This window comes from Asaia sp. As-1742, from assembly GCF_011753235.1.
Taxonomy (GTDB): Bacteria; Pseudomonadota; Alphaproteobacteria; order Acetobacterales; family Acetobacteraceae; genus Asaia; species Asaia bogorensis_B.
Map to the genome: position 1 here is coordinate 1 of NZ_VWWA01000008.1, position 57,671 is coordinate 57,671.

A 57,671-nucleotide genomic window follows, 5' to 3' on the forward strand; every position below is an offset into this window, starting at 1 on the left:
TATAATTTCGCACGTCGACTGAAGACGCTCCGGGGCCTCACGCCATACGAATTCGTTTGCCAGCAATGGCAGCACGAGCCATCAAGATTCACGCAAAACCCGCACCATCAAAACCCGGGACCAAACAATTAGGGAACTGCGGAGAGAGTTTTTGACGGCCGCGGAGGCGACCGGCGTTCACGCCTAGCCGGACCGTGTAAGGCCCGTGCCGGGGCAAAAGGCCAAGTTCTTTAGAAATGGCACAGCGGTCCGAAGATCGCCTCGACGGGTCCCGGCTAACAGTTTTCAGCCGAGCCCCGTCGATCAAGCGGCTTTAGCCCAGAGCTTCCTGCACGAGCGCGGCTTGTTCGGCCAGATGCTCGCTTGCAAGACCGGTGGCTGGCGAGGCAGACGCCTTGCGGCCGACATAGATCGGGCGCGGATGAGCGTGATTGCACCGTTCGGCCGAGTTTTCGATACGACGATCGACAAAGGCCCAGGCACCGCCATTCTGCGATTCTTCCTGACACCAGATGATCTGCGCATTGGGGTAGCGGGCAAGTTGCTGCGACAGCACATCACGAGGGAAGGGATAGAGCTGCTCAAGGCGCAGGATCGCCACATTGTCACGGTTGCTGTCACGGCGGGCAGCGCGCAGATCATAATAGACCTTGCCCGAGCACAGCACCACGCGGGTGATATCCTGATCGGGCAGCAGGGTATCGGTCTCGGGCAGGACGGTGCGGAAACGTGTTTCGGGTCCGAAATCGGCCAGTTCCGACACGGCCTCCTTGTGACGCAGCAGCGATTTGGGCGTCATGATGATCAGCGGCTTGCGACATTCACGCGCAATCTGGCGACGCAGGGCGTGGAAGTAGTTTGCCGGGGTGGTGATATTGCACACGCGCAGATTGTTCTCGGCGCAAAGCTGCAGATAGCGTTCAAGACGGGCAGAAGAGTGCTCCGGCCCCTGGCCCTCATAACCATGGGGCAGCAGCATCACGAGGCCCGACGTACGCAGCCACTTCGTCTCGCCCGATGCGATGAACTGGTCGATGATGACCTGCGCCCCATTGGCGAAATCGCCAAACTGCGCCTCCCACAACACCAGTGAGTTGGGCGCGGCCAGCGTGTAGCCATATTCGAAGCCAAGCACACCGAACTCGGACAGCAGCGAGTTATAGACCTCGATGCGGGCCTGACCATCGGCAATGTTGTTCAGCGGCACGTAGTCGCTCTGGTTGATCTGGTCGACCAGAACGGCGTGGCGCTGGCTGAATGTCCCGCGCTGGCAATCCTCGCCCGACAGGCGCACAGGATGATGCTGAAGCAGCAGCGAACCGAAGGCGAGGGCTTCACCCAGCGCCCAGTCGATTCCAGCACCGGTCTCGATGGCCTGGCCACGTGCCTGGATGACGCGGCGCAGGCGTGGGTGCAGGGCAAAATCTTCCGGAATGCGCGTCAGGGCTGCGCCCACGCGTTGCAGACCCGAAATGCTGATGCCAGTTACCGGCTGCTCACGCAGTGGTTCGTCAGACAGGCGCGATGGGTCCTGATTGCACTCCAGCCAGTCCTCGCGGCTGGGCTCGTAGGATTTCGCGGCCTCGAACTGCTCCTGCAGATGATCCTGGAAATACTGGAACTGGTCATCGGCCGTCTCGGCATCGATCACCTTCTGGCGTGCCAGCTTTTTGGCATAAAGCGCACGTGTGGTCGGGCGTGCGGCAATGGCCTTGTACATGGTGGGCTGGGTGAAGGCCGGTTCGTCGGCCTCATTATGTCCATGACGGCGATAGCAGACCAGATCGATCACCACATCTGCCGCGAATTCGCGACGGTAATCGGCTGCAAGGCGCGCGCAATAGGCGGCGGCTTCGGGCTCGTCACCATTCACATGCAGGATTGGCGCATGCACGGCCTTGGCGATATCGGTGCAATAAAAGCCCGAATGGGCATGGGCCGAAATGGTCGTGAAACCGATCTGGTTGTTTGTCACCACATGAACCGTGCCGCCCGTGCGATAGCCGATGAGCTGGGACATGGCCATCGTTTCGTAAACGATGCCCTGACCGGCAAAGGCGGCATCGCCGTGGATCAGCAGGCCGAGATGGCGGTAGCGGTTTTCGAGCCCGACGCAGCCTTCTGAATCCTGGATGGCGCGTACGCGTCCCACCACGACCGGATCGACAGCCTCAAGATGCGATGGGTTGGGCAGAAGGGTGACACGCACCTTCTCATTCGAGACATGCAGCGTAGCGGCAGTACCCAGATGATATTTCACATCGCCCGAGCCCTGCACATCGGTCGGCTTGAACGAGGCCCCGGCGAATTCCGAGAATATGGCGGCGAAGGGCTTTTGCACCACATTGGCCATCACGTTCAGACGGCCACGATGCGCCATGCCGACAGACACGCTGCGTGTGCCCTGCTGCGCGGATTGCTCGATGATGGCATGGAGCACCGGAATGGTGACCTCGCTGCCTTCAAGACCAAAGCGCTTCGTGCCGGTAAAGCGCTTCTGGCAGAAGCTTTCGAAGCCTTCGGCCTCGGTCAGCTGATTGAGGATGGTCTTTTTCTCGGCTGCCGAGAACATGCGCCGCCAGTCATCGCCCTCAAGGCGGTGCTGAAGCCACAGTCGCTGGGCCGCGTCCTGGATATGCATGTATTCGACACCGATCGGGCCGCAATAGGTCTGGCGCAGCGCGGCAAGAAGCTCGTTGATGGTGGCGCTGGCCCGTTCTGGCAGAAGCGAGCTGACCATCTGACCCAGATAGATCGGGCGGTCGCGGTCATTGGGACCAAAGCCGTATGTCGCAGGGTCCAGCTCGGTGTAGGATTTCGGAACCTGCAGGCCCAGCGGATCGAGACGCGCCTCAAGATGGCCACGAACACGATAGGCCCGGACAAGCTGAATGGCGCGAACACTGTCATCCACGCTTGAGAGCAGATCGGTGGCCGAAAATTCGCCGGCTGCCCGGGCTGCCGGTCCCGCAGGGCTGCGTGCGTCGAGCAGCGATGCCTGCTCACCCCAGGCGGCCCGGTCGGCGGGGTTCAGCTTGGCGGCTTGCTGGGCTGCTTCCTGTTCGGCATCGAGTGCCCTGAACAGATCGGCGAAGGAGGGGTCCACACTGCGGGGATCGGCAGCCCACTTCGCATGCAGATCCGCCAGATAGACGGTGTTGGCGCCATTCAGCGCCGTTGGTAACGAACCGATCTCACCCATGCTTGCAGCCCTCCCCGGCTGACTCGTCCGGAACTGGATATCGACTTAAAATGGCACCCTCATGGCGGAAACAACCATGAAACTCTTGCCGATCAGCAACAAGCATAAAACTTTTCCGAACGATTTCAGTTCACAATCGCACGTTCTGCAGACGGCATCAGAAAGAGTCGAAACTTTCAATCCTGCCTGCCGTCTATAGACTCCGCACCAGAGCGTCGTGTGGTCTAACCCATCACATGGTATTCCGATATTGCAGTTTGGAGGGGTCTGTCATGCGCTGCATGCCCGCACTCGCGGTATTCACGATTTCGCTACTGTCACAGGGCGTGTCCTGTGCCTGGGCGACTCCCGAACGCCCGGTCGAGCAGCAGGGGCGTCATCTCGATTTCGACAGCCGGGCCCCCTTGCGCTGCACGCGCGCGCCCCATCTGGTCAGAACCGCCTACACCCCCGACGAAAAGCCCGCCGAAGGGGCTGTGTCCATGCGTTCGTGCTTCTCCGATACCGACCGTATCGGGGCAGGATATACACAGTATGTACGCAACAGTGCGGTGCGCCACCTGCATCACCGCATGAAGGGCTAGCAAGCCTCTTGTGCGCCGGGGGGAGCAGGAATAGGCTCGCCCTCCATGTCACAGATCGCTCTTCAGTATGAAGCCCTTGAACGGACCCCGATCAGCGAGGCACCGTTCAGACATGTGGTTGTCCCGAACTTCGTACGCGAAGAGGACCTCCAGACACTCATCAATCTGATGCCCGAGATGAAGTCCGGCGGGTCTTTCCCCCCGGAGGGTCTGCGGCTTCACCCGACAGTCAGGGCACTGACGAAGGAACTGCAGGGGCCGCGGCTCAAGAAGATCGTGGCGCAGAAATTCGGCCTCGATATCGAAGATGCGCCGAGCATGCTCACCCTGCGTGGCCGCACCCGTGAGAAAGACGGGCGTATCCATCGTGATTCAGAAGCCAAGCTCGTTACGATCCTGCTTTACCTGAATCCCGAAAGCGCTGCCTGGTCTGCACAGGAAGGCTGCCTGCGCCTGCTGAACGGCCCCGATAATCTCGAGGATTACGAGGTTGAGGTGAAGCCCGCCCACGGTACGTTGCTGATTTTCCCGAATGGGCCGAGAACCTGGCATGGTCACAGGCAGTATGTCGGCCCGCGCTACACTATTCAGCTGAATTACATGGCCACAAATAACAAGGCGCGCTATGAACTGCGCCGTCATCGGCTGTCAGCGCTGTTCAAGCGCCTGTCATTCGCCCGATGAAACGGTCATGACGCCCGGCGTGATGACGATCGAATTCTGACTGAGGTAATGTGATTATGGGATACCGCGTTGCGGTCGTTGGCGCGACTGGTGCTGTAGGTCGTGAACTCCTGCGCATTCTTGCCGAGAGAGATTTTCCTGTGTCCGAAGTGGCAGCGTTGGCTTCTGCCCGCTCCACGGGGCAGGACGTTTCGTTTGGCGACAAGAAAATTCTCAAGATCCAGAACCTCGAGACGTTCGACTTCACCGGCTGGGATATTGCCCTGTTCTCACCCGGCGCGTCGGTTTCTGCTGTGCATGCGCCGCGTGCGGCAGCGGCCGGGTGCATCGTGATCGACAACACCTCGCATTTCCGCATGGAGCCGGACGTGCCGCTGGTGGTGCCTGAAGTAAACGCGAATGCGCTGAAGAAGATGAAGCGCAACATCATCGCCAACCCCAACTGCTCGACAGCGCAGATGGTGGTTGCGCTCAAGCCGCTGCATGATCTGTTCACCATCAAGCGTATCGTGGTGTCGACCTATCAGGCGGTTTCCGGCGCCGGCAAGGATGGCATGGATGAGCTGTTTGCCCAGTGCAAGGGCAGCTTTGTGGGCGATCCGCCGACCATCGCCCAGTTCACCAAGCAGATTGCGTTCAACGTCATTCCGCATATCGACAGCTTCATGCCCGATGGCTCCACCAAGGAAGAGTGGAAGATGGCGGTCGAGACACGCAAGATTCTCGATCCCGACATCAAGGTTGCGGCGACCTGTGTGCGTGTGCCCGTCTTTATCGGTCACTCTGAGGCGATCAATATCGAATGTGAGGAACCCGTTGATCTGGCGCGTGCCCGCGAGGCCCTGCGCGAGGCCGATGGTGTGATTCTGCGCGATGAGCGTGACGATGGCGGCTACGTCACCCCGATCGAGTGCGTGGGCGAGGATGCGACCTATGTTTCGCGCCTGCGTATTGACGACTCGGTGGAGAACGGTCTGGCGCTGTGGTGTGTCTCGGATAATCTGCGCAAGGGTGCTGCGCTGAACGCAGTACAGATCGCTGAAGCCCTGATTGCGCTCGATCTGATCAAGCAGAAGGCCTGATTACGGGCTGTTATATTACATATTTGTCATTATAGTAATTTTGGCATTGCGCAGACCCGGCGCAGTGCCAAACTCCTTTCAAGGGCGGATGCAGGGTTGTGCTGCAAGGGTCCGAACGGAGATGACAATGGCTGTTATCGACACTCTGGCCGCTGGTCTGTTTGCCCTCGCTGCGCTTGGTCTCCTGCGCATGGCGCCTGTACCCAAAGCCATTCCGGTGCGCGTCAAACGGAAACCGTCAGCGCGCTGAGCGGTTTTTGTCTCTCCTGAGTCAGTAAGCCGATAGAGAGACATGGCCTTCAATAACAAGATCCCCGCGACTGCGACACCGCCGGAAGGCAAGACGGGTGTCCTCATTGCCAATCTTGGCACGCCTGAAGGCACCGATTTCTTCTCGGTCCGTCGCTATCTTGGCGAGTTTCTTTCAGACCGTCGTGTGATCGAGGCACCGCCAGCCATCTGGCAGCCCATTCTGCAAGGCATCGTTCTCACAACACGCCCTTCCAAGAGCGGCGAAGCCTATGCCCGTATCTGGAACCGTGAAGAAGACGCCAGCCCGCTGCGCGTTTACACCCGTGCCCAGGCGGAGAAACTGGCCGAGCGCCTTGGCACCGATGTGCCGGTGGCCTGGGGTATGCGCTATGGCAAACCCTCAATTGGTGAGGCTGTCGAGGAACTGATGGATCAGGGATGTGATCGCATCCTCTATCTCTCGCTCTATCCGCAATACAGTGCCACCACGACCGCGACAGCCAATGATCAGCTGTTTCGCACGCTCATGACGCTGCGCCGTCAGCCTGCCATCCAGACCATTCCGGCTTTTCCTGATCATCCTGTCTATATCGCCGGTCTTGAAAAAAGCGTGCGTGACCATCTGGCGGGGCTGAGCTGGAAACCACAGCGTATTGTCGCCTCCTTTCACGGCTTGCCAAAGCTTTGCGTGGACAAGGGGGATTACTACCCCGATGACTGCGTCAGAACGATCCGCGCCCTGCGTGACGCTCTGAATGTGAGCGAAGAGCAGATGCCGATCACTTACCAGTCACGTTTTGGGCCAATGGAGTGGGTGCAGCCCTATACGGCACCTTTCGTGACGGCGCTCCCAGAGCAGGGGATTACACGTATTGCAGTCATCATGCCTGGCTTCATCAGCGACTGCATTGAGACGCTGGACGAAATCGGCCACGAATTGCGTGACGAGTTCATTGAGGCGGGAGGTGAGGAACTGACCCTCATTCCATGTCTGAACGATAGCGATATGGCGATCGATCTGCTCGAAGCACTGATTCGCGAAGCCTGCCCGCCCGCATGGCAGAAATCCGGCCTGACTGCCCCCTGATGCGTTGTGGCTGAACCATCGCCGGTTCTGTCAGTCTGACACTCGATGATCTTGTTTTGTTCTCGAACCTGATGGCATAAGGGCAGCATGTCTGAGCCAACAGGTCACGGGGCTGTGCGTCGCATCATCCATATTGATATGGACGCCTTTTACGCTTCGGTTGAACAACGCGATGCACCGGAGTTGCGTGGTCGTCCTGTTGCCGTAGGGCGGGGTGAGGGACGAGGCGTTGTTGCGGCGGCCAGCTATGAGGCCCGCCGATTTGGTGTCCGTTCGGCCATGCCATCGCGTACGGCGTTGCGACAATGTCCGGAACTGGTCTTTGTCCCGCCCCGCTTTGACACCTACCGTGCCGTTTCACGCCAGATCCATGAGATATTCGCGCGCTATACGCCGCTTATACAGCCTCTCTCACTCGATGAGGCTTATCTCGATGTGACGCAAAGTTATCGCGAGCATGGGTCGGCCACCGATATTGCACTGCGTATCCGGGCAGAAATTGCCGAGGAAACCGGACTGACGGCTTCGGCCGGGATCTCCTACAACCGGTTTTTGGCGAAGCTCGCGTCGGATCATCGCAAACCCAATGGACAATTCGTCATCACGCCCGCCATGGGGCCGGATTTTGCGGCCTCGCTGCGTGTCGAGCAGTTTCACGGCATTGGTCCCGCGACGCGGGCGAAGATGAACCGGCTGGGCATTTTTACCGGTGCTGACCTGCGTGTTATTCCGCGTGACGTTCTGACACGTCATTTCGGCAAAGCTGCTGCGTTCTATGCATCCATCGCCTGGGGCATTGACGATCGCCCTGTCGTGCCGGACCGGGTGCGCAAGTCGATTGGTACCGAGACGACGTTTGAGGCCGATCTGACGGATTTTGCCAGCGCGTGCACGGTGCTCGACGGGCTGTGCGACAAGCTCTGGCGGCATTGCGAGGCGCAGTCACTGCGCGGACGCACTGTGGTCCTGAAGCTCAAATATGCCGATTTCCAGATCACGACACGCACCCGGTCCAATCCTTCCCCATTCGCAAGCCGGGATGCGGTGCATGAGCAGGCTGTGACATTGCTGGAAGGATTTTTTCCCCTTCAGCGTGCCATCAGGTTGATGGGCGTCACGCTGACCGGGCTCGGTCAGGATGAGGCCGAGGGCACGGCAGAAGAAAAGACCGCACAATTGACACTTTTTGGTGAATCGCCCTGCTGACTTTTTGCACGATGCAGCGTTCACTGAGTCCAATGCTCTCTTGTGGAAGGATCTGCCGTCATGATTTCAGTTTTTTCCACCTCATCGCTCTGGCTGGGTGCCGTCGTTTCCGTACTGATCTGCGCACTTGGCGCAGGTTGAACGCTTAAACCTGACGTAAACTTGACCGGGCGGGGTGACAGCAGGCGCAGGGGCTGGCAAAGCTGAGCCTCTAGCGACCAGAAAATCGGATTGGGGAAATTGTGATGGGTGCCGGGCAGGCAAAGGCGACACGATCGCCACTTGGCATCATCCTGCCGGTCGTCTCACTAAACCTCATTATCTATGTCGTCATCGGCCTGCCGATGGCAGTCATTCCGCTCTTCGTGCATAATGTCCTGCACTGCAACACGGTCATCGCCGGGTTTGCCGTGTCGCTGCAGTATTTCGCCACCTTTGCGTCGCGCGCATCGGCGGGAAAACGTATCGATACCCAGGGGCCAAAGCCGGTTGCGGTGCTGGGTCTGGCGCTTGGCGTCTTTTCCGGCCTGCTGCTTCTGGTGGCAGGGCTTGGCAAATCGGTCATCCCACTCTCCCTGATCTGCCTTTTCGCCAGTCGTCTGGCCCTTGGCTGGGCAGAAAGCTGGGCCTCGACAGCTGCAATCGTCTGGAACATACGCCGCGCAGGGGCAGCCAATACGGCTCAGGTCATCTCGTGGAATGGAATAACCTCCTATGGCGGTATCGCCCTGGGTGCCACGATTGGCGAGCAGCTTTCGCATCTCGGTGGCGGCTGGGGCGGGCTGGTGAGTCTGGGTGTGCTCTCGACCCTGCTCCCCGCCATCGGTACGGCGCTGGCCAGCACCTATCCCGCGGTTGCCCCCATACGCCATGACGCCCCCGCCATGTCTTTCGCCAGGGTGTTCCGTCTCGTACTGCCTCATGGCTGCGCGCTGGCTGCGGGATCCGTCGGATTCGGGGCCATCTCGTCATGCCTTGCGCTCTATTTTGCGGCTGAGCACTGGCCGGATGCAGCGCAGGCCTTGGCTGTATTCGGTATGGTCTTTGTCATCGTGCGCTTCGTTTTCGCGCGCCAGATCGGACGTATCGGCGGGACAAATGTCGCGCTTATCTCGCTCGGTGTTGAAACACTTGGATTGCTGATACTGGCCTTTCTTCCCTCTGCTGAAGCGGCCACTCTGGGCGCTGCGGTAACTGGAGCGGGTTTCTCACTGGTGTTTCCGGCACTGGGCGTTCTTGCTGTTGATCGCGCCGGGGCGGAGAATCGCGGAGCCGCGCTTGGGGCCTTTTCGGTATTTCTCGATCTCGCCATTGGCGTGTCCGGCCCGCTCTTGGGGCTCGTCATCCATTCTGCGGGTTATATGGCCCTGTTCATCTTCACAGCTTGCATTACATTCCTCGGCATCGTGCAGGTGCTGAGATTGCAGCGAGCTGCAAGGCCCTGACGTCACAGGTCGAAGGAAAATCCAGAAATGACAATCGCTGCCGCCGCTGTCTTTTGCGGCTCGCGCCATGGTTCTGTCCCGGCTTTCGGTGAAGCCGCCCGCGCAATGGGAGCCGGTCTGGCAGAGCGTGGCATCCATCTGGTCTATGGTGGCGGGGCAGTGGGGCTTATGGGCGTGGTGGCCGCAGCCGCGTTGCAGGCTGGTGGCGAGGTAACCGGGATCATCCCGGAATTTCTTCACGGCCGCGAGGTCATGAACGAACAGGTGACGGATCTGATCGTTACCGAGTCGATGCATGAGCGCAAACGGCTGATGTTCGCGCAGGCCGATGCGTTTCTGGTGCTGCCAGGCGGCCTCGGCACCTTTGATGAACTCATGGAAATCATGACGTGGCGCCAGCTCTCGCTGCATGACAAGCCTATCCTGATCGTCAACGTCGCGAACTGGGCTGTGCACGTGATTGCGGCTCTGGAGGCAGCAATCGAGCAGGGCCTGGCAGACGCCTCGGCGCGCAGGCTCTATCAGGTTGTTCCCGACGTGGCTCATGCTCTCGAAATTCTGGGCAAAACCAGAAAGAGCGAGGAAAACATCGAGACAGGCCGACTTTGATCGTCTGCCCCCCTTGCAGAGCCGCCCATCTGGCAGTATAGCCCCATCCATCGGTTCGGAGTGTAGCTCAGCCTGGTAGAGCACTGTGTTCGGGACGCAGGGGCCGGAGGTTCGAATCCTCTCACTCCGACCAGAATTTCCATAATTCTGGTCATTCTGGCGGTCTGGTATTGCTGAACAGGCAAACCACCCGCCCACCGATTATTTCCGATATCATCTGGATCACATCAGAGACCTCGTGTTTCTTCGTTGGCTATGCTGCACGATTGTCTGCACGAGCCGTGAACCTCTCGCCAGACGAGCTCTGACCCGGTATCGGGTTAATCAGGTCCATCATGGCAAAAGGGGGAAGGGGCATTGCGCAACCGTTTGTGCTTTCTGATGCTCACTCTCATCCTGATTGGCGCCCTTGCTGCCGGAATTCTTATTGGACGCTATCCGCTTTCATTCCATGCAGTCGGGGCCATGATGGCCGGGTATGGTGCCGCCGAAACACGAGCCGTGCTGCTTTATGCCCGTCTGCCAAGGTTGATGGGGGCCATGGTGGTCGGGGCGGCGCTTTCAGTGTCAGGAAGCGCGTTTCAGGCGGTTTTCCGTAATCCGCTCGTCTCGCCCGATCTGCTGGGGGTATTGAGTGGCGCGGCTTTCGGGGCGGCGCTGGCCATCCTGCTGCATGGCAGTAACGCGGTAGTGGGGTTTGCGGCCTTTGCCGGAGGGTGCTGCGCCGTGGCCTGCGGCTTTGGCATCACGCGGCTGGTGGGGCGCGAGGGTATTTTACCGCTGCTTCTGGGCGGGTTGATCAGCGCTGCCCTGTTCACCTCTTTTCTCTCGTTACTCAAATATGTGGCTGATCCATTCGATCAGTTGCCAGCCATTATCTACTGGCTGCTAGGAAGCCTGGCCCGGACGCAATGGGCGCAGCTTGCCTGGGTGGCGCCCTTATGTGTGCTGGGCATGGCATTGCTGTGGCTGGGTTCGCGGGCGCTGGACGCGCTGGTTCTGAGCGATGACGAAGCCCGGAGCCTTGGCCTGCCGGTTGGGGTCATGAGGCTCGTCGTACTGGCTCTTGCCACGTCGCTCGGCGCTCTGACGGTTTCCATGGCCGGGATTATCGGTTGGGTCGGGCTGATTGTGCCCCATATGGCCAGGCTCATTATCGGGCCGGGACATCGCCTCATGTTGCCTTTCGCGGCGCTGATGGGGGCGGCGGGGCTGATGCTGGCCGATACCGCAGCGCGAAGCCTGACAGCATCCGAGATTCCCCTTGGCATGATGACCGAGCTTTTCGGGGCGTTAGGCTTCATCGTGGTGCTGAGGCATTTACGTCGTGAAGGGCAGTTATAAGTGACATCCCTTGCGACACAGGCTCTCGGCTTCACCCGGCGCGGGCGTCCCATACTTGATGATGTGACGCTGAATTTCTCAGGTGGGCAACTGGTCAGCCTCATGGGGGCAAATGGCGCTGGCAAGACGACGCTGCTGCGGCTGATGCTCGGTCTTATTGTGCCCGACCGGGGACGGGTGCAGGTGAATGATGTGCCCCTGACCGATCTGTCGCGCATGGATCGGGCCCGATTGCTGAGCTACGTGCCGCAAAACAGGGAGCACCTGCCGCCCTATGACGTGATGCAGGTGGTGCAGATGGGCAGGCTGCCGCATGGTGGGCTGACAACGCGCCTGTCGAGGGCGGACCGCGACAGCATCGAGCGCGCCATTGCGCAGCTCGGTTTGCAGGATCTGACGCGGCGGCCTTGCACCGCACTATCGGGGGGCGAGTATCAGCGCGTTCTTCTGGCAAGGGCTTTGGCGCAAGAGACGCCGGTCATTGTGCTGGATGAACCATTGGCCGGGCTTGATTACGGCTATCAGCATCGATTGATGGGGCTGCTTTCCACCCTGACGCAGCAGGGCCGTCTGGTCATCATGACAGCGCATCAGCCTGGGATGATCTACCGTCATGCGAGCCATGTCGTCCTGCTTGAGGCCGGGCGCGTGGTGACACAGGGACGACCGCGTGATGTTCTTGAGGCGGGGCGTCTGAGCGCGTTTTATGACGTTGCCCTTCAACATTACGATCATGGCGCTGAGCGCTTCTTTGCACAAAGGGATGAGGCGGAATGAGAAGTTTCGGCTGGGGCGCTGTACTGAGCGGGTGTCTGGCGGTGGCCACGCTTCAGGAGGCATCAGCCCTGCCAGCAACGCCGCCTCCCGCGCGCATCGTGGATGGATGGTACGCTCATAATGCCACGCTGATCATGCTGGGCGCAGCAGACAGGATTGTCGGTACGGTCGTCTCGCCTTCGCGCTTTGCCTGGATGTACTGCGTCGCCCCATCCCTGCATCAGGCCCAGGTTTTTGGCAGTATGGTGCTGAATGCCGAAGCTGTTCTCGCCCTCCACCCCGATCTGGTTTTTGTCACCCGTGATTCCGGTGTGGCAGGTACCTTGCAATCTGTCGGGCTGAAAGCGGAGCCTGTCGGCTTTAACGATTTCGCGGGGATGCTGGCGACAATCGATCAGACGGCGGTCCTTTTGGGGACGGATGAGGCAAAGGCTCAGGCCGCCCGCTATCGCACGGCTTTTGCTGCGCTCGACAGGCCGCCGGCGGAGAGGAAATCGGTGCCAGCGCCACGTGTGCTGCATATCGCCTCGCTCGATCCCCTGACCGTGGATGGTGATACGAGTATCGTGGATGAGTGGATACGTGATGCCGGTGGCCGCAATGCCGCGATCGGTGTGCATGGCAACAAGCGCCCGGTTTCGCTGGAGCAGATCCTGGGCTGGCAGCCCGACATCATCATTCTGGGGGCAGATGCAGGCAGCGAGGCAGAAATCGCGTCATCGCCGCTTTGGGTACAGCTTGCTGCCGTGGCGCAGCACCATGTGTTTCGCAATCCGTCAGGGGTGTTCAACTGGGATCGCTACAGCCCCGAATTGCTGTTGCAACGCCTGTGGGCGCGTCAGCTGATCGGGAAAGGGACGATTGATCGCGCTGCGATGCTGGCACAGATCCGGGATTTCTACCGCCAGTTCTATCACCACCCCCTCAGCAACGAGGCGGCAGAACGTATCCTCGATGCGCGGCCCCTCGAGCCCGGTGCATGTCCGGGCTAGGCGGCCCTCAGGCGTGGCCGACGAGATTGGAGAGGGAGAGGGGATCGATATTGATGGTGGCAAGGGCCTTGCGCCATTTCACCATCTGATCGCTACCGAAAATCAGATCATCCATGGCTGGGGCGTTCAGCCATGCATTCTGCTGGATGATTTCATCTTCCAGCTGACCCGGCTCCCATGAGGCATGGCCCAACGCCAGCAGGGCGTGGCGTGGGCCTTCGCCAGCGGCGATCTGATGCAGGATATCAAGGCTGGCGGTCAGGCAGTTCTCGTTGTTGATCACAAGGCTGTCCTCACGCCGCCAATCGGCAGAGTGGAGCACGAAGCCACGGGTCGGTTCCATGGGGCCGCCCATGCACAGATTGATCCGGCGCTTGGGCGGTGAGGGGGTAATGTCGAGCTGCTCGAACAGGGTTTCGAGCGTGGGGTGCGATGCGCGTTTGTTTATGATCAGCCCCATGGCGCCATCCCGCCGCGAATGAGCGCAGACATAGACCACGCTGCGCGCAAATTCCGACTCTCCAAGCATGGGGCTCGAAATGAGCAGACGGCCTGCCAGGGTTTCGGATGTGGTCTCGTCGGGCGTTTGAAAATCTGAAGCCATGAGGGAAAATGTCGGCCATTGCAGGGGGTTTTGCAAGGGCGGCGCTCCGTGGCAACGATACAGAGTGTGGCAACCATGGAGCGGCTGCCCCGTCTGCTATAGCTTGGGCCCCTGTGTGTCCTGAACCTGAAATGGAGAAAACGATGGCGATTATTCTGGTAACCGGCGCAACAGCCGGGTTTGGTCAGGCTATTGCAAAGCGTCTGGTCAAGGAAGGCCATCGTGTGATCGGGACCGGCCGACGGGCGGAACGGCTTGAGGCCATGAAGAAAGAGCTGGGCGAGGCGTTTCTGCCGCAGGTGCTCGATGTGACCGATGCCGAAAAGGTTCAGGCCCTGCCCGCTAGCCTGCCGCCCGCATGGCGTCAGGTCGATGTGGTGATCAATAATGCCGGTCTGGCCCTTGGTGTGGGCAAGGCACAGGATTCCGATCTCAAGGATTGGAAAACGATGATTGACACGAATGTGACGGGTGTCGTGGATGTCACTCGCGCGTTTCTTCCACAGATGGTCGAACGCAATCACGGATACATCATTACGCTTGGTAGTATCGCAGGGACTTACCCCTATGTCGGGGGCAATGTTTACGGAGCCACCAAGGCGTTTGTCGGTCAGTTCATGCGTAATCTGCGCACTGACCTGCTGGGAACGAAAATCCGTGCGAGCACGATCGAACCGGGACTGTGCGGGGGCAGCGAATTCAGCAATGTGCGGTTGCGTGACAATCAGAAGGCAGCGGATGTCTATAAAGGGACTGATCCGCTGACGCCGGAAGATATCGCCGCGACCGTTTCCTGGCTGCTGAGCTTGCCGCCGCATGTCAATATCAACGCCATCGAGATGATGCCTGTCTGTCAGGCCGCTGGTGGCCTCGCAGTGGATCGAAACAGTGACTGAACTTTCTTTGGGTCTGGCCCGCAAGCTACCCGGTAAATATCTTGTTAGAAATGGCCATGAGTTCGAGCTCAAATCGATCAGGCCACAAGATCACGGCGGCTTGCACAAGGACAAAGTGGAAGCGTGGCTGACCAAACGCCGCGAGCATCTGGGCGCCTTGCAGGAAAGACTGGCTTCTGAGCATCGTCACACCATGCTTGTGGTTCTCCAGGGCATGGATGGGGCGGGCAAGGACAGTCTGATCCTCAATGTCATGACGGGCATGAACCCTCAGGGCACCAAGGTGGTCTCGTTCAAGAAGCCAAGTGAGATCGAGCTCGCACATGACTACTTGTGGCGCGTCCACATGGCCATACCGAGCCGTGGTCAGGTGGGGGTGTTCAACCGCAGCCACTACGAGGATGTGCTTGTCGCCCGTGTTCATGCTGACACGCTCGATACGAACGGCATGAAGGGCGATCCGACAAAGCGCGAGTTTTGGGATAATCGCCTGCAGGATATCCGCGATTTCGAGGCCTATCTGGGCCGGCAGGGCATCCATATTCTCAAGGTCATGCTGCACATGTCGCCCGAGTGTCAGCAAGAGCGTCTGCTGCGTCGCCTCCATCGGCCGGACAAGCGCTGGAAGTTCGATGAGAGCGATCTGGCGGAACGTCAGTTCTGGCCCGCTTACCAGACAGCCTATGAAGAAGCGATCCGGGCGACGGCGACCGAGCACGCGCCCTGGCTTGTCGTGCCGTCAAACAAGAAATGGTACTCACGCCTGGTCGTGATGGAAGCCCTGATTGCAAAGCTCGAAAGTCTGAGCCCGGAGCCACCGCCGCCATCGCCTGAGATTCTTGAAAACCTTGGTCGGCTCGAAGCCAAGATCAAGGCGAGCAAGATACCCGGCTGATCTTCCTTTCCTGCAAGGTCGCCACCCGAGGGCCCCTTGCAGGATAGCAAAAACATGCGTTGTCAGTGCGCGTCCTTACGCGCCGTCCTGATCTGCTCGCGCATCTCCTCAGCCGAGATGGCACCGGGAATGATCGCGCTCGTACCGAAAACGAAGGTCGGCGTACCATCGAGGCCGATCAGCCTTGCTTCGGCCAGATTCTCGTTGATCTGCGCGGCAACGCTTGATGCGTGCATGTCAGTCACCAGCTTGTCAGCATTCAGCCCATTGGCCGTAGCGAGCTGACGGATACGATCCAGGGTAGGGGGTGTCGTGTCCTGCATCAGGGCGCGCTTCATCTTTTCGTAGCCGCCCTGCAGTGCGGCGGCGAAAATGGCCTGCGTGTCCAGCACGCTCTTTTCGCTCAGTACCGGCACCAGCTTTTCGACCAGACGCAGCTTGCTGTCCGACTTCAGTAGGGCATCGACGACAGGCACCATGCTGCGGCAATAGCCGCAGCGCGGGTCGAGAAACTCCACGATGGTGAGATCGCCCTGCGGGTTGCCGCGCACCGTGTAGTCGGGCCCCTTTTGCAGACGCTCACGATCGGAGCGGACATGGGTGAGGGCGTCATCTGCTGCCTTCTGCTGGGCGCCCTGACGCAGGGCCACGATGGCGTCGCTCAGAATGCTTGGGTCATTCTTCAGGGCATCGCGCAGGATCGTCACGATCTCGGCGCGCTGGGCCGGGCTGAAAGATGATTCCGTTGGGGCAGACGCATTATTGGGGGCAGCAAGGGCCGGAGCGACGGTCGACACGGTCAGACCAAGGGCGAGAAAGGTGCCGGCAAGCCGGGCACGGGTCGGGCGGGTCATGAGGACGATCCTGCTGGTCGTGAAAGACATGGGCGTGAAGAAAACACGCTTCTGCATAGGCCAGCAAAAGCGATTTCGCAAAACCGGAACCGGGCACGCGGTTGCCCATCGCCCGGATCATGGTTAGATGCGTTAACGAACCCAATTTCCGGACAGTTGCCTCTTCGCCCCCCGAAGATGCCCAAACCCGTCCGGAACAGTAGAGAAAAGGCTTGCCGGGTCATGGAGACACCGCACGTGGCGCATCGTCAGTCGAATGCCCCCTGTCGCCCCGCAGGGCGCTTTGCGCTCAAGGCAGGGTTGCGCCCGGCTTGTGCCCTGACGGCAGCCATGCTGCTCGCCGGGTGCAGCGATGTCGCGCATATCGGTCATAGCCTGTTCGGCAAGACCACGCCCATCGTGACCGGCTATATCGGGACAGTAGTGGCCGATGAGCCGCGGGCGGCCCTGATCGGGCGCGATGTGCTGGTGCATGGCGGCAATGCAGCCGATGCTGCCGCTGCAGTCGGGATGGCGCTGTCGGTCACCCTGCCATCGCGTGCCTCTCTGGGCGGTGGTGGCGCCTGCCTGGCCACACGCGCCAATGAGGCCCCCCAGGCTTTCGTGTTCCTGCCCGGTTCAGCCAGTGCTTCGGGTGCAGCCACGCGCCAGGCGGCGATACCGATGACGCCGCGTGGGTTGTTCACCATGCAGCTTCGCTACGGCACCGTCGAATTTGCTGATATCCTTGGTCCGTCCGTTCGTCTTGCCCGCAGCGGCACCACAGTCAGCCGCGTGCTGGCCAACGATATTGCTGCGGTACATGACCCCCTCTTCGCCGATGACGCCGCACGCAGCGTTTTCAGCCGTCCCGATGGCGCGCCGCTGCAAAATGGCGATGCGCTGGTGCAGTCCCAGCTGGCAAGCTTTCTGGAGCGCATGACCAATGTTGGTGTGGGCGATCTGTACAACGGGGCGCTTGGCGGGATCTTCGTCGAAGGGGCCAACAAGGCAGGGGGCGGCCTTTCGACCACAGCGCTGCGTAACGCCATGCCAGCACAGATCGCGCCGCTACAGGTTGAGCAGGATGGCTATGTGGCCTCGTTCCTGCCGCCGCCTGCTGATGGTGGGCTTGGTGCCGCGGCAGCGTTCCACTCCGGCGCTTCCGCACAGAGCGTGGTGGCAACGTGGCGCAGCGAGGACCGTCATGGCCTGAGCAATGACGCCCTCCTCAGCGCAGCACAGACCCTGGTGAATGGCGGATCCAGCCGCGGTGGCTCCCTGCCGTCGCTTCCGGCCTCGACCTCCTTTGTCGTGACAGACAACAAGGGCGGCGCTGTGGCCTGCGCCCTGACCGACAACAATTTGTTCGGCACAGGTCGTATGGCTGAAGGAACGGGCGTTTTGCTGGCCGCGGCACCGGGGCGCTATCCGGCACCGCTTCTGGCTGCTGCCATTGTGCAGCGTCGCGGCACCCTGACTGGTGCCGCCGCCGCCTCCGGCCAGAACGATGCGGCCGATGCGCTGGCTCAGGCTGCACGGGCGATCGTCTCTGGCACGACGGTGCCGCATGAAGGGCAGGGGCGCGTCAATGCCTCGGTCTGCAAGGGCGGCAATTGCCAGGGTGATACCGATCCGCGGGGTGGCGGTCTTTCCGTGGGCAGTGTGAACAACTGACCCCTCGTGATCTCTCGCATCTGGGCCATCGAGGCCGGATGCGGGAGCATGAATTGTTTGTGGAAACGACATTTATACCCCCTGGAAACAGGGGGTATTTTTTATGCCCGTCCCCTTGTGCAAAAGGGGCGTGATCATGATATGTTCTCAAGAACAAATGTGAACGATCAACACGAATCGCTCCGCCCCGATTGCCGATTTTCATGAGTTCGGCAACACTGGTGTGAGCGGAGGACAGGATATGAGCGTGGACAGGACGAAAGCACTCGAAGGTGCGCTGAGCCAGATCGAACGGGCTTTCGGCAAGGGGTCGATCATGCGCATGGGGCAGCGCCCCAAGGAGCAGGCCGATGTGATTTCCACGGGCTCGCTGGGCCTCGATATCGGCCTCGGTATCGGCGGTCTGCCGCGCGGCCGTATCATCGAGATCTACGGCCCGGAAAGCTCCGGCAAGACGACATTGGCGCTTCATGCCATTGCCGAAGCCCAGAAGAAGGGCGGAACCTGCGCCTTCATTGATGCTGAACATGCGCTCGATCCGGGTTATGCCCGCAAGCTTGGGGTGGATGTCGACAATCTTCTGCTCAGCCAGCCTGACGCCGGTGAACAGGCTCTGGAAATTGCCGATACGCTGGTGCGTTCCGGTGCCGTCGACGTGCTGGTGGTCGATTCTGTGGCGGCACTGGTGCCGCGTGCGGAACTTGAGGGCGATATGGGCGACAGCCATGTCGGTCTTCATGCCCGTCTGATGAGCCAGGCCCTGCGCAAGCTGACTGGCACGGTCTCGCGCTCGAATACGATGGTGATCTTCCTCAACCAGATCCGCATGAAGATCGGCGTGATGTTCGGCAATCCTGAGACCACGACCGGGGGTAACGCGCTCAAATTCTACGCGTCGGTGCGTCTGGATATCCGCCGTATCGGTTCGATCAAGGACCGCGACGAGGTGGTGGGCAACCAGACACGCGTGAAGGTGGTCAAGAACAAGATGGCCCCGCCTTTCCGTCAGGTTGAATTCGACATCATGTATGGCGAGGGCATCAGCAAGGTTGGCGAACTGATCGATCTGGGCGTCAAGGCCAACATCGTCGAGAAATCGGGTGCCTGGTTCTCGTATGACAGCACCCGCGTGGGTCAGGGGCGTGAGAATGCCAAGCAGTTCCTGCGCGATCATCCCGAGATGGCAGCCGATATCGAACGTCGTATTCGCGAGCAGGCTGGTGTGGTGGCTGAGGCCATGATGACCTCGCCGGAAGAGCAGGAAGACGAAGCCGAGGCCTGAGTCCTGTCACCCCTGTTGCAGGCAGGGTAGCGCGAGACTGAATTGAAAAGACCCGCTGCATCCCCGGTGATGCAGCGGGTCTTTTTATGGGTCATTCAGTGCGGACTGGAAAATGTCGTGCCGGGGGGACTTAACGCCCGCCCGGTACGATCTCCTTGTTGGTTTTACGCCTGACCCTGAGACTGACTGAAGCCTCCGGCATCAAATGCCTTGGGGGGTGCCCAATAGGCAGCGGCCAGTTCGTTCTGGCAGGTTTCGATCTGTTCCTGAATCCAGTGCATACATTCATGCAGCCCACGAATGATGATTTCCTCGGCTGTCTGGTCATCCAGCATGGCCCGTAATTCGCCAAGGCGTTCCTGCACCGCCGAGCTTTGCTTGCGCAGGTTGTAGTGTGTTGCGAGGGCACCCAGAACAGAGTCGGCATGACGCAGGTTGAGTGCAAGGGAGCGCGGAAAACCCTCATTCTTGAGCAGGAAACCAACCACATTGGCAGGCGTGGTCGTCACCGGTTTGAGGCGGCGAAAGGCGTGATAGGCCGCAGCCGAGCGCAGCACGGACGCCCATTGTGTCATGTCGATTTCCGACCCCACCTCGGCAGCATCGGGCAGAAGCGTATGATAGCGCGTGTCGATCAGTCGTGTGATCTGGTCACTGCGCTCCAGATGCCGACCCAGCAGATAGAACAGCCAGGCCTGATCGCGATAGAGCGTCCCTTCCGTCACACCGGCATGGGACTGGCATTCCTGCTTGATGCGGTTGCACAGGGCCGAAAGCCCTGTGCGTCGTATGTCGCCGGGCGTGAGGTCCAGCATCCAGCGCGTGAACACATTGAGCTGCATCCACATCTCGGTCGAGATAAGGGGGCGTGCAGAGCGGGCATTTTCGCGCACGGCGTGGGCCATGGCCCGGATCGAACTCGGGTTGGAGCAATCCGTGATGTAGAAGCACAGATAATCCTCCTCCCTCGCGGCAGGATAGAGGGCGCGAAACCGCTCTTCATCGCTGTTGATGTGGACGATTGAATCCCATACCGGGCGGCCATCGGCACCCCGCACGAAAGCCTCGGTTACTTCGAGCACGCGGGCGAGGTTTTCGATGCGCTCCATATAGCGTGCAAGCCACATCATGTTCTCGGCATAGCGCGAGAGCAGGGTGTTCAGGTCGGGCTGTATGCCTGAGACATAGGGGTTGAAGCGGCTCATGCTGACATCACCCAGGTATCCTTCGAGCCACCACCCTGCGATGAATTCACCACCAGAGACCCCTTTCGCAGCGCGACGCGGGACAGCCCGCCAGGCAGAACCCAGGTGGATTGCCCTGTTACCGCGAAGGGACGCAGATCGACGTGACGCCCCTCCACACCGGCGGGGCAGAGTGTCGGCACAACAGAAAGATCAATGACTGGCTGGCTGATGTAATTGGCCGGATTTTCGATCAGCTTCTCGCGAAAGGCCTCAAGCTCGCTTTCGGTCGCATGGGGTCCGATGATGAGACCATAGCCCCCGGAATCGCCGACGGGCTTAACTACGAGATTAGCGAGATTATCGAGCGTGTGAGCCAATCCCTCGGGCTCAGCGCAGATATGGGTTTCCACACTGTCGAGAATAGCGTCTTCGTCGAGATAGTAGCGAATGATGCGAGGCATATAGGCATAGATGGCTTTGTCGTCGGCCACTCCGGTGCCCAGTGCATTGGCAAGGGTCACGTTGCCACGACAATAGGCCTCCACAAGGCCCGGAACACCCAGCAGGCTCTCGGGATTGAACGCCAGTGGATCAAGGAACGCGTCGTCGATACGGCGGTAGATCGAGTGGACAGGGCGCAGCCCGGCAACGGTGCGCATGAAGACATGGTGATTCTCGACCACCAGATCGCGCCCCTCGACGAGCGGCACGCCCATTTCACGGGCCAGAAACACATGCTCGAAATAGGCGGAATTATACATGCCCGGCGAAAGCAGAACCACTTGCGGGTCCGTCACGCCCTTGGGGGCCACGTCGCAAAGGGCGCGATGCAGCCTGATGCCATAATCCTCGACAGAGCGAAGCTTGATGCCCGAAGCCAGATCAGGCAGCAGGCGCAGCATCATGTGGCGGTTTTCGATGACGTAGGAGACCCCGGAAGGGGTGCGTGCATTGTCCTCAAGCACGAGGAAGCGCCCCGAGCGGTCGCGTATGAGGTCAGTGCCGTTGATGTGGACATACACACCGCCCGGCACGTCCACCCCGATCATCGCCTTGCAGTAATTGGCGTTCTTGAGCACGAGATCCGCCGGGACGACGCCGTCATCCAGAATACGGCGCTCATGATAGATGTCCCACAGGAAGAGATTGATGGCCTTGACGCGCTGCTGCACGCCCTTCTCGACAAATGCCCATTCCTCAGCAGTGAGCAGGCGGGGGATCATGTCGAAAGGCAGGATACGATCGATGGCCTCGCGTTCGGTATAGACCGTAAAGGTGATACCCAGACGCCAGAGCAGGTTTTCTGCGTCGGTCGTTCGCTCGCGCAGGTCGGTAAGGGTGAGATGGGCCAGACGTTCCTGCACCTTCTGCAGGGCTTCGGGCAGTTCACTGCCCCGGTTCATCAGCTCGCAGTAAAAGGCGGGCGTGTCATAGGTCGAAAAAATACCGGCTTCATGGATGGGCGAGGCGTCGAGCGCCATATTTTCTCACCTTCTTGTTGGGGAGGGTCTGGTGTATCCTGAACCGAAACGTTACGGTTGTTTATTAAACTACCAAAATTCGTGACTTGCCAAGCACTAAAAGAAAGGCTGTTCCGGGCGGGTTCGCCGGTTTATTGCTGTCAAACAGAATATCAGCCCAATGGTTGCAAGGCGCCGCTTGAACCGGTGGCGGGCGGCAGGGGGCAGGCGTCATGGAGAATGCACGATGGTCCCTGAAGGCGCCTCATCGGGGCAGGTAGGGGACATGCAGGGAAAGCGCAGGCAAGGGAGTGTCATGAAACCAGGCCCAGCGGCGCGCGCAGGATGAGCCAGCCAGTGCTGCTTAATCATCGCACGTCCTATCGTTACGACCGGATGGTGTCGCTTGGTCCGCAGACGATCCGCCTGCGGCCGCCATCGCGCACGCGTAATGCGATCATGACCTATGCGCTTTCCATAGGGCCGGATCATGCCGGACTGGACTGGCATCACGACAGACATGGCAACATGGTCTCCGAGGTGCGTTTCTCCGATCGCATGTCGCAATTCGTGGTTGATGTGAGCATGATTGTCGATCTCGCCCCCTATAATCCGCTGGACATGGGCGTGAGATCGTCTGACGGTGAAATGGCGCTCGATCAGGCCTATCGCCGCCCCGTGACGGAGGATGCGGTACTGGCCCCGTTTCTGTCTGCCGAAGACGCATCGCCGATCGGGAGCCCTCTCGAACGCCTGTCCAGGCTGGCGCGCCGCATCGCAACCAGGCTGCACTACATGCGCCGCATGGAGCCGGGTGTCTGGACGCCTCAGGAAACCCTGAAACGCGAGGCCGGGTCATGCCGTGACAGCGCGTGGCTGCTGATCGCCCTGGCCCGTCATATGGGTTACGCAGCGCGTTTCGTCTCGGGTTATCTCATCGAGCCCTCTGCCCTTCAGGCTGATCCGGACCGCCTGACCTGTGACCTGCATGCCTGGGCCGAAATTCTGGTGCCGGAGCATGGCTGGGTGGGGTTTGACACGACATCGGGTCTGATCGCAGCGCAGAACCATATTCCGCTGGCCGCTTCGGATACGCCTGATGCCGCCGCACCGATCTCAGGGTTGCTGGATCAGTGTCAGGCGGAATTCGATGTGATGATGCAGGCGCATTTTCTGCATCGGGCGTAGCCCAATGACGGGCGAGGCGGGAACCAAAGCAGTCACGCGCAGTTCCGGGTCATAACCTCATCGGGATGATCAGATCGTGAAGCTTTTTTCGTGCGAATGCTGCGCTCAGCCGCTCTTTTTTGAAAATACGAGATGCGAGTCATGCCATCACGAAGTAGGGTATCTGCATAAGCTGGCCGATCTGACAGCGCTCAATCCGGCCGAGGAACCCGGAAAATGGTATCCCATGGAGCCGGGCCTTGAGGATCAGGTGCATGTCTATTGCGCCAACCGTCAGTATGACGCCTGCAACTGGCTGCTCGGCCCGCAGGAAGCGGCTGAAGGTCCGTATTGCTATGCCTGCCAGTTCAACCGCACGATCCCCGATCTGTCGGACCCGCATAATCTGGAGCGCTGGCGCAAGATCGAGGTCGCCAAGCATCGCCTTTTCCACGCGCTGATCCGGCTCGACCTGCCAATGGTCAACCGGCGACAGGACCCTGAAAACGGGCTGGCTTTTGACTTTCTGGACGATGCGCCCGACGGTTCGGCTCCTGTCATGACCGGTCATGACAACGGCCTGATCACCCTTGCCGTGCGTGAAGCCGATGACGACCAGCGCGAGCGTATGCGCGTGGAGATGGGCGAGTATTACCGGACCCTGCTCGGGCATTTCAGGCACGAGATCGGGCATTATTTCTGGAACGTGCTGATACGCGATGGAGGAAGGCTGGAACGCTGCCGCGCTGTATTCGGCGATGACCGGCAGGATTATCAGGCAGCCCTCAAGTCGCATTACGCCAAGCCGCCTTCGGAAGGCTGGCGCGAGACGCATGTCAGTGTCTATGCCGCCTCTCACCCGTGGGAGGATTTCGCCGAGACCTGGGCGCATTATCTGCACATTGTCTCAACGCTCGAAACGGCGTGGCTTTATGGCATTGCCATTGCCCCGCAGACACCCGAAGCAGCGCAATACTCCACCCCGGCAGTGAGTGGTAATCCCTATCGTACCCTAAGCTTTGACGAGATCATGAATGCATGGCTCCCCCTGAGCATGGCCGTGAACAGCCTTAATCGCTCCATGGGGCTTCAGGATTTCTATCCTTTCGTCCTCACGGGGGCGATAAGGCAGAAACTGGCTTTCATCCATGATGTCATTCGCGAAACGCAGCAGAGCCGCGACGCGCAGCGACAGGATCAGTCCGAGCGCGCCGCCGTCACGATGTCAGAAGGTCACGCAGCGGAGTGAGGTAATCCGCCAGCGGCACGCGCAAGGGCATGAGGTAGGCGCTCTCGCCGCGTGCACGCACCGCCTCAAGGATCGTCCGTGCGAACGCAATATTGGCGTCAAGCTTCGGTTCGAAATCCGAGGGAAAGACAACGTGATTGACGCGCTCCCAATAGGCGCGTGACTTGGGGCCGATCACGGGTGAGAGTCCCCAGAACACCTGATCATTCTCCAGCCACGAGGCACACAGATCGAACAGCCTCTGGTCGAACAGGGGCTGGGTGAAAAACCCCGCGGCACCGGCATCGCGTTTCTGCTGGATCGTCTCCAGTTCCTGCCAGGGGGCACGACGATATGGATCGAAGGCCGCATAGACCGTGAGGTGAGGGGCCTCACGCCGATATCGTGCAATGATGTCAGCGCTGCTGTTGGGCCAGATGCGGTGTGTCGAATCCGGAGGTGGATCGCCCGCAATGACAAGAATCTCGCGCAGTCCTTCCTGCTCCGCACAGGGCAGGGGTGCATCGGGGTCGATATCAATGGCGCGGATGTGCGGGATGGCTGCATAGCCCTGACCCTGCGCGAGCGCGGCACCCTCCCATGAGCGCAGGGGCAGGCGCAGAAGGTCGGGCAGGTTGATGGTCGATACGTCAGGCGCGATCTGCCTTACCGTGGCCAGATCCTCTGTCAGGCTTTGCGTGTCGCGCGGGATCAGCTCGATGGCGATACGGCTCATGGAGTCTGTTCGCTCCGACCCGGGCCGTCCTGTCCATTTTCCAGAATCTGGCGCGCTGCCTGCAGGGTGTTGTGCAGCAGGCAGGCAATGGTCATGGGGCCAACGCCACCGGGCACCGGTGTGATATAGCCAGCGATCGGCGCGGCCTCGTCAAAGGCGACATCACCCACCAGACGCGTCTTGCCGTCCGGCAGGGCGATGCGCGTAATGCCGACGTCGATGACTGTCGCGCCGGGCTTGATCCAGTCGCCACGCACCAGCCCGTTCTTGCCTGTTGCGACCACAAGGATATCCCCCTCGCGGGCCAGCGCCCTCGCATCCTTTGTGTCGATATGACCGACCGATACCGTGCAGCCTTCCTTGAGCAGCAGCTGCGCCATGGGTTTGCCCACCAGATTGGACGCCCCGATGATGACGGCATGAAGCCCGCGCAGCGCGGGCAGCGTCTCCTTGAGCAGGATGAGACACCCCAGAGGCGTGCAGGGCACCAGCCCGTCAATACCCAGGCTCAGCCTGCCGGCATTGACCTCGCCCAGACCATCCACATCCTTGTGGGGGGCAATGGCGTTGGTCACCAGAATCGGGTCGATCTGCTTCGGCAGGGGAAGCTGGACCAGAATACCGTGGATCTGGGGATCGGCATTGAGGCGGGCAATCAGTTCCAGCAACTCGTCCTGCGACGTGGTCTCGGGCAGCATGTGCATGAATGAGCGCATACCAGCGCGATGGGTCTGGATGGCCTTGTTGCGGACATAGACCTCGCTTGCAGGATCATCGCCGACCAGCACGACAGCCAGCCCCGGAATCTTGCCGGTGCGCTCGCGCAGGGTTTCGGCCTCGGCCTTGACGCGATCCGTCAGGCGGCGTGCGATGGCCTTGCCGTCGATGAGCTTTTCTGAAAGCGCCGGATCGTGTTTCATGGCTGCAATTCCTGTAGCAGGGCGATCGGCACGGGCAGCACCCGGACGATGGCCTCAGAGACGAGTGAGGAACGGACGTGACCGAGGCAATACGCAAGAACTTCGCAAGTGACAACATCGCGCCAGTCTGCCCCGAGGTGATGAATGCTCTCATACGCGTCAATGAGGGGGCAGCGCCGTCTTATGGAGAGGATTCCGAGACCGAAAGACTGACGACGCTCATGCGCGAGGCTTTCGATCATCCGGTCTGGGTCTTTCCCGTGGCCACGGGTACGGCCGCCAACAGCCTTGCGCTGTCCGCGTCCACCGCGCCTTTTGGTGCCGTGATCTGCGACCAGAGCGCCCATATTGCCAATGATGAGGGCGGGGCGCCAGAGTTCTTCATGCATGGGGCAAGGCTGATGCCCCTGCCTTCGCCTGACGGGCGCATGGATCCAGCCGCCCTTGACCGGGCCTTGGTGACCAATGCCGGGGGCGGGGTCCATACCAGCCCGATCCAGACGCTTTCGCTGACACAGAGCACGGAATGGGGCACGGTCTATTCTCTCGATCACCTTGCAGCCCTGACGTCACGCGCCAGAGAGTCCGATCTTGCCACGCATCTGGACGGCGCCCGTCTGGGCAATGCCATTGCCGCACTCAATTGCACACCTGCCGATATGACCTGGAAGGCCGGGTTCGACATGGTGAGCTTCGGCGGCACAAAGAATGGCGGCATGGCGTCAGAGGCCGTGCTGATCTTCAGGGAAGATCTGGCGAGAAATTTTGCCCGGCGTATCAAACGTGGCGGGCATCTCTGGTCGAAGCAGCGTTATCTGAGCGCACAGCTTGCGGCGCTGGTGGAAAATGATCTTTGGCTGCGCCATGCCCTTCACGCCAATACCATGGCCCAGCGCCTCGCTCATGGTTTGCGCCGCCATCCTGCGGCGTCCCTGCCTTTCGAGGTGCAGAGCAACGAGGTGTTTGTCGTGTTGCCCGAACGGAGTGTGGCCGCGCTGGAGGCTCAGGGTTTCGTGTTCTATCGCTGGACAACGCCGCCCGGAATCGACGGGGTACTGATACGCCTCGTGACCTGCTGGGCGACCGAAGCGCGGGATGTTGACTACTTTCTCGAAGCGCTCTGATCCGGTTTTTTAACCGAGCATAAAAAAAGGGGCGCTCGGCCATGCCGGACGCCCCTTTTTCTGTGCGTTTCGTTATGCGGTGTCAGAAACCGATCATCGCATCGCCACCAAAGGTGAACATGCCGGTGTTGCGACCATCGTTGAACGGAGACGTGCCGTTGAGCGAGCGATCAAAGCGGATCTCGGGGCGCAGGGCAAAGACGCGTATGCCGTGCCCGAGGTCAGGACGGTAGGTCACGCCGAGTGTCAGGGCACCATAAGTGGTGGCAGGGGCCGTCTCGGCGGGCGCGTAGCCACCTAGAAAGGCGTTCATATAGGCCTGATTGGTCAGGAAGTTGACGACGAACAGACCGCTGTTATCGCGATAGAGTTCACCGCGGTAGTTGAAGGTCAGGCTCGGTGTGATCTTGTAGGCAGCGAAGGTGACGACGCTCCAGGTTTCGGCACGCAGACCGTCATCGTGCAGGAAATTGAATTCTCCGGTAAGGCTGAGCTTGTCATTGACCGTATAGAAGGCGGCGATGTCGTTCCACCAGCGCTGCGCCGTATTGGCACGGGGGCCAAGCACCGCAACGGCATTTTCCGGGCCGACGCGCGACAATTCGTTGATGTTCAGTTTCCCATGAGCCAGGCCAATGAGATTGAACCCGAAATAGCCGGCAGCCGCATTGTTGTTGTCGTTGCGGCCCCACGTGGTCTGATTGCCTGTATCAACACCAAAATTGAAATCGAGCATCGGGGTGACATGCCAGTGAAACAGGGCCCCGAGATGTTCGAAGGGTACGGAATACTGAGACGTATAGGCCAGCGAGTAAAAAGGACGCAGTGTCGGATCCAGAACTTCGACGCCCATGGGGGCCGGCAGAATGCCGGCCTGCATGTCGATGCCACCCTTTGAGAAGATCGGGGCGTGCACATCGATATGGGCCTGCGCCGGAAGGAGCTGGTAGCGGTCGCTTGTCATTTTGTTCGACAGGCCAAGCAGGTGATAGTAGCGCGCATCCGATCCATAGAGCGCTTCAAGCATGAAGCCGATCTGATATTCGGATTTCGTCGGATCGATAGCCTTGGACAGGGTGAGGCTGATCTGGTTCAGCTGGGCCTGATTGGCATGGTCACCAAGAAAGTTACCGAAATTGATGCCGTTATCCGGTCGGGCCGGGTTTGCCATGATGCCGCCCTCGATCAGGCCGGACAGATTGACTCCCTGTAGCCACGGGTTGGTAGCCGTCTTGAACAGAGGAATATCGGCAAGGGCTGTGCCGGGGAGGGCGGTTAGTGTGCCTGAAATCAGGGCGCCTGCAGAAATGGTTTTACAGAAACGGCTCGTTATATGGCGAATCAGGTCCATAACCCATCCCTATCAGAAGCCCCTGGGGGCAATTCAGTCAGCAAAAAGAATTTATTTTGCTTTGATAATTGTATCAAGAAGGCAACATAATTAGTTCGACACTGTGCTTTTCGGATGACAGTACGTTTATGGATCTGGGAACTTTCTCTTTATTGTAGAGGGATTGGACCTCAAATTATCTTTACGCGGCTAGCACTGACCGAAAATCCGGTGTTGCCCCTGGGTCGAGGCTAGCCGGTACCACTGCGCTGATTTTTATCAAATTGTTATCGAAACGATATCAGGGAACTCATGTGGCTTTTATGCCCGTGTCCCGGTTCGATCCCGATCGCTGACTCCCCTTCCTGATGATGGGTCAAGGCCGTTTTTGCAAAATCCGGAAGCGACGCGCATGGTGGACGATGCCTGAACGAGCGGATTGGAGGCATGACATGACCATCAGACATATACTCTGCTTTGGCGATTCACTGACCTGGGGATGGAAGCCAGTGCCGGAAGGAACGCCTACCACGCGATATGAGCGTGATGAGCGCTGGACCGGTGTCATGGCGAAGGCTCTCGGCGACGGATTTCATGTGATTGAGGAGGGGCTGAGCGCCCGGACCACGACGGCACTCGACGCCAACGATCCACGCCTGGACGGTTCGGCCTATCTGCCGGCAGCTTTGGCCAGTCATATGCCGCTCGATCTTGTCATCATCATGCTTGGTACGAACGACGCCAAGAACGCCTACAGGCGAACCCCCCATGATATCGCGCAGGGTATGGCCAGGCTGGTCGGGCAGGTGGCTGCCAGTACGGGGGGTGTCGGCACCGGCTACAAGGCGCCCGCACTGCTTGTAGTCGCACCGCCCTTGCCGGGTGACATACCCGGTCCCTGGCTCAGGGCGCAATTTGACGGGGCTGTACCTAAAATCGCGGCGCTCGCCACCCAGTATGAGGCGCTTGCGGGGGCAAGGGGGGCCGCGTTCCTCGACGCCGCCCAGTATATCACCACCGATGGCAGCGATGGCGTTCACTTTACGCCTGACAATAACCGCACGCTTGGCGAAGCGCTGGCCGCAAAGGTGAAGGACATCCTGCGAGGCGATTAGGACCCTGCCGGCAGACATAGGCTCGATCACGCGAGGGTGATATTTAAGCCACATAGTGGGTAGCTAATATTAACTTTCCCTAAACTTGCTTTGCGAATGACTCGCAATATCGCTATCTCTTTGCCGTTTTCTTACGGCAGGACATTTTATGCGCGCTGAATTTACCCGCTCGGGTCTGGCAATGTGTGTTTCCCTCATGGCGCTGATGACTGGCAGCGCCCATGCACAGACACAGCAATCCTCCAGCAAAAGCGGGGCTGGAACGGTCAGGGCGCGTAGTGCCTCGTCCGGGGTGGTTCAGAACGCGGCAGTTTCAGGCCCCGCGGGTTCGCATGTGACGTCGTCTGCCCATGCGGCCCCGGCTGCCTCTCACCCGAAGGCTGAGGAGCTTGTGGTGCGTGGTCAGAAAGGCGCAACCATCGCCTCATCAGCAACCAAATCGAGCACACCGCTCATCGAGACGGCTCAATCCGTAACGGTGGTCACCCGAAATGAAATGGATATCCGTGGCGTGCTGACGCTCAATCAGGCCGTCCGCTATGCAGCAGGCATCACGCCCGATCTGCGTGGTGGTGTCGGTACGCGTTATGACCTGTTCCAGCTGCGTGGTTTCACCATTCCCGAATTTCTCGACGGGCTGCGCTTGCAGGACAGCCCGACCGGCTATGCGATCGCGCAGATCGACACGTCGCGTCTTGAGCGTCTGGAGATCCTGAAAGGTCCGGCCTCGGCGCTTTACGGTCAGTCCAGCCCCGGTGGTCTCGTCGCCCTGTCCAGCAAACTGCCAACCGACCGCGCCTCTTACGGTTCGGTCAACGCCACGGGCGGCATGTTCGATCTGTATCGTGTCGACGCCGATATGGGCGGTTTTGCTAGCAAGGATGGGTCCATTCGCTATCGCCTGTACGGCACGGTCAATGGTCAGCACACCCAGCTGTCACGCACCGGCAGTCGCCGTTTCTCGATCAGCCCTTCGGTCACCTTTGGCGGTAACGGGCCGGACACCTTTACCCTGCTGGGCAACTACCAGTACGATCCGGAGGCCGGCACCTATGGCGGTGTACCGCTGCAAGGCTCGCTCAAGCCTGCACCTTTTGGCGGCTATCTGCCCCGCAATTTCTATGATGGCGATGCACGCTTCGAGAAATTCAACCGCAAGCATGGGGGCATTACGTACATCTATAATCACCGCTTCAACAGCGACTGGAATTTCTCGACGCGCGGTCGTTATGACGACATCAAGACGCAATATCGCAGCGTCTATAATGCGGGATACTGGGACAGCGACAGCATGCTGCCGCGCTATGGGTTCGGCACCACCGAGCACACACGCAATCTGGCATTTGACAGCAATGTGCATGGCAAGCTGCGCACGGGGCCGCTCACGCATATGATCATGGCGGGGTTCGACTATCAGCAACAATGGGCCAATGAAACGGCGGGGCAGAGTGCGGCCCCGGATCTGAATGTCTTCGCCCCGAATTACGATATGGGCATCGACCCGCTCGAAACCTATGCGCGCTACAAGGTGAACTCACACCAGATCGGCGTTTACGGTCAGGATGAAATTCATTGGGGCGGTCTGGTGCTGACGGGGAGCATCCGTAATGACTGGTTTCGCTCACGTCAGATCGAGTATTATTCGGCGTCGAATTCCAAGCAGACTCCAAGCCAGATTACGTGGCGTGCAGGCGGTCTCTATCACTTCAAGTTCGGCCTTGCGCCCTATATCAGCTACGCCACCTCGTTCCAGCCCCAGACTGGCGTGGTGCAGGAGACCAGTGGCGCGACGCATCAGGCCGATCCATCCATTGGCAAGCAGCTTGAGGGCGGTCTGAAATATCAGCTGCCCGGTACGCCCATCCTGTTGACGGCCGCAGGCTTTCATATCGAGCAGACCAATGTGCTCGTTTCCCTGCCGAACTCGATTTATAATACACAGCAGGGGCTGGTGCATTCAGACGGGTTCGAATTCGAAGCCCATATCGACAACTGGCACAATCTGATGGTCGAAGCTGCCGTCAGCGTGCAGCGCGTGCATGATGACTCCACCGGCAAGCCGCTTATTCAGTCTGGCCGTGGAAATGCGTCGCTGTTTGGATTCTACACCATTCCCAAGGGCCGCTTCAAATCACTCGGTCTTGGTGCAGGTATGCGCTATTCCGCCTCGGCCTATGGCGGTGAAGCCAGCTATGGCAGCGTGAAGGTACCGCAATATGCGCTGTTCGATGCCTCCTTGCGTTACGATCTGGCGAACGTCTCGAAATCGCTTAAGGGTTGGACAGTCGGTGCCAGCGTGCGCAACCTGTTCGACAAGAACTATGTGACCAACTGCCTGGCCTATGCGTCTTACGGGCAGGAGTTCTGCTATTACGGCGAGCGCCGCAATGCGCAGGGCACGATCGGTTTTGCCTGGTGAAAAGCGCAATGCCGGGCCGTTAGACGGCCTGGTTGTTCCCATAAAAAACCCCGGAGCGCTTTTGCGGTCCGGGGTTTTCTGATGGACAGGGTGTCGTCTGTTCAGGGCAGACGCGACAGGCGTTCCGTCAGCACCTGATAAAATCCGTCTGAATCCACATCGCGCATATAGAGCGCATTGGCAGGGCGTCCCGTCACGCTCCAGTAATCGACAACGGTCTGACCGGATGAGAGCGCACTTTGTGTCTCGACCTCGACATTGACCAGACGACCCTGGAACAGATCGGGGCGCAGCAGCCACATGATCGTGCAGGGGTCATGCAACGGCGCGCCGGGCCAGCCGTATTTTTCGAGATCGAAGCGCTCTGAAAAGCCGAGCATACCGCCCACACAGCGCCCGGCCTCGTTGCCGATGGCGCGGATGCGCCCAAGTCGTGAAGGGGTCGTCAGCACCTGATGAGTGATATCGAGCGGCAGCATGACTACCGGCACACCAGAACCCAGAACAATGGCTGCGGCTTCCGGGTCGACATAGGCATTGAATTCGGCATTGGGGGTGATGTTCCCCCCTTCAAAACAGGCGCCCAGCATGGACACAACGCGGTTGATACGCGGTGCGATATCGGGAGCCTTCTGCAACGCTGTTGCCAGATTGGTCATTGGGCCCAGTGTCACGATGGTCAGGCTGCCTTCCGGCTCACGACGCAGCGTTTCGATCAGGAAATCCACCGCATGGGGTGAGTCAGCCTGTTTTGTCGGTACAGGCAGGTCTGCGCCATCCAGCCCGCTCTCGCCATGCACATGATCGGCCCGGACGGGAGGGCGCTTCATGGGCAGGTCGCATCCGCTATGCAGCGGAATATCGGCGCGGCCAGCCAGTTCGAGAATGGCGGCGGCATTGCGTGTGGTGTTGGCAATGCCGCTATTGCCGCCCACTGTCAGGATCGCCTCGACCGTAATGTCCTCCGGCGAGGCCAGCGCCAGAAGTATGGCAACGGCGTCGTCCTGTCCGGGGTCGGTATCGATAATGATCCGTGTGGGCGTCATGGGTTTACTCCTTGCCGGTTTCCTCGGCTTCGGGGCCCTTGATCCAGGCTTCCACCGTGCCGGAAACCTTGATGGTCATCGGGTTGCCCTTGCGGTCGAGCGTCTTGCCGACAGCCAGACGCACCCAGCCTTCGCTGATGCAGTATTCCTGCACATTGGTGCGTTCTTCGCCATTGAAGCGGATGCCGATTCCCTTTTCGAGCAGGGCCTCGTCATAGAACGGGCTGCCCGGTGTGGCGCTCAGACGGTCTGGCATGGTGTCGCTCATGGGAATTCCTCCGGTTTGGCGCGTGTTCCAGTTCTTGTCATGGGACATAGCCCGAGTTCCGGCTCGCGCAAAGCGCCGGAACACAAAACGGGCGCGGGGGTGTGCACCCTCGCGCCCGTTTGCGGCTGTTTTAGGGCCTGAGGGTTTGTTGCCTCAGGCTGTTTTCAGGCGTTCGGCTCAGCCAAGCGTGGGCATGACGAAATCTGCACCCTGACGGATGCCTGTCGGCCAGCGCGAGGTGACAGCCTTGTACTTGGTGAAGAAGCGCACACCCTCGGCGCCATGCATGTGGTGATCGCCAAACAGCGATGCCTTCCAGCCGCCGAAGGAATGGAACGCCATGGGTACCGGGATGGGTACGTTCACGCCGACCATGCCAGCCTGCACGCGATGGGTGAAGGCACGGGCGCTATCGCCATCACGGGTGAAGATGGCGGTGCCATTGCCGAATTCGTGGTCATTGACCAGCTTCAGCGCGGTCTCGAAATCGGGCACGCGCACGACAGCCAGAACGGGGCCAAAGATCTCCTCGCGATAGAGGCGCATCTCCGGTGTCACATGATCGAACAGCGACCCGCCAAGGAAGAAGCCATCCGGGTTCTGCGTCGATTTGAAATCGCGGCCATCGACCAGCAGCCTGGCACCTTCCTCGGCCCCGAGCGTGACGTAAGAGGCCACCTTGTCGCGATGGACTCTGGTGACCAGCGGGCCCATTTCGGTCGCGTCATCCGTGCCATTGCCGATTTTCAGCGCCTTGACCTTGGGGATCAGCTTGTCGACCAGCGCATCGGCCACAGGGCCAACGGCCACGGCCACTGAAATGGCCATGCAGCGTTCGCCTGCCGAGCCATAGGCCGCACCCATCAGGGCATCGACGGTCTTGTCGAGGTCGCAATCGGGCATGATGACGGCATGGTTCTTGGCACCGCCCAGAGCCTGAACGCGCTTGCCGTGGGCTACGCCGGTCTCGTGGATGTAGCGGGCGATGGGGGTGGAGCCCACAAAGCTGATCGCCTGCACATCCGGGTGCTTGAGCAGGGCATCCACGACGGTCTTGTCACCATGCACCACCTGGAACACGCCATCAGGCAGACCGGCCTCTTTCAGCAGATCAGCCAGAACGAGCGACGCGGAAGGGTCGCGCTCGGAAGGTTTGAGAATGAAGCAGTTACCGCAGGCGAGCGCCATAGGTGCCATCCAGAGCGGCACCATGACCGGAAAATTGAAGGGCGTGATTCCTGCCACGACCCCGAGTGGCTGGCGCATTGACCAGGCATCGATGCCGCGTCCCACCTGCTCGGTAAACTCACCCTTGAGCAGTTCAGGGGCGCCGGTGGCGAATTCCACCACTTCCATGCCGCGCGTCACTTCGCCCAGCGCGTCTGACAGGACCTTGCCATGCTCCGAAGTGATGACCGCCGCCAGATCGCGCGCGTGCTTCTCGATCAGATCACGAAAGCGGAACAGCACACGGGCACGGGCCAGAGGGGTGGTTTGTGACCATGCGGGAAAGGCGCCCCTGGCGGTAGCAACGGCATCATCGACGTCGCGCGTGTCACCCAGAGCGAGCTGCGCCGTCACCTTGCCTGTGGCAGGGTTGAAGACCTCTCCGCGCTGGGTGCCGTGACCCTCGGTACGGGACCCGTTGATGTAATGCTGAATCAGACTGCTCATGAACGTCTTCCTCTTCCTTGCGGCCTTGTGACGCGCCCTTATGGACCCGCACCCCTCATCCGCCTTATAGCATCGGCCCAGCCACGCGAATTTCAACTCCCGCGTGAGGCCGCTCTCCTGACCTGTATGGAAATTAATATTCTCTTTTTATCGTTGGAAAAGAAAAATAATTCTATTTTCTGATGATCAGGGTCACGTTCCGGTGAGTGGTAGCCAGAGGCATGGCAGGGGCATTGCGGCGGCAAGGACCCCTCTACCGTCCCGATAGATGGGCCTGCTGCTGTTTCGCCCGTCTCGGGGGTCTGCGGGATGACACTGCGCCTCAATGGTCAGGAAGCGACGTGGGCTCGGATCAGCTTTGCGGCTCACTTTCGGAACACCTGCTGCCGGACCGCGCCTGGGTCGCGCCTGTCAAATCTCCGTCCGCTCATCGGGCATCGACCGCCTCTGGTTGCACCGAACAAGCAGGAGCGACCATGAAGTCGCCCTGATTCCCCATCATGGGAACGTCCCGGGGTGCCGAACCGGCCTGTGAGCACTGCGTTTGTCCTATGCGGTTCACTGACCCTGCCCCGGATGATGCTATCGCATGCGGGGGTGTTTTTGGTTTGCTTGGCTGACAGGGCTTGCCCCCGCGCGACACTCCTGAGACTTTCCACCCCTCGTTACCCCTAGATCGAAGAGGTCTGATGCGTTCTGTCCTTGCCATGATGGCTGTTTCCGCCCTGACCCTGACCGCCTGTGCGATGGATGCCGATGAGGATGCCGAATCGCGCTATGCTCCCGTCGCTGCCGGGCAGGCCATCAAGATGGAGCAGAAAAACGCGCCTATCCCTGGCACGGCTTATCGCATGGCCTATCGCAGCACCGATGCGCATAACCCGACGCATCTGGTGGCGGTTTCGGCTGAGGTCATGGTCCCGCGCGGCACACCGCCCGCAGGTGGCTGGCCTGTCGTGGCCTGGGCTCACGGCACGAGTGGAATCGGCCTTACCTGTGCGCCCTCCATCATGGGGATTGGCGGCCCGCAGGCAAGCTTTTACGGAAGCTGGCTGCGCCGGGGCTATGCCGTTGTCGCCACCGATTATCCGGGTCTGGGCGAGCCGGGGGCAGCGCTTTACCTGAATGCCAAATCAGAAGGCATGGCTGTGCTGGACTCGGTTCGGGCAGCCCGTCGCCGCTTCTCTGCGCTGAGCGGCCATGTCGTCTTGCTGGGGCATGATCAGGGTGCGCAGGCTGTGCTCGCAGCCTCGGCTCTGGCAAAATCCTATGCACCGAGCCTGCAGATCAAGGGTACGATCGCGCTTGGCGCACCGTATTTCGATGGCGATTCAGGCCATATCCTGACCCAGGCTCACGGGGCCCGTCGCTTTGCCCCGGGCGTGGTTTATGGCCTGCTGCTTGGGGCGTCGCTCGGGGCTGCGGATCCCTCTTTCGACCCATCCAGCGCCTTCAAGCCCCGTGCCCTGCCGCTGTACCGCAAGGCCAGCGAACTCTGCCGTGGCGATTTCTTCGGGGCGGTCGAACATGCAGGTCTGACGCCTGACAACACTTTCCAGCCAGATGCCGAAAATGCGCTGGCTCCGGCACTGCAATGGGCGCGTTATCCTTCGCTCAAGCTGTCTTCACCCGTCATGCTGGGGATTGCCACCAGTGATACGCAGGTGCCCCCCGCCCAGCAGGAGAAGCTGAAGCAGGCGCTATGCTCTGCCGGAACGGTTGTGAGCGTGCATCACTATCGTGTGGAACATTCACCGCTCCTGAACGCGGCCGAGAGTGAAGCACAGGCTTTTGCCGATCGCAGCCTGCAAGGCGATGCGATTTCATCCGATTGTCAGTGAGACACAGGGTTCAGGGCTCTGCCCTGAACCTGTCGAGGGGGCGTTGCGCTCTGAAAACCCCCACTGCAATACGGCACTGCGCTCAATAGAGGTCGCGTGAGAGCGACGTTGCGGCCAGCTGTATTGATCCAACCAGAAGGCACAGGATGGAACTCCCTATCCAGAAGGCAAGGCTTCCGCCCAGCCCGGCGATATAGAGAGTTTCCATCTGGACGCCATTGAGCCACAGCAAGCCCAGCAGAAAAACGCCGATGGCACCGCGACCCAAAAGCAGCGCCGTGACCGTGAAGAGGGCAAGGCGTAGTGCTGGCAAAGGCGGTCGCCAAAGCCAGCGTGCTCCTGCGAACGCGGAATAAGCACCAATAAGCAAAACGAAACCGATCGTACCGAGGATTGCTGCCGGGTACCAATCGCCTTGCGATGCCTTACGCGCCATATCCGGGCCAGCGCCGATGACTCCATAGGCGGATGGACCGAGATAGAGTGTAATCGCATGGGCGATCGCTGCTGTCGCAAGAGAAAGTCCTGAAATAATCAGGAGGATTCTCGAAGCAAGAGGGGTATTATTTTCGTGCATTTTGGAGATATGTTTGTTCTCTCGATAAAAGGCAAAAAAAACACGTCAAAATAGTCGAGATATCTGATTTTATTTTACTACAAATTTGTATCTGGGTGGTCTTAAAAACAAGAAACAGCGGTCGCAAGCCATTCGCTTCGCGAGTACTTGCTTCGGTTTCAACGCCGCATTTCTGCAGTCACCAAGGTTAAGGATAACTGAGTCTTTCTTTCTACGCTTCATAGGTCGTTACCGGGCACGCACCTTAATCGCTCGTCATGATGTAAAGCTTGCTTTCCACTCCAAAACGAGGAATATGGAAAGTGTACTTTACATGGAGAAACGCATGTTCAGGCCCAGACAGTACGGGATCGAGCTCGGCGCGGCATTGTTGCTGTATCTCTTTCTGCTCTTCACATCAGGTGTGTTGGAGCATCAGCTTCACCCTACAGGGACGCTTCTTTTCGCTCTGAGCATGGCGCCCATGCTCGGAGCCGTGGCCGTGGCATGGGTTATCATGCGAGCACTGCGGCGCATGGATGAACTTCAGCGTCGCGTTCAGTTCGACGCCATAGCGACGGCTTTTCTTGGCACGGCCCTCATCACCATAGGATGGGGGTTTGCGGAGAATGCGGGCGCGCCCCACATTCGCGCCTTCGCCATCTGGCCGCTTATGGCGCTTCTGTGGCTCGCAGGCATGATCGTTGCATGCCGGAGATACCGGTGAAAAACCGCATGCGCGATCTGCGCCTGGCTCAGGGCCTCAGTCAGAATGCGCTGGCCGAGGCGCTGGGCGTCTCGCGGCAGACCATTAATGCGATTGAGAACGAGCGTTACGACCCGAGCCTGCCTCTGGCGTTCGCCATCGCGAAAATCTTCGATCTGAGCATCGAAGCGATTTTCACCCCATAGGCAGATGGGGATGAAAGGGGCGAGCCCCTTTCCGGGGGATGGGGCAGCGCCCTATGAATCCTTACTCCACGAAAACACTCGCCGGATAACCCTGAGCGAACAGATGGGCACGCAGGGTTGAGTGATTGACCTGCATGTCGATCATCTGGCGCACTTTTGGCTTGCCCTTATAGGCGATGCCCAGACCGGCGACGGCGAGCATGGGCAGGTCGTTGGTGCCATCGCCTGTTGTCAGGGCTGCCGAAGCCTTCACGCCGCGCTCTTCAAGGAGGCGGGTCAGATGCTCTTCCTTGCTGTTCGGCCCCAGCACGGGGGCAGCGAGCTTGCCTGTAAACACGCCATCCACGATGTCGAATTCATTGCCGTAATGCTCGTCAAAGCCACAGGCCTCTGCCACGCGGCTGGTGAAATAGGTGAAGCCACCCGAGACGAGCGCCGTGCGGGCGTTATGGGCGTGCATGGTCTGCACAAGCGTACGGGCACCCGTATTGAGCCTTGAATTTTGCCAGACCTCTTCGAGGCAGGAGGCAGATTTGCCTTCCAGAAGTGCGACACGTGTCCGCAGGGACTCCTCGAAATCCAGTTTGCCGTTCATGGTGTCGAGGGTGAGCTGGGCGACGGCGTCACCCACGCCCAGCAGGGCTGCGACCTCATCAAGGGTTTCACCGTCGAGGATGGTGCTGTCCATATCAGCCACGAGCACAGCCTTGCGACGGCCGCGTGTCTTGACCAGCAGGGCATCCACCTTATGACGGGCCAGAGTTGCGCGGATGGTCGCGATGGTTGGTGCGCCCGGTGCCGGGGTAGGGCAGGGGATTTCGACGGCTTCGCCCGGCGAAAGCACGATGGGGTTCTTGCCCTTGACCATGTTCCGCGCAATGTCGATGGCATCTTTGGACAGGGTGCCCTGTGCAGGGTCGGCAACGAGAACGAGAACGTAAGGTAAGGTCATCTTGGCCCATCTGGTAGAAACGCTTGGGACAGCAAGACAGAATGGCTGACGCGTCGATTGCCCTGGCCCCGGTGGCCCTTATTGTGGCGGGACCGACCTGTTCCGGCAAGTCGGCGCTGGCGCTTGGGCTGGCGGAGCGCTTCGGAGGCACCGTCATCAATGCCGATTCCATGCAGGTCTATACGGATCTTCATGTGCTGACCGCTCGCCCCGATGCACAGGATGAAGCGCGTGCGCCGCATCGTCTCTACGGCGTGCTGGATGCGGCGCGACCGGGCAGTGTGGCGTGGTGGCGCGAGGCCGCACTGGCGGAAATGCAGGCGGCACGGGCGCAGGACCGGCTGCCAATCCTGTGTGGCGGCACAGGCATGTATCTGCGGGCCTTGCTCGATGGTCTGGTCGAGGTGCCCGAACCCGGCGATGCCGCACGCAACTGGGCGCGCACCCTTGTGGAGCAAGAGGGAAGCGAGGCCGCTCATGCCCTGCTGATGAAGGATGATCCTGCTACAGCCCAGACGCTGCGGCCAGGCGATGGGCAGCGTGTGGCCCGTGCGCTCGAGGTGTTGCGTGGCACAGGGCATGGGCTCTCGTACTGGCGCAATCAGCCCGGCCTGCAGCCGGCCCCGTTTCGCTTTGTCTCCGTAAGGCTTCATCCGCCCCGTGAGGCGCTGCGTGCGGCGATTGCGGAACGGTTCTCACGCATGATGGAACGGGGTGCAATGGAGGAAGTGCAACGCCTTGTGGCACGGGGGCTTTCGCCCGCTTTGCCCGCCATGAGGGCGCATGGTGTGCCGGAGCTGAGCGCCGTTCTTGCCGGAACCCTGGGGCTGGAGGAAGCGATATCCCGTGCAGTGATCGCCACGGGGCAGTACACGCGACGTCAGGCTACGTGGTTCAATCACCATGCGCTGGGCGCAGAGCAGGATTGCATGATTTCCTTGCAAAGATATGACGAGAGTACGCAATTTTCGGAAAGAGAATTCGAAAAAATAGCAACTTTCATACAATCGACCATTGACGAATCCTCAATCCCGTCATAAACCCGCCCGCTCAACGAAAGGGGTGCGCTCACATGAACGCGTCAACACAGCAGACCGGAAAAACTTCGACAGCGCCGCTCAATGGTGCCGAGGTGCTCCTGCGCGTGCTTGTGGAGCAGGGCGTCGAGGTCATTTTCGGCTATCCCGGCGGCGCGGTGCTGCCCATCTATGATGCGCTGTTCAAGCAGGATCATATCCGCCACGTTCTGGTGCGCCATGAGCAGGCCGCCGTTCATGCGGCAGAGGCCTATGCGCGCTCGACCGGCAAGGTCGGCGTTGTGCTGGTCACCAGCGGCCCTGGTGCCACCAATGCCGTGACGGGTCTGGTCGATGCGCTGATGGATTCCATCCCGCTGATCTGCCTGTGCGGCCAGGTGCCCACAGCATTGATCGGCAATGACGCGTTTCAGGAGGCCGATACGACCGGCATCACGCGTCCGGCCACCAAACACAATTATCTGGTGCGTCGTGGTCAGGACCTGGCGCCGATCGTGCGTGAAGCGTTCGAGGTGGCAGCTGGTGGCCGCCCCGGCCCGGTGCTGATTGACCTGCCCAAGGATATCTCGGTCGGCAATGCGCCTCTGCCGGCCCCGGGCGAGGGCCGTCTGCATCGCCCCTATCGTCCCAATATCGATGCTGACGGCGAAGCAATCCGCCAGACCATCGCTGCCATGAAGCGCGCCAAGCGTCCGCTTCTTTATACGGGTGGCGGTGTGATCAATGCGGGCCCCAAGGCGTCGGAAGGTCTGCGCGAGCTTGCCCGTCGCACCAATTTCCCGGTCACGTCCACATTGATGGGTCTGGGCGCCTTCCCGACGACCGACCGTCAGTTTCTGGGCATGCTGGGTATGCACGGCAGCTACGAGGCCAATCTGGCCACACATGGCTGCGACCTGCTGATCGCGCTCGGCTCGCGCTTCGATGACCGTGTGACGGGGCGCGTCGATGCGTTCTCGCCCAATTCGTTCAAGGTCCATGCCGATATCGATCCCTCGCAGATCAACAAGATCATTCGCGTGGATGTGCCGCTGGTTGGCGATGTCGGACGCACCATCGAGGCGCTGCTGGCGGCCTGGGATGGCGAAGGGCAGGATCTGAGCCCCTGGTGGGCGCAGATCGAGGGCTGGCGCGCGCTGGACTCCTTCGGTTTCGTTCAGGATCAGGCTCCGAGCGCCATCATCCGCCCGCAATATGCCATTCGCCGCCTTTATGAAGCCACGCAGACGCTTGGGCGCGATACATTCGTGAGCACGGAAGTCGGCCAGCATCAGATGTGGGCGGCGCAGCATTTCCAGTTCGACAAGCCTAATCGCTGGCTGACCTCTGGCGGCCTTGGCACGATGGGTTATGGCCTGCCTGCCGCTGTGGGTGCGCAGGTAGCGCATCCCGATGCGCTGGTGATCGATATTGCCGGTGAGGCCTCGACGCTCATGAATATTCAGGAACTGGGCACCATGGCGCAGTATCGCTTGCCGGTGAAGCTGTTCATCCTGAATAACCGCTATATGGGCATGGTGCGCCAGTGGCAGGAATTGCTGCATGGCTCGCGCTATTCGCAATCCTATAGCGAGGCGCTGCCCGACTTCATCCGTCTGGCCGAAGCTTTCCACGGCAAGGGGCTGCGCGCCACCTGCGTGGGCGAGCTGGATGGCGTGATTGACGAGATGCTGCGCCATGACGGCCCGGTGGTGGCGGATATCTGTGTGGCGCAGGACGAAAACTGCTTCCCGATGATCCCCTCGGGCGCCCCGCATAACGAGATGCTGCTTGGCCCCGATCAGGAAGCCAATGCGGCCCGGATTACTCAAGAAGGCATGATGCTGGTCTGATGGCACAGGATATCCAGAGAGCCGTCATTGCGGTTCTGATCGAAAACGAGAGCGGCGCCCTGGCCCGCGTCGTCGGTCTGTTCTCCGGGCGAGGCTACAACATCGAAAGCCTGACCGTTTCTGCCATCGATGCCACGCGCAACCTCTCGCGTATCACCATCGTGACCTCGGGCACCGAAATGGTGATTGCCCAGATCAAGGCGCAGCTTGCGCGCCTGATCCCGGTGCATGGTGTGCGTGACCTGACCGAGAGCGGGCCGCACGTGGCCCGTGAGCTGGCGTTGATCAAGGTTGTCAGCAAGGGCGAGATGCGTACCGAAGGCATGCGTATTGCCCAGGCATTTCGCGCTCATGCTGTCGATACGACGGCAGGGTCTTTTGTTTTTGAACTGACGGGAAGCGCCGAGAAGATCGACGCTTTCGTCGAATTGATGCAACCGCTTGGTCTTGCGGAAGTGTCCCGGACCGGAATCGCCGCTATAGGCCGTGGTACCGAAGTCTTTCAATCCATCGAGGAGTCTTTCTGATGCGCGTCTATTATGATCGTGACTGTGATCTGGGCCTGATCAAGGGCAAGAAGGTTGCCATCATCGGTTACGGCAGCCAGGGCCATGCCCATGCCAACAACCTGAAGGACAGCGGCGTGACCGATATGGTCATCGGCCTGCGTCCTGAGTCGTCGGCTGTTGCCAAGGCCGAAGGCGCTGGCTTCAAGGTCATGACCCCTGCCGACGCTGCGGCTTGGGCCGATGTCGTGATGGTTCTGACGCCTGACGAAGGCCAGGGCGCACTCTACAAGGAGTCGCTCGAAAAGAACCTGAAGCACGGCGCAGCGCTCGTTTTCGCGCACGGTCTGTCGATCCATTTCCGCATCATCGAAGCCCGTCCCGATCTGGACGTGTTCCTCGTGGCACCGAAGGGCCCCGGCCACACGGTTCGCTCCGAGTACCAAAAGGGCGGCGGCGTACCGTCGCTCGTGGCTGTTGCCCAGAACGCAACAGGCCAGGCGCTCGAGATCGCCCTGTCCTACGCTTCGGCCAATGGTGGCGGCCGCGCCGGCATCATCGAGACCAGCTTCAAGGAAGAAGTCGAAACCGATCTGTTCGGTGAGCAGGCCGTGCTTTGCGGCGGTCTGGTCGAGCTGATCCGCGCCGGTTTCGAAACGCTGGTCGAGGGCGGCTACGCTCCCGAAATGGCCTATTTCGAGTGCCTGCATGAAATGAAGCTGATCGTGGATCTGATCTACGAAGGCGGCATTGCCAACATGAACTACTCGATCTCGAATACGGCCGAGTATGGTGAATATGTCACCGGCCCGCGCATCGTGACGGCTGAAACCAAGGCCGAGATGAAGCGCGTTCTGACCGACATCCAGGACGGCACCTTCGTGCGCAACTTCATTCTGGAAAACCAGTCCGGCGGCGTTGGCTTCAAGGCCATTCGTGCCCGCAACGATGCTCACCAGATCGAAAAGACCGGTGAGAAGCTGCGCGGCATGATGCCCTGGATCGCCAAGGGCAAGCTGGTCGACAAGGCCAAGAACTGAGGTCATCTCCTACCGGGAGAAAGAACCGAAAAAGGGGGGCTTCGGCCCCCTTTTTTTGTGCCAGACTATTCAACCGCGGCTGAACTGGCAGGATTTCTCTGTCCATACTCGACAGGCGTGGCAGGGTAATACGGCGCTGAGTCCTCCGCCTGATCCAGAGCCCTGCGTCTGAACAATTGTCAGAGCGCCTTTGGCCGGGCCTGCTTTTAAAACCGTGCGATCAGCGCGACCCCTGCAATCATCAGCACCGCGCCGGTGATGCGATAGGGGTTGAGGCTATGCACTTCCATCCGCAGCAGCCCGAAATGATCGATCACCAGGCTGGTCACGAGATTGGCGGTGATGGTCAGTCCATTGACTGGCCCGGCACCCAGTTTCTGGATAAGGAGCAGCCCCGCAAATACGGCTACAGCCCCCGTAATGCCGCCAAGCGGCGCCCACCAGGGCATACTGGTCAGATCACCCGCACTGGGCAGCGGGCGCGGCATGCAGGCAAACAGACCGACGGCCAGAAACAGCACGAGCAGAAACGAAACCGAGGTCGCAAGCCACGGATTGACGAGGGATTTCCCCAATGCCCCGTTCATGGTGGCGCCCAGCGCCTGAAGCGCCCCGGCAATGAGGATAAAGGGGAGAGCCCAGACAGCGTTCATGACAACCTCTCGACTGAGAAGGCGACGCCATCGGGCAAAAGCTCATGCCGTCTGCGTGGCCGGTGGTTCATAGCGCCTGCCAAAACAGGCGCTACGTCCAGGGCTCAACGCGGCATCACAGGATTTGCTTCCTGGTCATTTCCTGAAATCAAGCCGACCTTCGTGCGTTTCAATGGTGGTCACTTCCCGTCACTTTCATGCAGGCCGAAGCGGAAGACCGTACGGCTTTGAAAAACCTGCCCCGGGTTCAGGCGTGTCGAGGGGAAATTTGGCTGATTGGGACTGTCGGGAAAATGCTGGGTTTCAAAGGTCACAGCGTCGCTCTGGCGAAAGATATGGCCGTTTCCTGAGTCCGAGCCGTCAAGGAAATTGGAGGTATAGACCTGCACACCCGGTTCGGTGCTCAGACACTCCATGCTGCGACCGCTTTTCGGGTCCCAGAGCGTGGCGACGTGTCTGAGGCCGTCTGGTGATGAAGAGTCATCAACCACCCAGTTATGGTCATAGCCATGCGCCATGAGCAGCTGTGCATTGGCGAGGCGTATGTCGCGCCCGATTGGCTTTGCTGTGGTGAAATCGAAAGGTGTCCCGACGACGGAAGCAATTTCGCCCGTCGGAATGAGAGTCGAATCTGTCGGGGTATAATGATGCGCTTCGATCTGCAGCATCTGGCCGAAGATACCGTCCTGCGATCCTGCCCCGGCGAGGTTGAAGTAGGAGTGATTGGTTAGATTGAGCACGGTAGGCCTGGATGTGGTCGCTTTGTATTCGATACCCAGTGCGCCCTGATCGTCGAGCGTGTAGGTGACCGTCACATTCAGCGCACCGGGGTAACCCTGATCACCGTCCGGGCTGATCAGGGAGAGGGCAACGCCTACCTTATTGCCAGAGTGGGCGATCTCATGGGCTTTCCAGATACGCCGGTCGAAGCCGTCCTTGCCGCCATGCAGTGAGTTCGGGCCGTTATTGACCGGCACTGCGTAATCATGGCCATCGAGTGTGAAGCGACCTTTAGCAATGCGATTGGCATACCGTCCGATTGTCGCGCCGAAGAACACCCCATTGGCCCGGCTTTTGGCCTCATACTCGGCGAGCGACGCATAGCCGAGCACCACGTTATCGCGTTTTCCCTCACGATCAGGGGCCATGATGCGTAAAATGACTCCACCATAAGTCATGATGGTCACTTCCACGCCGTTAGGGGCGCTCAAGGTATAGGCTTCGACCTTTTGCCCGGCCTGCGTCGTACCAAATGGTGACGCGCTCATGGTTGCGGCGTGGGCTGAAGCCAGCGAGAGGGCAGCGGCAAGACTGCCTGAGGCAAGAGCCATGATCGGCCGCGCCGATCGCCGGGTGCGCGATGTTCCGGGCGCCTCATCGCGGTTCGAGGTATCGCTCTTGTCGGTCGGCGTCTTGTTTGTCACTGGACTGCACATGGTGAAACCTCGCTGACGCCACTGCATGGTCCGGCTGCCCGTTGGCTTGTATCGGGGCTGGGGAGATCTCCGGATACCGAGTGTAGCGTCACATGAAACGTTACATACGCAACATATTCCTGTTATGCAGGCGCGTCCAATACATGTTCCGCTATCGTTTCATATCTGTTTCTACCCTGATATCGCCTTGTTCTTCCCCCACGGGCGCGCAATCCCTCAAGCGGGAAAGCCTCACCAGGGAACATCACGGCCCTTGAAATCGCGATAGATGAGTCCGCTGCCGGTTTGATGGGCAATCAGGACATCCGCCACACCGGGAATGCTCTCCCCAATCGAGAAACGTGCATCAGGCCCACCCAGTGACGTACGCACCCAGCCCGGAGCAATGAGCGCGAGGGGGCGTGACCGGCCGGTGCGCGCGTCGTAACAGCGCATGAACTGGTTCAGTGCCGCCTTGCTGCCCCGATAGAGCTCACGCCGTCCCGCGTTGTTATTGCTGATGCTGCCCTGTCCTGAAGACATCACCCCGATCAGTCCCTGCGGGGTCACAAGAGACTCCAGTGTCTCGATCACGCGCATGGGGGCGAGGGCATTGGTTATCATGACCTGCATGAAATCCGAGCTGCTTACCCGACCGATGGGCTGATCGGGCCGGGCATTTGTCGTCCCTGCATTGACGAACAGCATGTCGAAGGGGCGCATCCTGAGAGGTGTTGCCAGATGATCCGGGCTTTCGGACACAGCAGAGGTCAACGAGTCACTCAGACGAGACCGAAGGGCTTCGATCATGGGCGCCTCGGTCATGTCGAGCTTTTCGATATGCAGCCAAGGCGCGAAGCGTTCGACCAATTGACGAAGGTCAGCGCCCGGATTTCCACGTATCGTCGCGGTAACTTCCCAGCCTCGCGTCAGGAATTCTTCGGCAAGGGCCAGGCCCAGGCCGCGTGAGGCGCCGATCAGGAGCAGATGAGGGGGGCGGGCGGAAGACTTGAGGTCGCTCATGCCGGGAATTCCTTGCGCGATTTCGAGACCGGCCAGAAATGCGGTGACCCCATCAATTGCGCCAGACGCATCGCGTGCAACTTAACAGTGCACCAAACGCCTCTTCAGCAAGGTTGGATATGTTGGATCTCTGCGGATCCGACATCCGGAAAGACCACCAGGTAATGAAAATGGATCTTAATCTTCTGGTTGCGCTTGATGCCCTCCTGTCAGAGTGTAGCGTCGTAAAGGCGGCAGGGCGCCTGGGCCTCAGTTCTTCAGCAATGAGCCGTACGCTCATGCGGCTGCGCGAGAGCACAGGCGACCCTCTTCTGGTGCGCGGTGGCCGGGGGCTTGTGCCAACGCCGCACGCGCTTGCACTGGGTGAGTCCGTGCGGGAGGTGGCGATGCAGGCACAGGCCCTTCTCTCGCCTGTGCAGGCGAGTTTTACCCCTCGGACGCTGGAGCGGCAGTTCACGCTGCGGACAAATGAAGGCTTCATCGAGGCCTGCGCAACGCGGCTGGTGCAGGTATTCCTGTCAGAGGCACCGGGGGTAAGTCTCGTCTTTCTGCCAAGGCGCAGCAAGGAAGCGACATCCATGCGGGAAGGGACGGTAGATCTGGAGGTTGGCGTCATCGGACCCGGTGATTTCGGGCCCGAGATGCGCATGAAGACCTTATTCCATGACCGGTTTTATGGGGTGGCGGCGCGTACGCACTCTCTTTTCGATGGCCCTGTGACGGCGGGGCGCTATGCACAATGCCATCATGTTGTGGCCTCGCGCCACGGAAGCGCAGCGGGGCCCGTTGACCGGGCGTTGGCACAGCAGGTCCTGACCCGCACGGTGAAAGTGGTGGTGCCCGCCTTCGATGATGCCCTGCGTCTGGCCTCTGCTACCAATCTGGTGGCGCTTGTGCCGGGATCATCCATCCGGGCGGATCAGAGCCTTCGTGTTTTCGACCTGCCGTTTGAGGCGCCTGCCATTACCATTTCTGCGCTCTGGCACCCGAGACTTTCTGCCGATCCGGCGCATCGCTGGTTCAGGGAAAGACTGATCGCTTTATGCCGGCAACAACTACCCATCATTCCTCAGGGCATGATGCCTGAGGGAGTATGAGTTTCAGGCTCGACCGGGCAGGGCTGAAAGACCGGATGTGGGGGTATTTCTCGCCGCAGTGATGATTGCCGCATGGATGTCGTGAGCCCGACAGGCAGGGCAATCTGTGACATTCGGTGATTTGGGGTTCATCCGGGGTTAGGCTATAAACCACCGCCTCAAAGGGGGAAAAGCGGCGTGTTGGCAGAAGACATTACAGACAGCCTGTTGGCGGCACTGGACCGGCCTGACCTGCAAACCCTGTCCGATCAGGTCGTCTTCAATCTGTCGCCCCGCCTGACACGGCCCTTCATTGTTTCGGATCGGTCAATCACCCTCGGTGCCATTGCCTTCGGGCATCCGGATATCGCGCCGGTCTTGCTGCGCTATGCACTTGAACTGGATTTCCTGTGCCGGGGATTGCCTGTTGACGATCAGGCTGTCGCCATCGTGGTCGCTGCGCGCGTGGCCGCCCTTTTTCATCGTCTCGATTGTGTCACGCCCCATCTGCCGCCCGAACTGACATGGCTGAGCGACTTTGCTGCCAGCCAGCCGCCGCCGCCCGAGCGCCTTGATGCACTCTGGCCTGCCCTGACGCAGTTTCTGCCTGATGCCGCGCCTGAAATCCTGCGCGATGGCTGCGACAGTCATGGTCTTGTTGCCCGCCTTGCTCCCCTCTGGTCGTGTCTGGCTCCGGCTGAATATCTGATGGCCGATGGCGGCGACGAACGTCTCGTCATCAACCCTGAAACCGGGTTGAACCGGTACGGGTGTTCCCATCGGCCCCGTCCCTGGGCGGTGACATTCTCCTCCTCCACCGCGTCATCCCTGTCCGAGCGGGGATATCTGGGGGCCGAGCGGGCAAGGCGCGCTTTCGTGCTGGATGCGTTGACCGGCGGGGATGGTGCGGCATCTCGCGAGGCGGCGTGCCTGCAGGTGCGTCAGAAGATCGCCGCGCTATACGGGCTAGGGTCACGCGACAATGTCATCCTTGCCGCATCGGGCACGGATTGCGAACTGGCCGTACTGGCCATGGGCCTGATGCGTGCGCAGGGGCGTGCCATCGTCAATATCCTGATTGCCCCCGATGAAACGGGCAGTGGTGTTCCGCTGGCGGCGCAGGGACGGCATTTTGCCGCCGGAACCGCCTTGGGCAGTTCGGCCGACAAGGCCCGTCATCTCGAAGGCTTTCCTGCCGGGACGACCATACGCGGCATTGCCATACGTCTGGCTGATGGCACACCGCGAACCTGCGCCGATCTCAACAAGGAGGTTGAGGCCGGGGTGAGGGAGGAGCTTGAAGCCGGGCATCATGTCATCCTGCATCAGCTCGATATGTCAAAGACCGGGCTGGTCGGGCCTTGTACCGACATGCTGTGTCGCCTCGCGGCCAGCTACCCCGAGCGAATCACGCTCGTTGTCGATGCCTGTCAGGCCCGCCTGGCACCGCATCGGATCACCTCTCTCGTGCGCGCCGGCATGCTTGTCATGACTACAGGCTCCAAATTCCTCACCGGGCCACCTTTCTGCGGCGCGATCCTGCTGCCAGACTCCTTTACGGCAGCACTCCCGCATTTCAGCCTGCCGCAGGGGCTTGCCGCCTATTTCCATCGATGTGACTGGCCCCATACGGCGTCGCCCACGCCGCTTGGCTGCGATGGCAATCTTGGCCTCGCCCTGCGCTGGCAGGCTGCCCTTGCCGAGAGCGAGGCTTTTGCCGCTGTACCGGCTGAGCAGATTGTCGATACGCTGCGTCGCTTCGAACGCCATGCCCATGAGGTAATCGCGGCCCATCCTGCGCTGACCCTGCTCACCATGCCGTCTCTCGACCGGCGCGACGTGCAAGGCGAGGTCCTGTGGGATACGATCCCGACCGTATTCTCCTTTCTGGTGCACGACCCTGACCATCCGGAGAAACCGCTCGATCTTGAAAGGTCGCGCGCGCTGCATCGCTGGCTGAACGCGGATCTTTCCCCCTGGGTGCCAGGTGAGGAGCTTGCGCCTCTCCTGTGTCATCTGGGTCAGCCCGTGCCTGTGCCCCATCCGGCCCTTGGTGGCGAGAATGCCGGGGCGCTGCGCCTTTGCGCCGGGGCGCGTCTGGTTTCGGGCGAGCCGTCCCATGCCGGTCTGCCCAATGCTGTTCGGCTGGAGCGTGAATTTGCCGATGTGCGTCGGGCTCTGGCAAAGATCACGGTCATCCTCGATCACTGGACCCGCCTCGCGCCGGTCGACCCGCAGCCGCGCTATGCCCCTTATGCCCACCAGCCGAGAAAGCCCCGTGCATCATGACCCAGACTGACAAGGCTCCTGCTACCGATCCCAAGGCCCATGGTCATTTTCTCGATTCCATGCAGCTGCCATCGGGCGTCACCCGCTTCTGGCTGATCCGTCATGCCATCGTTGAGGCCTCGGCCCGGATGCGCGTCTATGGCTCGATGGATGTCGAGCTCTGCACCGAGCATCTGGCGTTGCAGGTACCCTATTATACGGCGCTCGGGCGTCGTCTTCCTGCAGAGGCCAACTGGGTTGTCTCACCCCTCAAGCGGGCGCAGGACACGGCACGCGCTATTTTCGAGGCCGGGTACGGCCCGCGAACCATGACCATCGAGCCGCGCTTTACCGAGCAATCCATGGGGGAGTGGCATAATCTGCCCCATCAGGAACTCCCGTTGAAGCTGCGTCAGACCGCCCATAATTTCTGGTCGCTCTCGGCCTCGGAGCAGCCGCCGGGCGGCGAAAGCATGCTTGATGTCTGCGCCCGTGTTGGCCATTCGCTCGATGAAATGGCTGATCGTCATGCCGGTCAGGACACGGTTGTGGTGAGTCATGGCGGAGCGATCCGTGCTGCCCTGTCCCACGCCCTCAATGTCCATCCCGATACGGGGCTGCGCTTTTCCATCCAGAACCTTTCGGTATCCATTATCGAGCGGATCGATGGTGTCTGGCGTGTGGTGACCGTGAACGAACTGCCCGCTGCGCCTGTGATCTGAAGTCAGTCAGGCGGCGGGAGATTTTTCCGGCAAGTGGCGGGAAATATCTCCCGCCTTTGTCACTGTCAGGACGTCGAGAGGGCTTTTTTCGATCCTCTTGTGTCGCTCTTGGCGGGAGGCGAGGAGAGGGCGAGAGCAGTGCCGGGTGAGAGAAAGCCCCGGTTATGGAGGGTGTGACAGTTCGCGGCGGTGCAGCCGCGAGTCGTCTTAAGGATCAGGCACGTGTGGGGCTGATGTTCCATGAAGATACCCTGACCTTCGATCATTCGCCTCACGTCACGCATAATTCCCGGCCCCGGAAGTTGTTAGTGAGGCGACCGCCTGAACGTGCCGCGCGCTCGTACCGGGAAAGGCCATTCCGGTAACGGCCTCGGCCAGGAAGGCCAAAGCCAAGGGGGGGGTAGGCCGAAGCGTCATCCTGAAAGCGGGTATGTCGCAACAGACTGGCTTGCAAGGTATGGCATGATGCCGCGCTGTTTCGCGTTCTGATCCCCTTGGAGAGATGCAGCGAGGACCAGGTGCAATCAGATATTCCGGTGCTCCAAAACAACCATCAATAACGGCGATGAAACAGCAAAGTAGGACAGACTGAACAAAAGAATGTCATAACATTGCTGCGTAATGAAGATGTGATGACGTAAAATCAATAAACTAGGCCAGAATAACCCATTCTTTGAGCCCATGACGCCAGATGTCTGCTCTTCTGCGGGCATGCCGATACTGGTTCGTGGTTCTCATGGCTTCAACGGCCCCGGATGTGTCGCGCTTCGATACCGGGCAACGCCATCATCCGGGCCGTCATGCGGGGATGAGTTGTGAAAAGCCTTGTGCATCTCGTGAGTGCCGTCATCGGATTGGTGATCGGCTTACTCGGTATTGGCCTGACCCTGGGAGGGATAGACCTCGCCTGGCTGGGCGGTAGCTGGGTCTATATTCTTCTGGGGCTGATGATGGCCTTTGTCGGCTTTGCCGTCATGGCCCGCAAGGCGATCGCCTTGCCAGTTTCCATTCTGCTCAGTCTTGTGGCCGCCGGTTGGGCGTTCAGTGAAGTGGGTGATGTGTTCTGGCTGGTTGTGCCACGCGTCGTCGTATTCATTGCCCTTCCGATTGTCGTCGGTCTGCTGGCCCCGGGTTTCGGTGCCTCGTCGCGCCCGGGCGAAAAAGGGGCATTGCGTTCAAGCGCTGTACCGCGCGCCTGGGGTTTTGGCATCGCGGCCCTTTATGCGATCGTTTTCTGCGGGATCTCGCTGGGTATGTTCCAGCCCCATGCCGAAGTCGCAGGCAATGCGGCTGACGCGCCGAAGCCTGACACGGCGCTTGGCCAGCAGAACGGCAATGACTGGCCTGCCTGGGGGCGTAACCTCACGGGTGATCGCTTTGCACCCTATGTGCAGATCAATGCCGGGAATGTTTCGGACCTGAAGCTAGCCTGGAGCTACCATACAGGAGATCTTGCCATCGATGGTGCCGAGTATCAGGTCACCCCGCTCAAGATTGCCGACACGCTTTATCTCTGCACGCCGCTCAACAAGGTGATTGCGCTCGACCCGGTCACGGGCAAGGAGAAATGGCGCTTTGACCCGCATATGCAGGTGACGCGTGGCAACAAGGGCTGGAAGCGTTGCCGTGGCGTAAGCTACGCAGATATGACAACCATGTCGCTGCTTGCACCGGATGCCAAGGCTTTCGGCCCGCAGGACGTCGCAGATACCACCACAGCGCCGTCCGCTGCCGGGGCCGCTGCCCCCGCAGACACCGCGTCTGCCGCTCCCGCCTTGCCGGCTGCGCCTGCGCCAGTCGATGCGTCAGCGCCTTGCGCCCGCCGTATTGTCAGCACCACCAATGATGCCCGCCTTTTCGAGCTTGATGCCGCTACGGGTGCCCTGTGTCAGGATTTTGGCGACCATGGCATGGTCAACCTGCTTGAGGGTCTTGGCTCCACGGCACCGGGATCCTATTACCTGACATCTGCGCCGCTGGTGGCAGATGGCGTGATCATGGTGGGTGGCAAGATCAACGACAACATGACCGTGGGTGAGCCTTCCGGCGTCATTCGTGGCTACGATGTCCGTACGGGTCGTCTTGTCTGGGCCTGGGATGCCTCGCGCGGAAACCGCGACAGCCGCCCGCTACCTGCGGGTCAGATCTATGCGCCTGAGACGCCCAATTTCTGGGGTACGGCATCTTACGATCCCAAGCTCGGTCTTGCCTTCATTCCGATGGGTAATCAGACACCCGATTTCTGGACCGGTAACCGTCATCCCTATTCGGATGAATATAACGATACCATCCTGGCGCTCGATCTGCGCACGGGTCAGGAACACTGGCATTTCCGTACCGCCAATAACGACATGTTCGATTATGACGTAACGTCACAGCCGATCCTGTACGATCTGCCTGGGGCGAATGGCGAGACGGTTCCGGTTGTGGTTGGCCTGACCAAGCGCAGCCAGATTTTCGTGCTCGACCGCCGGACCGGCAAGCCTGTGGTCAAGGTGACAGACCGCAAGGTCGCAACCGATGGTATGCCTGGCCAGCGCATCAGCCCGGTCCAGCCCTATTCCGACCTGTCGATCGGTGTTGCGCCGCTCAAGGAAAGCGACATGTGGGGGGCAACGATCTTCGATCAGCTCTATTGCCGCATCGCGTTCAAGAAAATGCGCTGGGAAGGTGAATGGACTCCTCTGAGCGACAAGCAGAAAACCCTGATCTGGCCCGGTTATTATGGTGGGTCCAACTGGGGTGGTGGCGCGCTTGATCCGCAGACCGGCGTGCTGGTGGTGAACGATATCCGCATGGCTATGTGGGGTCAGTTCATCAAGCGCGAGGACGCCGCCCATGCGGGTCTCGTTCCTTCCACCGAAGGCGAATATTCGGAGCAGCTGGGCACGCCCTGGGGTGTGGAGCGCTCGATGTTCGTCTCGCCCATGGGGGCGCCCTGCTTCAAGCCGCCCTACGGGTCACTGACGGCCATTGACCTCAAAACCCAGAAGACGCTCTGGCAGGTGCCAGTGGGCAGTATTCAGGATGCCGCCATTCACGGGGTTTTCGGGGAGAAGGGAATCATTCCGCACATCTATATTCCGGTCGGTATGCCCACCATGGGTGGCCCGTTGGTGACAGGGGGTAATCTCGCCTTCTTCCATGGCTCGCTCGATAATTACCTGCGTGCTTTCGACCTGCGTAACGGCAAGGAAGTCTGGCGTCAGCGCCTGCCGGTTGGCGGTCAGGGTACGCCGATGAGCTATGTCCAGAACGGCAAGCAATATGTTCTGGTTGTAGCGGGCGGGGCGACACGCACAGGCACGAACGCCAATAAGGGCGACTATGTTTTGTCCTACGCGTTACCCTCAGCGCCCTGAGGTACCGACCTTCTTACCCGGTATCATGATTGCCGGGTAAGACAGTTTCCGTCCTTCGCAAGCAGGACGGAACACGGGTCATATGGCAAGGAGCCGTATGAGATGAGCGCTACGGGTGCGCCGCGCAGCGATTGAATATTCCGCTTCGCACGCACCCATTGCTTTGGCTCCGCTCTGACGAGGGCAGAACAGGCCGCCCTCTCTCCACCGGCAAGGTGGTGCCGATAATTACAGGCCGTCGCTCCTTCACCGCCATGTATGCCGCACAGCCGATCACTCCTGAGAGCATCATCGCGCCTTAGGCCCGCTTCGCAGGGTTACAGGCATAAAAAACCCCTGCCGGGTCTGGCAGGGGGGCGTTTTACTGCGCGGTCCTATGCAGGGCTTGGTCAGGCTGAGTGCTTGAGCAGGGAGTTATACAGGGCGGCAAGCTCCGCAGCCTGATCGTCATAATTGGGCAGACTCGCCTTGTTCGGGTTCACATAATGATCGAAGCGATCCTTTTGGTCGAGAATGGCCTCGACAGCAGCCAGAAGCGGGGCAGGATCGTTGATGATCGGGATAAGCGAGCCATTCACGCCATCCTCGATTTCCTCGGCCTGGCCTCCGGGGGCGGTGGAGATGACCCACACGTCACGCGAGAGAGCCTCGCGCACGGTCAGCCCGTAGCTTTCACGCCACTGCGAAGGGAAGAGCAGCACATCCACCTGATCGTAGAAATCATCCAGGCCGGCCTGATTATAGGCAGGAACGGTTCTGATCGTGCCTTTGACCAGCCATTCCGAGGTGTCAATTGAGGGGAAGCCGAGATTGATCGTGTTGTCGACGAGAACCAGCTCCCAGTCGTTGCGATCCATTTTCTCGAACGCCTTGCGGATCAGCTCGAAACCCTTGACGAAACCAATGCCCCCCACAAATCCGAAACGCAGCCTTGTGCCTGGTTCGCGTCGCTTTTTCGGGCGGGAGGGCCAGGTAAACCCGTTTCGATTGATCGTGATGCGCTCGGCGGGAACGCCATTGCGCACATAGAGGCTCTTGTGTTCCTCCGAGGGGCTCAGAATGGCCGCTGCACCCGCGAGAGCCTGACGCATGACCTTGCGTCGCTCGTTCAGATAGGTGGCTCGCGTGGATTCACCGGGAGCCAGTGGCACATCGTCGCTCTCAAGATGATACTGACCATCGTCGCGTGTGATGAACAGATTATCCGACAGCCACCAGCAGTCATGAAGGCTGATTACGTAGGGTATGCCGCGCTGCTGGCAGGCGCGTGCCATGCCCGTGCCCAATTCCTGAATGGCATGAAAATGGACGAGGTCGACGTCCCACGCGTCGATCCAGCGCTGAAGCTGACGCGCCACGGTGACGTTGTCTGTCGACGCATTACGTCCCGCCACGACTGAAAAAACGTCAGTATCGAGAACACGGTAGCGCAGGGCACCATCGGGCAGATCCTGAAAGACAGGCCGGGTGGTCATGACACTGTTTTCAAACCCTGCCCGGGCAAGTGGCCCCAAGAGGGCTTCTACAACAATCGTGGCGCCCCCGAACGACCGTGGGGCCATGAAAACATTCACCTGAAGGATGCGGGGCGCTTTGTGCCCGAACGACGGTGGCCGCCCAAAAATCGGTGCCGCCTGCTGAAGCGCGACCTGCTCTGGAGCATAGAGATCAAGCGCGGTTTCCCTTGCTTTTTTGCCCATGCGATCACGCAGGGCGGGATCATGCGCCAGAGTAAGCAGTGCATCGCGCCATTCTTCCGCACTGCGTGCCAGGATGCCGTTTTCATCGGTTCTGATAACACGCCGGTAGGTATCGGTTGGCGAACAGATGGAAGGCAGGGAGAGAACGGCCGCCTCAAGGAACTTGATGTTGCTCTTGCAGTCGTTGAAAACAGTTTCTTCGAGAGGGGCTATAGCGATATCAGCCTGGGCAAGGGCTTCTAGATAGGCCGGGTAGGAGAGCTCGTTGGCCCGTCTGACGCGGGAGCCGAACTGAGCGAAGCTGGCAGAAATCCTGAGCGGTCCAATCAGCAGCAGGTCGAGGCGCGGCTCGGCCTGCATAGCAGCAATCAGACCAGCCTCAGCAACCCGGAAATCCATATCATGAGCACGACTTCCCGAGCCGTAGCACACAACAAGGCGACCATCCTCACGGGGCGTCCTGCCAGCAAGGATGCGGCTCGCAATATCAAGTGTCTGACTGTCGAGCGCATTCTCAAGGATCTGGACATCTTCTATGCCGATCTTGCGCATTTCCCGCGCCAGAGCCTCGGTTGAGGCCATGGCGCGTCCACAGGCGCGCAAGGCGAGCAGGTAAAGATCGGCAAGCTGATAGAGCTCGTGGCGTTCAGTAGAATCCAGAGTGCTCAGATTGCCGTTCAGCCGATAGAGAGCCTTGCTGAAAAGGAGATCATCTATCTCCCAACGTGGCTGTAACCCCAGGCGTTTCGCCTCGCTGATGAGGGTCAGAACCGAGGTAAGACCGGGCACGCGATAAAAAAGAACGTGGGTCGCGACCTGCAGCGCTGACATCGCCTCGCCACTATCCTGCCAGTCGACGATCTGTACAGACCACCCAAGCTGCCTCAGCAGTTCCGCTTTCTGCGTGACGCGGTACTTGGTGCATTGCTGCAACCCGAGATCAGCGATCAGCAGATAATGGGGGCGCAAGAACTTCTCGGCACGCGGGGCGGGTCGCCGCATGATCTGTTCCTGGCGCGGGGTCGGTACAAAGAGCGGATCGCCAGCCTGATGACTGTGGCGTAAGAGCCGGCGTTTGACCCGCCCTCCGTCGATAAAGCGCCTTATTGCCCTGCGCAGGCCTTCGGTTTGATATGAATCCTGCCATTGTTCCCATGCCTGCGCCAAAGGGACACCGCGCGGCAGGCGGCCAAGAGTGAGCGCACGAACCCAGCGCAAGGGTTCCATAATGCGCCATGACAGGGAGCGGCGCATCAACCTGAGCTGCTGCTGGGCCAGACGCAATTCGGCCTGCAATGAATCCGCCCGGGTCGTGGCCAGATAGGCAGAAGCGCGCATCACATCATCGGGGGCTGCTGCGGTATGGGAGCCAGATTGTGTCTTAATATCGGGTTGTTCGTGCAAGACAGACTCACTCAGAGACGAGGTCATTGATGGCCGGAAATCAGGGCCTCAACAGTCTATAGACGAAACTGACTGACTGGAAAAACAAAGGCCCGGTCCTTGGACCGGGCCTCTGGCCAAACAGGCTCAGAATATCGTCATCTGCGATTAGCTGATGACGATATTCGAGGCCTTCAGGTCGCTTACGCCAAGGAAAGTAACCTTCATGTTGTTGTCGAGCTGCAGCGTGGTGTTGCCGCCGGCTACA

At 60.0% G+C, this 57,671-nt stretch carries 49 protein-coding genes, 1 tRNA gene and 1 pseudogene (1 of these 51 running past the window's edge); 33 read left to right on the plus strand and 18 right to left on the minus strand.

The features are described from left to right. Positions 1–132: pseudogene (locus F3J08_RS11980) on the plus strand (IS481 family transposase); the annotation flags it as partial. Between the two features lie 181 nt (positions 133–313). Here F3J08_RS11980 and F3J08_RS11985 read toward each other — a convergent pair. After that, on the minus strand, positions 314–3,202 hold the full coding sequence (locus F3J08_RS11985; RefSeq protein ID WP_122038563.1) for a 2-oxoglutarate dehydrogenase E1 component: 2,889 nt from the start codon (positions 3,200–3,202) through the stop codon (positions 314–316). Positions 3,203–3,474: 272 nt separating this feature from the next. Between F3J08_RS11985 and F3J08_RS11990 the strand changes: the two genes are divergently transcribed. The 12 genes from F3J08_RS11990 (at position 3,475) to F3J08_RS12040 (ending at position 13,264) form a co-directional block, all read left to right on the plus strand. Further along, positions 3,475–3,786 (plus strand): hypothetical protein, encoded by a 312-nt coding sequence (locus F3J08_RS11990; RefSeq protein WP_122038562.1) that lies wholly within the window; start codon positions 3,475–3,477, stop codon positions 3,784–3,786. 45 nt (positions 3,787–3,831) lie between these two features. After that, positions 3,832–4,470, plus strand: coding sequence for a 2OG-Fe(II) oxygenase (locus F3J08_RS11995; protein ID WP_166930214.1), 639 nt, complete (start codon positions 3,832–3,834; stop codon positions 4,468–4,470). Between the two features lie 56 nt (positions 4,471–4,526). Continuing rightward, positions 4,527–5,552 (plus strand): aspartate-semialdehyde dehydrogenase, encoded by a 1,026-nt coding sequence (locus F3J08_RS12000; RefSeq protein ID WP_062163899.1) that lies wholly within the window; start codon positions 4,527–4,529, stop codon positions 5,550–5,552. Positions 5,553–5,679: 127 nt separating this feature from the next. Further along, the gene (locus F3J08_RS17410; protein ID WP_255493486.1) at positions 5,680–5,802 is read left to right on the plus strand and encodes a hypothetical protein; all 123 of its coding nucleotides are present in this window, start codon (positions 5,680–5,682) and stop codon (positions 5,800–5,802) included. Between the two features lie 42 nt (positions 5,803–5,844). After that, on the plus strand, positions 5,845–6,891 hold the full coding sequence (hemH, locus tag F3J08_RS12005; protein WP_166930216.1) for a ferrochelatase: 1,047 nt from the start codon (positions 5,845–5,847) through the stop codon (positions 6,889–6,891). An 87-nt stretch (positions 6,892–6,978) separates the two neighbouring features. Beyond that, on the plus strand, positions 6,979–8,097 hold the full coding sequence (dinB, locus tag F3J08_RS12010) for a DNA polymerase IV (RefSeq protein WP_166930218.1): 1,119 nt from the start codon (positions 6,979–6,981) through the stop codon (positions 8,095–8,097). 245 nt (positions 8,098–8,342) lie between these two features. After that, complete coding sequence (locus F3J08_RS12015; protein ID WP_205206973.1) at positions 8,343–9,542, plus strand: MFS transporter; 1,200 nt, start codon at positions 8,343–8,345, stop codon at positions 9,540–9,542. Positions 9,543–9,569: 27 nt separating this feature from the next. Then, positions 9,570–10,151 carry a TIGR00730 family Rossman fold protein gene (locus F3J08_RS12020; RefSeq protein ID WP_122038558.1) on the plus strand — a complete coding sequence of 194 codons (582 nt, stop codon included), beginning with the start codon at positions 9,570–9,572 and terminating at the stop codon, positions 10,149–10,151. A gap of 56 nt (positions 10,152–10,207) precedes the next feature. Beyond that, positions 10,208–10,284 (plus strand) — tRNA-Pro (locus F3J08_RS12025). Positions 10,285–10,532: 248 nt separating this feature from the next. Then, positions 10,533–11,495, plus strand: a complete 963-nt coding sequence (locus F3J08_RS12030; RefSeq protein ID WP_166930220.1) for an iron ABC transporter permease — start codon at positions 10,533–10,535, stop codon at positions 11,493–11,495. Then, on the plus strand, positions 11,496–12,272 hold the full coding sequence (locus F3J08_RS12035) for an ABC transporter ATP-binding protein (RefSeq protein WP_166930222.1): 777 nt from the start codon (positions 11,496–11,498) through the stop codon (positions 12,270–12,272). Next, the gene (locus tag F3J08_RS12040; protein WP_166930224.1) at positions 12,269–13,264 is read left to right on the plus strand and encodes an ABC transporter substrate-binding protein; all 996 of its coding nucleotides are present in this window, start codon (positions 12,269–12,271) and stop codon (positions 13,262–13,264) included. Before F3J08_RS12035 ends, F3J08_RS12040 begins: the two co-directional genes overlap by 4 nt. Before the next feature lie 7 nt (positions 13,265–13,271). On the opposite strand, the gene F3J08_RS12045 is transcribed toward F3J08_RS12040, so the two are convergent. Then, on the minus strand, positions 13,272–13,868 hold the full coding sequence (locus F3J08_RS12045; RefSeq protein ID WP_166930226.1) for a YqgE/AlgH family protein: 597 nt from the start codon (positions 13,866–13,868) through the stop codon (positions 13,272–13,274). 143 nt (positions 13,869–14,011) lie between these two features. Here F3J08_RS12045 and F3J08_RS12050 point away from each other — a divergent pair, with 143 nt between their 5' ends. Next, complete coding sequence (locus F3J08_RS12050; RefSeq protein WP_205206975.1) at positions 14,012–14,764, plus strand: SDR family NAD(P)-dependent oxidoreductase; 753 nt, start codon at positions 14,012–14,014, stop codon at positions 14,762–14,764. After that, entirely contained in the window at positions 14,757–15,659 is a 903-nt protein-coding gene (locus tag F3J08_RS12055) for a PPK2 family polyphosphate kinase (RefSeq protein WP_370458724.1), read from the plus strand. Before F3J08_RS12050 ends, F3J08_RS12055 begins: the two co-directional genes overlap by 8 nt. Before the next feature lie 62 nt (positions 15,660–15,721). On the opposite strand, the gene F3J08_RS12060 is transcribed toward F3J08_RS12055, so the two are convergent. After that, positions 15,722–16,513, minus strand: coding sequence for a DsbA family protein (locus F3J08_RS12060; RefSeq protein ID WP_166930230.1), 792 nt, complete (start codon positions 16,511–16,513; stop codon positions 15,722–15,724). Positions 16,514–16,735: 222 nt separating this feature from the next. On the opposite strand from F3J08_RS12060, the gene F3J08_RS12065 reads away from it, so the two are divergent. Together F3J08_RS12065 and recA are read left to right on the plus strand one after the other, a co-directional pair. Then, positions 16,736–18,169, plus strand: coding sequence for a gamma-glutamyltransferase (locus F3J08_RS12065; protein WP_166930231.1), 1,434 nt, complete (start codon positions 16,736–16,738; stop codon positions 18,167–18,169). A gap of 241 nt (positions 18,170–18,410) precedes the next feature. Further along, the gene (gene recA / locus F3J08_RS12070) at positions 18,411–19,451 is read left to right on the plus strand and encodes a recombinase RecA (protein WP_122038551.1); all 1,041 of its coding nucleotides are present in this window, start codon (positions 18,411–18,413) and stop codon (positions 19,449–19,451) included. A gap of 164 nt (positions 19,452–19,615) precedes the next feature. Here the strand turns inward: recA and F3J08_RS12075 are convergent, their stop codons facing one another. Together F3J08_RS12075 and F3J08_RS12080 are read right to left on the minus strand one after the other, a co-directional pair. Beyond that, positions 19,616–20,656: an alpha-E domain-containing protein gene (locus tag F3J08_RS12075; protein WP_162922173.1), complete on the minus strand. Its 1,041-nt coding sequence runs from the start codon at positions 20,654–20,656 to the stop codon at positions 19,616–19,618. Continuing rightward, positions 20,653–22,119 (minus strand): circularly permuted type 2 ATP-grasp protein, encoded by a 1,467-nt coding sequence (locus F3J08_RS12080; protein WP_166930234.1) that lies wholly within the window; start codon positions 22,117–22,119, stop codon positions 20,653–20,655. Before F3J08_RS12080 ends, F3J08_RS12075 begins: the two co-directional genes overlap by 4 nt. 324 nt (positions 22,120–22,443) lie before the next feature. Between F3J08_RS12080 and F3J08_RS12085 the strand changes: the two genes are divergently transcribed. Continuing rightward, complete coding sequence (locus F3J08_RS12085) at positions 22,444–23,286, plus strand: transglutaminase family protein (RefSeq protein ID WP_166930236.1); 843 nt, start codon at positions 22,444–22,446, stop codon at positions 23,284–23,286. Between the two features lie 76 nt (positions 23,287–23,362). Continuing rightward, positions 23,363–24,514 carry a putative zinc-binding metallopeptidase gene (locus tag F3J08_RS12090; protein ID WP_166930238.1) on the plus strand — a complete coding sequence of 384 codons (1,152 nt, stop codon included), beginning with the start codon at positions 23,363–23,365 and terminating at the stop codon, positions 24,512–24,514. Here F3J08_RS12090 and F3J08_RS12095 read toward each other — a convergent pair. Together F3J08_RS12095 and folD are read right to left on the minus strand one after the other, a co-directional pair. Further along, positions 24,483–25,229: a methylenetetrahydrofolate reductase gene (locus tag F3J08_RS12095; RefSeq protein WP_122038547.1), complete on the minus strand. Its 747-nt coding sequence runs from the start codon at positions 25,227–25,229 to the stop codon at positions 24,483–24,485. The genes F3J08_RS12090 and F3J08_RS12095 overlap by 32 nt on opposite strands. After that, positions 25,226–26,149 (minus strand): bifunctional methylenetetrahydrofolate dehydrogenase/methenyltetrahydrofolate cyclohydrolase FolD, encoded by a 924-nt coding sequence (gene folD, locus F3J08_RS12100; RefSeq protein ID WP_166930240.1) that lies wholly within the window; start codon positions 26,147–26,149, stop codon positions 25,226–25,228. The genes F3J08_RS12095 and folD overlap by 4 nt, the downstream gene beginning before the upstream one ends. A gap of 77 nt (positions 26,150–26,226) precedes the next feature. Here folD and F3J08_RS12105 point away from each other — a divergent pair, with 77 nt between their 5' ends. Further along, a complete protein-coding gene (locus tag F3J08_RS12105; RefSeq protein ID WP_166930242.1) occupies positions 26,227–27,273 on the plus strand; it encodes a low specificity L-threonine aldolase in 1,047 nt (348 codons plus the stop codon). A gap of 82 nt (positions 27,274–27,355) precedes the next feature. On the opposite strand, the gene F3J08_RS12110 is transcribed toward F3J08_RS12105, so the two are convergent. After that, positions 27,356–28,624: an outer membrane beta-barrel protein gene (locus F3J08_RS12110; protein ID WP_166930244.1), complete on the minus strand. Its 1,269-nt coding sequence runs from the start codon at positions 28,622–28,624 to the stop codon at positions 27,356–27,358. A 431-nt stretch (positions 28,625–29,055) separates the two neighbouring features. Between F3J08_RS12110 and F3J08_RS12115 the strand changes: the two genes are divergently transcribed. Together F3J08_RS12115 and F3J08_RS12120 are read left to right on the plus strand one after the other, a co-directional pair. Then, on the plus strand, positions 29,056–29,718 hold the full coding sequence (locus tag F3J08_RS12115) for an SGNH/GDSL hydrolase family protein (protein WP_166930246.1): 663 nt from the start codon (positions 29,056–29,058) through the stop codon (positions 29,716–29,718). Between the two features lie 148 nt (positions 29,719–29,866). Next, entirely contained in the window at positions 29,867–32,137 is a 2,271-nt protein-coding gene (locus F3J08_RS12120) for a TonB-dependent siderophore receptor (protein ID WP_240149324.1), read from the plus strand. A 101-nt stretch (positions 32,138–32,238) separates the two neighbouring features. On the opposite strand, the gene F3J08_RS12125 is transcribed toward F3J08_RS12120, so the two are convergent. The 3 genes from F3J08_RS12125 to F3J08_RS12135 form a co-directional block, all read right to left on the minus strand. Next, a complete protein-coding gene (locus tag F3J08_RS12125) occupies positions 32,239–33,183 on the minus strand; it encodes a nucleoside hydrolase (RefSeq protein WP_166930248.1) in 945 nt (314 codons plus the stop codon). Positions 33,184–33,187: 4 nt separating this feature from the next. Beyond that, on the minus strand, positions 33,188–33,451 hold the full coding sequence (locus F3J08_RS12130) for a DUF3297 family protein (RefSeq protein ID WP_122038541.1): 264 nt from the start codon (positions 33,449–33,451) through the stop codon (positions 33,188–33,190). A 177-nt stretch (positions 33,452–33,628) separates the two neighbouring features. After that, positions 33,629–35,125, minus strand: a complete 1,497-nt coding sequence (locus F3J08_RS12135) for a CoA-acylating methylmalonate-semialdehyde dehydrogenase (RefSeq protein WP_166930250.1) — start codon at positions 35,123–35,125, stop codon at positions 33,629–33,631. 689 nt (positions 35,126–35,814) lie between these two features. On the opposite strand from F3J08_RS12135, the gene F3J08_RS12140 reads away from it, so the two are divergent. Then, positions 35,815–36,966: an alpha/beta fold hydrolase gene (locus tag F3J08_RS12140; protein WP_166930252.1), complete on the plus strand. Its 1,152-nt coding sequence runs from the start codon at positions 35,815–35,817 to the stop codon at positions 36,964–36,966. A gap of 82 nt (positions 36,967–37,048) precedes the next feature. Here the strand turns inward: F3J08_RS12140 and F3J08_RS12145 are convergent, their stop codons facing one another. Next, positions 37,049–37,543, minus strand: coding sequence for a hypothetical protein (locus F3J08_RS12145; RefSeq protein ID WP_122038538.1), 495 nt, complete (start codon positions 37,541–37,543; stop codon positions 37,049–37,051). Positions 37,544–37,868: 325 nt separating this feature from the next. On the opposite strand from F3J08_RS12145, the gene F3J08_RS12150 reads away from it, so the two are divergent. Continuing rightward, on the plus strand, positions 37,869–38,249 hold the full coding sequence (locus F3J08_RS12150; RefSeq protein ID WP_166930254.1) for a hypothetical protein: 381 nt from the start codon (positions 37,869–37,871) through the stop codon (positions 38,247–38,249). After that, positions 38,246–38,434 carry a helix-turn-helix transcriptional regulator gene (locus F3J08_RS12155; protein ID WP_023979703.1) on the plus strand — a complete coding sequence of 63 codons (189 nt, stop codon included), beginning with the start codon at positions 38,246–38,248 and terminating at the stop codon, positions 38,432–38,434. Before F3J08_RS12150 ends, F3J08_RS12155 begins: the two co-directional genes overlap by 4 nt. Before the next feature lie 61 nt (positions 38,435–38,495). Here F3J08_RS12155 and serB read toward each other — a convergent pair whose 3' ends face one another. Further along, a complete protein-coding gene (serB, locus tag F3J08_RS12160) occupies positions 38,496–39,386 on the minus strand; it encodes a phosphoserine phosphatase SerB (protein WP_166930256.1) in 891 nt (296 codons plus the stop codon). Between the two features lie 41 nt (positions 39,387–39,427). On the opposite strand from serB, the gene miaA reads away from it, so the two are divergent. The 4 genes from miaA to ilvC are packed head-to-tail and all read left to right on the plus strand — an operon-like array spanning position 39,428 to position 43,801. Beyond that, complete coding sequence (miaA, locus tag F3J08_RS12165) at positions 39,428–40,426, plus strand: tRNA (adenosine(37)-N6)-dimethylallyltransferase MiaA (RefSeq protein ID WP_166930258.1); 999 nt, start codon at positions 39,428–39,430, stop codon at positions 40,424–40,426. Between the two features lie 32 nt (positions 40,427–40,458). Further along, entirely contained in the window at positions 40,459–42,255 is a 1,797-nt protein-coding gene (gene ilvB / locus F3J08_RS12170) for a biosynthetic-type acetolactate synthase large subunit (RefSeq protein WP_166930260.1), read from the plus strand. After that, positions 42,255–42,782: an acetolactate synthase small subunit gene (gene ilvN / locus F3J08_RS12175; RefSeq protein WP_023979706.1), complete on the plus strand. Its 528-nt coding sequence runs from the start codon at positions 42,255–42,257 to the stop codon at positions 42,780–42,782. Before ilvB ends, ilvN begins: the two co-directional genes overlap by 1 nt. After that, complete coding sequence (gene ilvC, locus F3J08_RS12180) at positions 42,782–43,801, plus strand: ketol-acid reductoisomerase (RefSeq protein WP_122048778.1); 1,020 nt, start codon at positions 42,782–42,784, stop codon at positions 43,799–43,801. The genes ilvN and ilvC overlap by 1 nt, the downstream gene beginning before the upstream one ends. Positions 43,802–44,007: 206 nt before the next feature. Here ilvC and F3J08_RS12185 read toward each other — a convergent pair whose 3' ends face one another. The 3 genes from F3J08_RS12185 to F3J08_RS12195 all read right to left on the minus strand — a co-directional run bounded on the left by F3J08_RS12185 (position 44,008) and on the right by F3J08_RS12195 (position 46,892). Further along, positions 44,008–44,454 carry a DMT family transporter gene (locus tag F3J08_RS12185; RefSeq protein ID WP_166930262.1) on the minus strand — a complete coding sequence of 149 codons (447 nt, stop codon included), beginning with the start codon at positions 44,452–44,454 and terminating at the stop codon, positions 44,008–44,010. Positions 44,455–44,633: 179 nt separating this feature from the next. Continuing rightward, positions 44,634–45,878: an aldose epimerase family protein gene (locus F3J08_RS12190; RefSeq protein WP_370458725.1), complete on the minus strand. Its 1,245-nt coding sequence runs from the start codon at positions 45,876–45,878 to the stop codon at positions 44,634–44,636. Between the two features lie 243 nt (positions 45,879–46,121). Then, positions 46,122–46,892 (minus strand): SDR family NAD(P)-dependent oxidoreductase, encoded by a 771-nt coding sequence (locus tag F3J08_RS12195; RefSeq protein WP_166930264.1) that lies wholly within the window; start codon positions 46,890–46,892, stop codon positions 46,122–46,124. A gap of 164 nt (positions 46,893–47,056) precedes the next feature. Here F3J08_RS12195 and F3J08_RS12200 point away from each other — a divergent pair, with 164 nt between their 5' ends. From F3J08_RS12200 to F3J08_RS12215, 4 genes are all read left to right on the plus strand, one after another. Continuing rightward, complete coding sequence (locus F3J08_RS12200) at positions 47,057–47,989, plus strand: LysR family transcriptional regulator (RefSeq protein WP_240149325.1); 933 nt, start codon at positions 47,057–47,059, stop codon at positions 47,987–47,989. Between the two features lie 177 nt (positions 47,990–48,166). Further along, positions 48,167–50,257: a hypothetical protein gene (locus F3J08_RS12205; RefSeq protein ID WP_166930268.1), complete on the plus strand. Its 2,091-nt coding sequence runs from the start codon at positions 48,167–48,169 to the stop codon at positions 50,255–50,257. Next, a complete protein-coding gene (locus tag F3J08_RS12210; protein ID WP_166930270.1) occupies positions 50,254–50,958 on the plus strand; it encodes a histidine phosphatase family protein in 705 nt (234 codons plus the stop codon). The genes F3J08_RS12205 and F3J08_RS12210 overlap by 4 nt, the downstream gene beginning before the upstream one ends. An 815-nt stretch (positions 50,959–51,773) precedes the next feature. After that, the gene (locus tag F3J08_RS12215) at positions 51,774–54,320 is read left to right on the plus strand and encodes a membrane-bound PQQ-dependent dehydrogenase, glucose/quinate/shikimate family (RefSeq protein ID WP_166930272.1); all 2,547 of its coding nucleotides are present in this window, start codon (positions 51,774–51,776) and stop codon (positions 54,318–54,320) included. Positions 54,321–54,709: 389 nt separating this feature from the next. Here F3J08_RS12215 and F3J08_RS12220 read toward each other — a convergent pair whose 3' ends face one another. Next, positions 54,710–57,358 carry a glycosyltransferase gene (locus F3J08_RS12220; protein ID WP_166930274.1) on the minus strand — a complete coding sequence of 883 codons (2,649 nt, stop codon included), beginning with the start codon at positions 57,356–57,358 and terminating at the stop codon, positions 54,710–54,712. A gap of 213 nt (positions 57,359–57,571) precedes the next feature. Next, a protein-coding gene (locus F3J08_RS12225) for a calcium-binding protein (RefSeq protein WP_166930276.1) crosses the window boundary here: on the minus strand, positions 57,572–57,671 show its 3' end. It continues 1,274 nt past the right edge of the window; 100 of the gene's 1,374 nt are visible here — the last part of the coding sequence; the start codon falls outside the window, past its right edge; the stop codon is at positions 57,572–57,574.

Coding starts and splice junctions, on each gene's coding strand:
- F3J08_RS12040 (WP_166930224.1), top strand. CDS start 12,269: ATGAGAAGTTTCGGCTGGGGCGCTGTACTGAGCGGGTGTCTGGCGGTG.
- F3J08_RS12210 (WP_166930270.1), top strand. CDS start 50,254: ATGACCCAGACTGACAAGGCTCCTGCTACCGATCCCAAGGCCCATGGT.
- F3J08_RS11985 (WP_122038563.1), bottom strand. CDS start 3,202: ATGGGTGAGATCGGTTCGTTACCAACGGCGCTGAATGGCGCCAACACC.
- recA (WP_122038551.1), top strand. CDS start 18,411: ATGAGCGTGGACAGGACGAAAGCACTCGAAGGTGCGCTGAGCCAGATC.
- F3J08_RS11990 (WP_122038562.1), top strand. CDS start 3,475: ATGCGCTGCATGCCCGCACTCGCGGTATTCACGATTTCGCTACTGTCA.
- F3J08_RS17410 (WP_255493486.1), top strand. CDS start 5,680: ATGGCTGTTATCGACACTCTGGCCGCTGGTCTGTTTGCCCTCGCTGCG.
- ilvB (WP_166930260.1), top strand. CDS start 40,459: ATGAACGCGTCAACACAGCAGACCGGAAAAACTTCGACAGCGCCGCTC.
- F3J08_RS12000 (WP_062163899.1), top strand. CDS start 4,527: ATGGGATACCGCGTTGCGGTCGTTGGCGCGACTGGTGCTGTAGGTCGT.
- F3J08_RS12095 (WP_122038547.1), bottom strand. CDS start 25,229: ATGAGCCGTATCGCCATCGAGCTGATCCCGCGCGACACGCAAAGCCTG.
- F3J08_RS12130 (WP_122038541.1), bottom strand. CDS start 33,451: ATGAGCGACACCATGCCAGACCGTCTGAGCGCCACACCGGGCAGCCCG.
- ilvN (WP_023979706.1), top strand. CDS start 42,255: ATGGCACAGGATATCCAGAGAGCCGTCATTGCGGTTCTGATCGAAAAC.
- F3J08_RS12140 (WP_166930252.1), top strand. CDS start 35,815: ATGCGTTCTGTCCTTGCCATGATGGCTGTTTCCGCCCTGACCCTGACC.
- F3J08_RS12020 (WP_122038558.1), top strand. CDS start 9,570: ATGACAATCGCTGCCGCCGCTGTCTTTTGCGGCTCGCGCCATGGTTCT.
- F3J08_RS12065 (WP_166930231.1), top strand. CDS start 16,736: ATGGAGACACCGCACGTGGCGCATCGTCAGTCGAATGCCCCCTGTCGC.
- serB (WP_166930256.1), bottom strand. CDS start 39,386: ATGACCTTACCTTACGTTCTCGTTCTCGTTGCCGACCCTGCACAGGGC.
- F3J08_RS12080 (WP_166930234.1), bottom strand. CDS start 22,119: ATGGCGCTCGACGCCTCGCCCATCCATGAAGCCGGTATTTTTTCGACC.
- miaA (WP_166930258.1), top strand. CDS start 39,428: ATGGCTGACGCGTCGATTGCCCTGGCCCCGGTGGCCCTTATTGTGGCG.
- F3J08_RS12045 (WP_166930226.1), bottom strand. CDS start 13,868: ATGGCTTCAGATTTTCAAACGCCCGACGAGACCACATCCGAAACCCTG.
- F3J08_RS12120 (WP_240149324.1), top strand. CDS start 29,867: ATGCGCGCTGAATTTACCCGCTCGGGTCTGGCAATGTGTGTTTCCCTC.
- F3J08_RS12075 (WP_162922173.1), bottom strand. CDS start 20,656: ATGAGCCGCTTCAACCCCTATGTCTCAGGCATACAGCCCGACCTGAAC.
- folD (WP_166930240.1), bottom strand. CDS start 26,149: ATGAAACACGATCCGGCGCTTTCAGAAAAGCTCATCGACGGCAAGGCC.
- F3J08_RS12050 (WP_205206975.1), top strand. CDS start 14,012: ATGGCGATTATTCTGGTAACCGGCGCAACAGCCGGGTTTGGTCAGGCT.
- F3J08_RS12060 (WP_166930230.1), bottom strand. CDS start 16,513: ATGACCCGCCCGACCCGTGCCCGGCTTGCCGGCACCTTTCTCGCCCTT.
- dinB (WP_166930218.1), top strand. CDS start 6,979: ATGTCTGAGCCAACAGGTCACGGGGCTGTGCGTCGCATCATCCATATT.
- F3J08_RS12030 (WP_166930220.1), top strand. CDS start 10,533: ATGCTCACTCTCATCCTGATTGGCGCCCTTGCTGCCGGAATTCTTATT.
- F3J08_RS12125 (WP_166930248.1), bottom strand. CDS start 33,183: ATGACGCCCACACGGATCATTATCGATACCGACCCCGGACAGGACGAC.
- F3J08_RS12145 (WP_122038538.1), bottom strand. CDS start 37,543: ATGCACGAAAATAATACCCCTCTTGCTTCGAGAATCCTCCTGATTATT.
- F3J08_RS12135 (WP_166930250.1), bottom strand. CDS start 35,125: ATGAGCAGTCTGATTCAGCATTACATCAACGGGTCCCGTACCGAGGGT.
- F3J08_RS12115 (WP_166930246.1), top strand. CDS start 29,056: ATGACCATCAGACATATACTCTGCTTTGGCGATTCACTGACCTGGGGA.
- F3J08_RS12085 (WP_166930236.1), top strand. CDS start 22,444: ATGAGCCAGCCAGTGCTGCTTAATCATCGCACGTCCTATCGTTACGAC.
- F3J08_RS12110 (WP_166930244.1), bottom strand. CDS start 28,624: ATGGACCTGATTCGCCATATAACGAGCCGTTTCTGTAAAACCATTTCT.
- ilvC (WP_122048778.1), top strand. CDS start 42,782: ATGCGCGTCTATTATGATCGTGACTGTGATCTGGGCCTGATCAAGGGC.
- F3J08_RS12185 (WP_166930262.1), bottom strand. CDS start 44,454: ATGAACGCTGTCTGGGCTCTCCCCTTTATCCTCATTGCCGGGGCGCTT.
- F3J08_RS12195 (WP_166930264.1), bottom strand. CDS start 46,892: ATGAGCGACCTCAAGTCTTCCGCCCGCCCCCCTCATCTGCTCCTGATC.
- F3J08_RS11995 (WP_166930214.1), top strand. CDS start 3,832: ATGTCACAGATCGCTCTTCAGTATGAAGCCCTTGAACGGACCCCGATC.
- hemH (WP_166930216.1), top strand. CDS start 5,845: ATGGCCTTCAATAACAAGATCCCCGCGACTGCGACACCGCCGGAAGGC.
- F3J08_RS12220 (WP_166930274.1), bottom strand. CDS start 57,358: ATGCGCGCTTCTGCCTATCTGGCCACGACCCGGGCGGATTCATTGCAG.
- F3J08_RS12200 (WP_240149325.1), top strand. CDS start 47,057: ATGAAAATGGATCTTAATCTTCTGGTTGCGCTTGATGCCCTCCTGTCA.
- F3J08_RS12150 (WP_166930254.1), top strand. CDS start 37,869: ATGTTCAGGCCCAGACAGTACGGGATCGAGCTCGGCGCGGCATTGTTG.
- F3J08_RS12015 (WP_205206973.1), top strand. CDS start 8,343: ATGGGTGCCGGGCAGGCAAAGGCGACACGATCGCCACTTGGCATCATC.